Source organism: Streptomyces cinereospinus (genome assembly GCF_042430725.1).
Lineage (GTDB): Bacteria > Actinomycetota > Actinomycetes > Streptomycetales > Streptomycetaceae > Streptomyces > Streptomyces cinereospinus.
On the sequence record NZ_JBHMCY010000015.1, the window covers coordinates 56,803 to 114,473 of the forward strand.

A 57,671-nucleotide genomic window follows, 5' to 3' on the forward strand; every position below is an offset into this window, starting at 1 on the left:
GGCCGCACCTCGGGTGGTCTTCCTGCTCTCCGCGGACGCCACACCCGACGCGCCCCGCGATCGGCTGCCGGAGGAGTTGCCCGCACCGGCCGACCGCGCCGCGACGGTCCGCGGACAGCTGGCGGTGTACCGGCGGCTGGTCCGGGCCGGCGTCTCGCCGGACGGGCTGATGAGTTCGGGGATCTCCCGCTACACCGCCCGGTACGTGCGGGGCGATCTCAGCGCCGAGGACACCGCCACGCTGCGGCGGGCAGGCAGCGGGCTGGACCCGGCGGTGGCGGGCGACCCACTGCGGGCGGAGCAGCTCCACGCGGCGGCGGACGAGCAGCTCTGCGACGGCCCCGTGGTGTTCGTGGAGCTGGCGTCCCGCGGCGAGATCAGCGACCGGTTGACGGCCCACCTCCACGACCGCGCGGACGCCCGGGTGCTCTGTCTGCGGCCCGGTGCCGCCGACGCCGACGCCGCCGTCCTGGAGCTGCTGGGCCGGTTGTACGAGGAGGGCGTCAGCCTGGACTGGCCGGTGCTGCGAGCCCACCCGTCGGCGGGCCGGGTTCCGCTGCCGGGACATCCGTTCACCGGGGTGCGCTGCTGGGCCGGGCCACCGGGTGAGGTGCTGTCCTCCGGCGAGGTACCCGGTCGGCCCCCTGCTCCGGCTCCCGTTCCGGCTCCGGCACCTGCGCCTGTGCCTGAACCTGCCGCCGAGGAGCAGCCGGTCCGCTCACCCGGCGAGCAGCGGACCGAGGAATCCCTGACCGTTCTGGACTGGCTGCGGGACACCCTCGTCGAGCTGCTGCACGCGGACGAGGTCCCGGCCGAGGCGGACTACTTCTCCGTCGGCGGCAACTCCGTCATCGCTCTCCAACTCCTGGACCGGGTACGGGAGCGGCACGGGGTCCGGCTCAAGATGGCCGACATCTACGACCATCCCGTCGTCAGCTCGCTCGCCGGGGCCATCCACGACCGGGCCCGGCACGCGCCCACGCCGACATCGCCGAGCGCCGCCGACGCGCCGGCGGCCCCGGTCGTCCCCGAGCTGCCCGACGGCGAGTTGCCGCCGATCGTCCCGGGCGGGGAGCCGGTCCTGTCGTACGGGCAGGAGCGCATGTGGTTCCACCACCAGCTCGACCCGGCGACCACGCTCTACAACCTCCCCGGCGCCTCCCGGTACCGCGGCCCCCTGGACGCCGAGACGTTCAGGCTCGCGTGGGAGGACCTGGCGCTCCACCACGAGGTGCTGCGGTCCAATCTCGTCGAGGCCGACGGCAGGCCCCAGCTGGTGATCCGGCCCGAACTGGGCGACTTCTTCACGTACCTGGACGTCTCGGGCGAGGACTCCCCGGAGACCGCGGCGGGCGCGGTCGTCACCTCCGCCATGCGCCGGGTCTTCGACATCGCCGCCGAACCGCTCGTACGGGTGACCGTCGTGCGGATCGGCGATGACGACCACATCGTCTGCTGGTGCATGCACCACGCGGTGAACGACGGCTGGGCTCCGCAGATCCACATGCGGGACCTGCTGGAGTTCTACACGGCCCGCCTGGAGAACCGGGCCCCCGACGTCGAGCCGCTGCCCGTGCAGTACGCGGACTACGCGCGTTGGCAGCGCGAGCTGGTGGCCGACTCCCGCCTGGACGGTGAACTGGCCTACTGGCGCGAACGGCTGAGCGACCCGCCCGCGCTGGAGCTGCCCGCCGACCGGCCGCGCCCCGGCCGGATGGACTTCGCGGGGGCGACCCACGGGTTCACCATCCCGGGCGCACTGGTGCAGCGGCTGCGCGAGGTGGGCGCCCAGGAGACGGCCACGCTGTTCATGGTGCTGCTCACCGCGCTCAAGGTGCTGCTCGCCCGCTGGTCGGGCCAGCGGGACATCGTCGTCGGCACCCCGACCATCGGTCGCAGCCGGCCCGAACTGTGGGGTCTGCTCGGCTTCTTCAACAACACCGTCGCGCTGCGCTCGGACCTGTCGGGGGACCCGAGCTTCCGTGAGCTGCTTCGCCAGGTGCGCGGGGTGCTGCTCGGCGCCCTCGATCACCAGGAGATCCCGTTCGACAAGGTCGTGCGCGAGGTCGCGGTCGGGCGTGATCCGAGCCGTAACCCGCTCTTCGACGTGATGTACGTGCATCAGACGCTGCCACCGGCCGCCCCCTTCGGCGAGATCGTCACCGGACCGGCACACGACCCGGAGATCATCCCGCACTTCCCCGGGCTGCCCCCCGGCACCGCCAAGTTCGACATCTCGATGGTCGTCGGCGAGCTGGCAGACGAGGACGAGATCGTGGTCATGATGGAGTACGCGACGCGGCTCTTCGACGCGGGCACGATCTCCGCCATGTCCGAGGCGTTCGTGGAGCTGCTGCACACCGTCGCGGACAACGTGGACAGGTGCTACAGCGACCTCCCCGGCGGTCCTCCCCCGGTGAGCGGACCGGTCGCGGACCGACCGGTCGCCACTCGAGCGGACACGCCGCCTGCCCCGGCGGACCCTGTCACCGCCCCCGTCGTCAGCTGCCTCGAACTGCGCGGCGAGGTGCGGCTTCCCGCGCTGCGCACGGCGCTGGAGGAACTGGCCGAGCGGCACGAGGTGCTGCGTGCCGGGACCGCCGAAGCCGTGGGGCACGGCTCGTTGCTCGGCGACGGCTTCCTCACCACCGCGGACGTCTCCGGCGAGAGCGAGCCCCTCCTCACCGCCAAGGAGATCGCGCAGGCGGAGGCCGCACTGGTACTCGATCCGGCATCGGGTCGCCGACTCCACGCGCTTCTCGCGACGACGGGCCCGGCCCGGCACGTCCTGCTGGTCACCACCCACCGGCACGCGTACGACGGTGGTCAGCCGGAGGTGTTCTTCCGGGACCTGCTCGCCCTGTACGGCGCCCGCCTGGACGGAAGCCGGGCCGGGCCGCCCGAGCTTCCCGCGCTGTCCGGCGAGCACACCGAGCCCTGGACAAGACCCCGGAGGGAGGAGCGGCTCGCCTACTGGAGACGGACGCTGACGGGACTGGCCGATGGCGCGCCGCCGCTGGACCGGGCCCGGCCCGCCCACGGCACCCGCGCCGCCGCCGCCGTCGGGTCGCGGATACCCGACGACCTCGCCCACGCGGCGAGCCGTCTTGGGACCAGGGAGAGCGTGCTGGCGGCCCTCGCCGCCCTGCTCGCCCTGCACACGGAGGCGGACGAGGCGCTCATCGGCCTGACCAGCGCGGCGCTCCCCCTCTCGGCGGCCCGCACTCGGTTGGGTCCCTTCGCGCAGAGCCTGCCGCTGCGTCTGGACCTGGCCGACGACCCGTCCTTCGAGGAGCTCACCGACCGGGTGCGGCACGCGGTCACCGGCGCGCAACAGCACCGGGACGTGCCGCTCGCCGACATCGCGCGCGCGGCCGGACTGCCCGACGAGCCCGGCAGGGCACCGCTGTTCGATGTGGCGTACTCCTACCAGGCGCTGCCGGCGGCACTCGGCTCGGCGGCCGGGGTGGCGGCGGCCCCCGTGCGGTGGCCCGGCACGGACGCGGGACGGCTCACGATGCCGCCCGGCCGCAGCGAACTGGACCTGTCCTGGTCCGTCGTCGAAGGGCCAGGGCGGGACGGGTTGTCCGTCTCGTTGGACTACCGCACCGAGCTTGTCGACCGGTCGAGTGCCCGGGCTCTCGTCGAAGGACTGCTCGCGACGCTGCGTGCGGCCACCCGCGCCCCCGGTGCACCGCTGTCCAGCCTGTGGCCCATCCGCGCGACGACCGGCGCGAGCACACCTGCGCACACCGACTGACGCGGCTCGGCCGACGAAGGAGACCTGCACCAGTGGGCGATCAGACAGACGTTCAACAGACCGCGGGGACCGAGCGGAACGCGCAGGCCCCGCAGACCGAGCAGACCGAGCAGATCGCTCTGGCCGAGCAGGCCTCGCAGGCCGCTCTGGCCGGGGCACTGGTCGGCATCGTCGGCGCGGGCACGATGGGGATCGGTGTGGCCCAGTGCTTCGCCGAAGCCGGACACCCCGTGGTCGTCGTCGACAATGCCCCCGGGGCGCTGGCCTCGGGCCCGGCTCGGCTCCGCGCCGGGATCAGGACGGCCGCTCTGCTGCGCCCCGGGCCCCGGCAGGCGCGGGCGGGCGGGCCCGCGTCCCGCGCCGAGTCCCTCGTGACCTGGTCCGCCGAGCTCGCCGACATGGCGGCCGCTCTTCTGGTGGTGGAGTGCGCCCGGGAGGACGAGGACGTCAAGGAGGGGATCCTCCGCGAGCTGGACCGGGTCTGCGAGGCCGAGGCGATCTTCGCGTCCAACACCTCGTGCATCCCGGTCAGTCGCCTCGGGTCCTTCACCGCCCGCCCCGACCGGGTCATCGGCACCCACTTCATGAACCCGGCGCCGCTCAAGGACGCGGTGGAGGTGATCCGCGCGCCGGAGACCAGCGCTCTCACCCTGGAACGTACGGAGGCGTTCCTCGCCCGCGTCGGAAAGCACGCCCTCGTGGTGCGGGACGCCCCCGGCTTCGTCACGAACCGGGTGCTGATGCTGACGCTCAACGAGGCGGCCGCCGTGCTGGGCGAGGGAACCGCCGACGCCGAGACCGTGGACCGCGTTTTCCAGGACTGCTTCGGCCACCCCATGGGGCCGCTGCGCACGGCCGACCTCATCGGTCTCGACACCATCGCCGACTCGCTGGAGGTGCTGCGCCGGCACACCGGCGAGGACCGCTTCCGGCCGTGCTCCCTGCTGGCCCGTCTCGTCGCCGAAGGCAACGTGGGACGCAAGTCGGGCAGTGGCTTCTACCCGTACTCGCCCCAGCACCTCAGCGCGCGGAGAGGAACCGACCATGGCTGACCGCCAGGGCGCGCCCACCGACCTGTCCGCCGCCGGTGAGAACGCCCGGCGTGCCGTACGGCCCTCCGGTCCGGGGCCCACCGCCCCCGGCGGCCGGACCGCCCAGCTCGTGGAGATCCACGGCCCCCTGGACCTCACCACGCTGGGCAAGGCGGTCGCCCAGGTCGTGGCCGAGACCACCGCACGGCCCGTGCGCCGAGCCGACGAGGGACCGGACGGACCACCCGCCCCGGAGAACTCGGCCGGACTGCCGCTGCCCGTGGTGGACCTGAGCACGGAGGCAGACCCGCGGGGCGCGGCGGACGCGTGGACACGCGCGGCACTCGGGCGGGGAGCGGAGCCCGCACGCGGGGAGACCGGGCAGCCCTGGTCCACCCAGGCGTTGCTGCGGCTCGCCCCGGACCACCACCACTGGTTCCACCAGCACCATCGAGCCGTTGTCGACCGCTTCGGCTGTGCGCTTGTCACCCGCCGGGTCTCCGAGGTGTACACGGCGCTCACCGAGGGCCGCTCGGCCGCCGACGGCGCCCTGGCCACCCGGCCGCAGCCGGTCTCGGCGGCGGCCGGGTACACCGGGTCTCCCGCGGACAGCGCCGACCCCGCCCGCGGGCGCCGACGGCTCGCCGACCTCCCCGAACCGGTGACCTTCGCGTCCGCTCCCGCCCGGGACGCCGACCGGTCACGACCACCGGTGAACTCCCGCCCGGTGACGCTCGGCACCACCGACACCGAACGCGTCCGTGCCGCCGCCCGCAACGGCGGTGTGCCGGTACGGGCGGTGCTGTGCGCCGCCGTGGCGGCCTACACCCACCGGCTGAGCGGCGCCACGGATGTGGTGATCGGCATGCCGACGGACGGCCGGCCGAGCCGGGTGAGCAGGCGGGTCCCGGACGCGAGCGAGGACATCGTGCCGCTCCGGCTGACGGTACGGTCCGCCACCACCTTCGCCGAGCTCGTCCGGGACGTCGCCCGGGAGTCGCGCGAGGCGGTCAGACACCAGCGGCTGCGCCACCGGGAGGGGGGTCGCGAGGAGGCGCCGGACGACCGGCTGCGGCTGTTCGGGCCGATCGCCGACATCCGCACGCCCGGGACCTGCGTGCGGTTCGGTGAACTGTCCGTGGCGGTCCACGACCTGGTGCCCGACCCGGTCCACGACCTCCGCGTCGTACTCGACGACGACCCCGTGGACCAGCGGCTGCGGGTCGTCTTCAGCGGTGCGGCGAATCGCTATCACGCCGGCGAACTCGACGCGCACGCCTGGCGTTTCGGGCGTCTGCTGTCCCTGGCCGTGGCCCGCCCGGGGCACTCGCTGGGCACCTTCGACCTGCCGGCGGCAAACGCGTGGGGGGCCGTTCGCTCCCGGACGAACAGCACGGCCTCCCGGGCACCTCGCCGAACGCTCACCGACTTGCTGGAGAGCGCCGCCCGCAGCCACGCCGAGGCGGTCGCCGTCGTCGGCGCCGACGACAAGCTCACCTACGCCGGACTCCACGAGCGCGCCAACCGGCTGGCCCGGCTCCTGCTCGACCGGGGTGCCGGGCCGGAGTCGGTCGTCGGGCTGCTGCTCCCCCGGGGCGCCGGGACACTCGTGGCGATGCTCGCGGTGCTCAAGACCGGCGCCGCCTACCTGCCGCTCGACCCCGCCTACCCGGCCGAGCGGCTCCGCTTCATGGTCGAGGACGCGGAACCCGTCTGTGTGCTGACCGACACCGCCACCGACTCGTACGTCGCGGACGTCGTGAGCCGGTCGACCGCCACCGTCCGGCTCGACTCCCCCGCGATCACCGCCGAGTTGGAGCACCTCTCACCCACGGCACCGTCCGACGCCGACCGCCCCGAGCCGCTGCGGCCCTCGCATCCCGCGTACGTCCTCTACACCTCGGGCTCCACCGGCACGCCCAAAGGGGTCGTGGTGCCGCACCGGGGTGTGGTCGCGCTGGTGGACTGGGCGGCCGCCGAGTTCGGCGCCGAGTCCTTGGCACACGTGCTGGCGGCGAGCTCCTTCAGCTTCGACGTGTCGGTGGCCGAGATCTTCCCGGCGCTGGCGGGCGGCGGCAGCGTGGAGGTGGTCGACAGTCTCCTGTCGCTGCTCGACGGCGACCCGCCCCGCTGGTCGGGCGGTCTGCTGTGCGCCATCCCTTCGGTGTTCTCCAAGCTGTTGGAGACCGGTGGTCCCGAGGTGTCGGCCACGACGCTCTCGATGACCGGTGAGGTACTCACCGCACCCCTCGCCGCGCGGATCCGGGAGATCATGCCCGGCACCCGGGTGCTCAACGTGTACGGACCCACCGAAGCCACCGTCCATGCCACCGCAGCCACCGTCTCGGCGGGCGACGGTCCGGTGCCGGAGGGCGCACCGCCCATCGGACGGCCGCTGGACCACGTACGCGCCCACGTGCTCGACAGCTCCCTCCGCCAGGTGGAAGCCGGCCGCCAGGGCGAGCTGTACCTGGCGGGAGACTGCCTTGCCCGGGGATATCTGCGCCGGTCCGGGCTGACCGCGGGACGTTTCGTCGCCGACCCCTTCGGCCCGCCCGGCGAGCGGATGTACCGGACCGGTGATCTGGCCCGTTGGCGCCCCGACGGACAGCTCGACTTCCTCGGCCGCACGGACGCCCAGGTCAAGGTCAACGGCTTCCGCGTCGAACTCGGCGAGGTGGAGGCGGTGATCGCCCGGCACCCCGCCGTCACCGAGGTCATGGCCTGTGTCCGGAAGGGGGCGAGTGGCGACGCCCGGCTCGTGGCCTACCTGGTGCCCGCGGCGGGAGCCCGTCTCCCCGGCCGCCACGCGCTGCGGGACTGGGCGGCCGAGCGGCTGCCGGCGCACCTGGTCCCGGCCGAGCTGAAGGCCGCCTCCGCGCTGCCGCGGACGGGCAGTGGCAAGCTCGACCGCGAGAGGCCGCCGACGGGCGTACGGCCGCTGGAGGCCGACCCTCCCCCAGGCCCTGGGGGCCTGGAAGGTGTCCCCATGGCCGTCGGCGGAGCGCAGGAGGAGCACGTGGCGCGGGTGTTCCGCGAGGTGCTCCGGCTCCCCGACGTCGCGACGGACGTCAGCTTCTTCGACCTCGGCGGCGACAGCGTCATGTCGATCCGGCTGCTGAGCCGACTGCGCCGGGTGGGTCTTGTCCTCACACCGCAGGACGTCTTCGAGCACAAGACGGTCAGCGCACTGGCCCGGGTCGTGCGCGAGACGGACCGGGCCGACGCGGCCCGCAGGCCCGGCGTCCCGACCGACCCCTCGTTCCAGGCGGGCGGCGACACCCCGAGCGACAGGCGGCCGGGCGTCCGGGAGACGTCCGAGGAGACCGGCGGCGGAGTCCTGTTGCCGTTGCGGGAGTCGGGCGACGAGGCCCCCTTGTTCTGCGTGCACCCGGCGGTGGGCTTCGCCTGGTGCTACGCGGGACTCACCTCGCCGCTCGGCGCCGATCGGCCGGTGTACGGCCTGCAGGCCCGGGGTCTGGACGGCCCAGGAGTTCTGCCGGCGTCCGTGCGGGAGATGGCGGCGGACTACCTGGACCAGGTCAGGTCCGTCCAGCCCACGGGCCCCTACCACCTCCTCGGCTGGTCCTTCGGCGGGGTGGTCGCCCACGAGATGGCGGTGCAGCTGGAGGAGAGCGGCGAGTCGGTGGAGACGCTGGCGATCCTGGATGCCCACCCCACGGGCGGGAACGTCGCCGACGCCGTGGCCTCGGCCGAGGCCGCGCCGGGTTCGGTCGCCGGCCGGGACATCCTCGCGCTGCTCCTGGGGTTCTTCGGCTACGGCCCCTCCCCGCGGGCGGGCGAGTCGCTGACGTATCCGCGGTTCTTGGAGATCACCCGGACGCAGGAGGGACCGCTGGCCTCGTTCGACGAGCAGCGGATCGCCGCGCTGGCCGCGACCTTCACCAACCTCGCGCGGATCGCCGACCTGCACGAACCTCGCCCGTTCGGCGGGAACACCGTGATGTTCACCGCGCGGGAACACCCGCCCGAGACCGTGCTCGGCCTGTGGCGCCCTCTGATCGAGGGGTCGCTCGAGGTCCTGCCGGTCGACAGCACGCACATGGAGATGGGACGCCCCGCCGCGCTCGGCGTCGTCGGCCGCGTCCTCGTCGAACGGTGGGCCTCCAGGGCACCACGGAAGGGGTCGGTGAACATTCCGTGAGGAACGAACCGGAGCAGGTGCGCGCGGCGGATCGCCCGTCGATGCCGCTCACCACGACACAGCACGGGATCTGGATGGCTCAGCGGCTGGCGCCTCCGGTCCGGTACCAACTGGCGAGTGCGTTCGAGATCGCCGGAGATCTCGACCCAGAGGTGTACGGGGCGGCCTTCCGGTTTGCCGTGACGGAGACCGAGCCGTTCCGGTCCCGGTTCGCCGTCACGGCCTCGGGGGAGCCGAGGCAATGGGCCGGCCCCCTGCCCGCCTGGCACATACCGGTCGTGGACCTCCAGCGGGAACCCGTGCCGATGGCCGCCGCGCTGGACTGGATGCGGGCGGACATCCCCCGCCCGCTCGACCTGGAGAACGGCCCGGCGTTCAGGACCGCGTTCCTGCGCCTCGCCGAGGACCGGGTCTGCTGGTACCTGCTCGTCCACCACCTGGTGGTGGACGGCTTCGGCCTGGCGCTGTTCGCCCGACGGCTCGGCGAGATCTACGCGGCGCTGGAGCGCGGCGAGTCCCCGAAGCCCGGCCACCAGGTGCCGTTGGACACCCTGCTCGACGCCGAGCGGGCCTACCGTTCCACGCCCGACTTCGAGGCCGACCGTCGGTTCTGGACGGCGAAGATGGCCGGTTGGCCGGGAACCGTGCGGCCGGGTGTGTCCCGGCCCGCCGCACCTGGCCGGGACCTGCCCGGCCGGACGGACACCGGCCCGACGGGCGGGGCACCGGTGCGGGGTGCGTCCCGGATGCCCGCGGACCGGGTGGCCGCCCTCCGCGCCCACGCGCGCCAACTCGACGTCCCCTGGGCGGCAGTGGCGACCACCTCCGCCGTCCTGCTGGACCATGCCCGCACCGGCGGGGGCGACGAGGTCGTCGTGGGTTTCCCGGTCGCGGGCCGCACCCCCAGGACGGCGGGCGCCGTGACCGGCGCGGGGTCGAACGTCCTCCCGCTGCGGGTACCGGTCGACCCGCGCCGGCCGACCGCCGAACTGATCCGGACCGTCGGCGAGGCAATCACCCTCGCCCTCGACCACCAGCGCTACCGGTACGAGGACCTCCGCCGTGACCTCGGCTTCACCGGGTCCGCACACGCGCCGTACCAACTGACCGCGAACATCGTCCCCTTCAGCTTCGGCCGCAGTTTCGCCGGGCGGCCGATGACCCTCAGACAGCTCAACACCGGCGCGGTCGAAGACCTTTCCGTCATGATCAGGCCGGAACGCGGCAGGTCCGGCCTGATGGTGGAGGTGCACGCCGAGGCCGGACGGTACGAGCCCGAGGAAGTCGCCGCCGAGGCCGACCGCTGCGTACGCCTGCTCGACCAGCTGATCGACGACCCTGGGCGCCCCGTCGGGAAGCTGGACCTGCTGGCACCGGAAGAGCGCAGGCTGCTCGTACCGCGCACCGGCACGCCCGCACCCCCCTCGCCCCGTACACTCCCCGAGCTGTTCGAACACTGGGCCGCCCGCACTCCGCACGCCCCGGCGGTCGGCCACGGCGACCGGCAGCTCACCTATGCCGAGCTCAACGCCCGCGCCAACCGGCTGGCCAGGACGCTGATCCGGCGCGGCGCGGGGCCCGAACGCACCGTCGCCGTCCTGCTCCCCCGCTCCACGGACATCGTCACCGCGATCCTGGCGGTGTCCAAGACCGGCGCGGCCTACCTCCCGCTCGACACGGGATGGCCACCGGAGCACACGGAGTGGATCCTCGCCGACGCCCGGCCTGTATGCGTCCTCTCCGAAACGGACCCGACGGGAGCGGCGGCGCTGGCGACGAGCGGCGACGACTCGACGGACAGCGACGCCGACCTGACCGACGCGGACCGCACGGGGCCGCTGACGCCAGACCATGCCGCGTACGTCATCTACACCTCCGGATCGACCGGCCACCCCAAGGGCGTGGTGGTCCCGCACCGCGGTCCGGTGGCACTGCTGCGGGCGGGAGCCGCCGAGTTCGGTTTCGGCCCCGACGACACCTGGACGATGTTCCACTCCTGTGCCTTCGACTTCTCCGTGTGGGAGATGTGGGGCGCCCTCGCGCACGGTGGCCGACTGGTGATCGTCCCCCGCGAGGTGAGCCGCTCCCCCCACGCCTTCCTCGACCTGCTGGTGCGGGAGCGTGTGACGGTGCTCAACCAGACGCCCTCCGCCTTCCGGTCGCTGGAGCAGGCCGACGCCGAAGAACCGGAGCGGGGGCGGGAGCTGGCCCTCCGCTGGCTCATCTTCTGCGGCGAGGCGCTCTCCCCCGCCGTCGTGCGTTCCTGGTACGGGCGGCACCAGGACTGTGCGCCCGTCCTGGTCAACATGTACGGCATCACCGAGACCGCGGTCCTGTCGACCCGGCTCGACCTGGACCACGACCACGGTAAGGGGCGGGTCGTCCCGATCGGCAGGGCCATCGCCGGTACCCGGCTGTACGTACTGGACAACCAGCTGCGCCCGGTGCCCCCAGGGGTGGCCGGTGAGCTGTACGTCGCGGGTACCGGTGTGGCCAGGGGATATCTGCACCGTGCCGCGTTGACGGCGCGACGCTTCGTGGCCGACCCCTTCGGCCCCGCCGGGTCCCGGCTGTACCGCTCGGGCGACCTCGCACGCGCCCGTCAGGACGGCTCACTGGAGTATCTCGGCAGGGCGGACGACCAGGTCAAGATCCGTGGCTTCCGGATCGAACCGGCCGAGGTCGAGGCGGCGCTGCTGGCCGCCCCCGGCGTGGCGGGCGGCGCCGTGCTGGCGAGCTCCGGTGTTCCGCGCGGTCCGGCCGGCACCAGGGCGGACGACGGCCGGGGAACCGAGGGGCCCGCACGGTTGGTGGCCTACGTCGTCCCCACCCGCGAGGCGACGGCGGACGATCCCGGGCCGGCCCTTACCCGGCTGCGGGAATGGCTGCGCGGGCGGCTTCCGGCGCATCTGGTCCCGTCCCTGTTCGTCCCGCTCGACAGACTGCCGCTCACCCCCAACGGGAAGCTGGACCGGGTGGCGCTCCCTTGCCCCCACGCCCGCGCGCACACCACGTCCCGCGCCCCGGACACACCGCTGGAAGCCGAACTGGCCGGGCTGTACGCCGACCTGCTCGCCGTGGAGCGGGTCGGCGCCGACGACGACTTCTTCGACCTCGGAGGCGACAGCCTGCGGGCGACACGGCTGGTCAGCCTGGTACGCCGAGCCGGTCTCGGCGCCCGGGCGGAGCTTGATGTCAGGGACGTCTTCCTCCACCCGACCGTCGCCGGGCTCGCAGCCCATCTGGGCGACCCGGATCAGCCGGGCGGCGCCTCAGTGGCAGCGGGGCCCCGGCCCGTCCCCCGGCTTCCGTCGGCCGCGGACCGGAGCGCCGAGCCGGTCCCGCTCTCCTTCGGCCAACGGCGCTTCTGGTTCCTGCACAGACTTGCCGGACCCGACAGCACCTACAACGTTCCTCTGGTACTGCGCTGGGACGGCGAACTGGACCAGGAGGCGCTCCGTGCCGCCCTGGGGGACCTCACGGCCCGGCACGAAACCCTGCGTACCCTCATCCAGCAGCGGGACGGCCAGGCGGTCCAGCACATCCTGGCGGCCGCGGCCGCACGCCCGGCACTCACGGTCGAACCCGTCGCCCCGGACCAGTTGTCGGACGCGTTGAGCGCCGCGGCCGCACGCCCCTTCCGCCTGGAGAGCGAACTTCCCCTGCGCGCGACCCTCTTCACCACCGAGGCCCCACGCCGCCAGACGTTGCTCCTGCTGCTCCACCACATCGCCTGCGACCGCGCCTCGCTGCGGTGTCTGCTGGACGACCTCGGCACCGCCTACCGGGCCCGCGTCGGCGGAGCCGCCCCGAACTGGTCGCCCTTGCCCGTTCAGTACGCCGACTTCACCCTGTGGCAGCGCGAACAGCTCGGCACCGACGACGGGCCCAGCGCCCTCCGGACCAGTCAGCTCGCCTACTGGGACAAGACCTTGGCCGGTCTGCCGGAACGCATCCCGCTACCCGCCGACCGTACGGAGCGGGCGCCGTCCGGGCGCCCGGAGCACAGCGCCGGCGACACGGTGGCCTTCTCGGTCCCCGCGGACGTGCACGGGCAGCTCCTGGAGGTGGCCGCGGACGAGCAGGCCAGCCTCTTCCTGGTGGCGCACGCCGCACTGGCCGCGCTGCTCACCCGCCTCGGCGCGGGCACGGACATCCCGATCGGCACGGCCGTGTCCGACCGCGCGGACGCGGAGCTCGACGGCCTCGTCGGCTTCTTCGTGAACACGCTCGTGCTGCGCGCCGACATCTCGGGAGAGCCGACCTTCCGTGAGCTGCTCGGCCGGGTCACGCAAGCCGATCTGGGGGCCTTCGCCCACCAGGATGTTCCCTTCGACCTGGTCGTGGAGGCGCAGGGGCCACGGCGGGCGGCGAGCGGGCAGGCCGTGTTCGGCCGGGCCCTGTTCCAGGTGATGCTGGTTCTCACACCTTCCCTCCCCGAGCGGCTGGAACTACCGGGCGGATCCGCCACGGTGGACCTGGTCGGCAGGGGTTCGGCCGGGTTCGACCTGACCTTCGGCCTGTTCGAGCGGCGGGACGTCGACGGCACCTGTCGCGGGCTCGACGGCGTGGTCGAATACCGGACCGAGCTGTTCGACCGGTCCACTGTCGAGGCCCTCTGCACCCGCTTCACGCGGCTGCTGCGTACGGTCGCGGCCACCCCGGACATCCCGGTCCACGACATCGACCTGTCAGGGCCCACGGAAGGCTGACAGCGGCTCACCGTGGGGTCGGCCGCCCCCGGCTCAGACCCTGCAGCACTGGCCTTCGCACCCGCCGCCACCTGCACCGTATGAAGTCCTCATACCGGTGGGCTTCCAACATTCACCTCCTTCTCGTGGCGCCCTCACTGTTGACCTCACGGCGCCGCGTGCCAGGCTCGCGCCATCCGGGAGCGAAGGGAACTGGCATGGTGAGTCTGGACATTGGGTTGCTCGGACCGTTCACGGCCTCGGTGGGCGGTGCGTCCATCGTCCCCAGCGCGGCCAAGCAGCGCAGGCTGCTCGCTTTGCTCGCGGTCGGCGGCGGACGCGAGATGAGCATGGCCGTCATCGCCGAGGAGCTGTGGGAGGGGTTCCCCCCGGCCGGCCCGTCGGCCGCCGTGCAGACGTACGTGAAGCAGCTGCGGCAGCGGATCGCCACCGCCGTCTCCCGGCTCGCTCCGTATGTCGACCCCAAGGAGATCCTCAGCCGCGGGAACAGCGGCTACCGGCTCGACATGCCCGACGTGCGGGTGGACGCCCGGGAGTTCGAGCGTTACGTGCGACAGGGCGAGCAGGCGATCAGCCATGGTGAGGACCAGCAGGGTGTCCTGCTGCTGTCCGAGGGGCTCGCCCTGTGGCGTGGGCAGGCGCTGAGCGACGTACGGATGTCGGGGGCTCTGCGGGCCGAGGCACTGCGGCTGGACGAGGTGCGGCTCGCCGCTGTCCAGTCGCGTATCGACGCCGAACTGCGGCTCGGTCACCATGTGCATCTGGTCAGCGAGTTGACCGCGCTCACCACCCTGCATCCGCTGCAGGAGAATCTGCACGCGCAGTTCATCGTCGCGCTCTATCGCAGCGGACGTCAGTCACAGGCTCTGGAGGCGTTCCGGAGGCTGCGTGAGGCATCCGTGCGGGAGTTGGGGATCGAGCCGTCGCGGCGGCTTCAGGAGCTGCACCGTTGGGTGCTGGCCGGTGAGCCGCTCCTGGATGCCCCGGTCCGCACTCTGACCGCTTTCTAGTCGGCGGCAGGTTCCCTCGAAAGGAGGGCAGGCAATGGAACACACGCCTGCTGACGTCGTCACGGTCCACCTCTGGTCGCTGTCCGAAGACGTGACCGTCGATCACGACGTGCGACACGACCAGGTGGTGCTCAAGAGCCGCTGGGGCATGGACTGTCTGGACCGGCCCGGGCCCGAGGTGCGGGAGGCTCTGCGGCGGATGGAGCTGGGGCCCGTGGTCCTCGCCAACGTTGCTGACCAACACGTCGACCTCAACGAGGTGTTGCTTCCGGTGCTGAGCCGGCTGTCCCATCTGGTGGTGCGCACGCTCGGCGCCGACGATCTGCGGGGCCCGCTGCTGTCGGTGTTCCCGGTGGCGCAGGACGCGCCCCTCCCCCTGGTCTGGCTGCCGGGCCAGCGGGCCGTGCGGCTACCCCGCAGGACGGTCCTGACCATACTCAACTCCGGGCTCTCGCTGGAGGCCGACGACTGTCCGCACCGGGTCGTGCTGCACCGGCCCGAGGCCGCCCTCGTGGTGGCCATGCTGGGCTGGCCGGTCACTCCTGACACAGCGAAGGCGGCCCTGCCGCTGCCGCCGCAGATGACCGAGGGCATCATGCGCTATCTGGCGGCGGCGGGAATGGCGCCGCCCGCGGACGACGCCGCGTACGACGGCGTCTGAGCCGCCGACGACCCCGGTCGTCGCGGACCGGGGCCCGGTCAGACCAGCCAGCCGGCGTCCCGGGCGATGCGAATCGCGTCGACCCTGTTGCGGGCGTTCAGCTTGACGACCACCGTCGTGAGGTAGTTGCGCACGGTCCCGGTGGACAGGTGCAGAGCGGAGGCGATCTCCCTGGCCTCGGATCCCTCCGCGGCAAGGCGCAGCACCTCCGTCTCGCGCTCGGTCAGCGGACTCTGCGCACCGCTCCACGAGGCGAGCGCCAGCTTGGAGTCGATGACGCGTTGCCCCGCGATGACCCGCCTGATTGCGTAGGCCAGTTCGGCCGGTGACTCGTCCTTGAGGAGATAGCCGTCCACTTCCGCGGCGAGCGCCCGGCGCAGGGTACCGGGGCGGCCGAGGCTGGTGAGCATGAGTGTCTTGCAGCTGAGTAGACGTTCACGGAGCTGGACGGCGGCGCTCAGGCCATCCAGGCCCGGCAGGTCGATGTCGATCACCGCGATGTCGGGCCTGACCTTGAGCGCCGCGTCGATGATTTCGTCCCCGCGCTCCAGTTCACAGACGACTTCGAGATCTCTCTCCAGACTCAGAAGCGCCACCAGCGCTCCCCGGACCATGTTCATGTCCTCTGCGAGCAATATCCGAATAATCGCAGCGCACCCCCCTGGCACAGCAATCAATAGCGTCAATTTATCAACCGGACTGATGCGGCGCGTAGTTCGCCGTCAGGCTGCCGACTGGCTGTCGCCCGCGCGGCCTTCCCAGTCCGCGTCGGCCGCGACCTCGGTGCTTCGCCGTTCGGGGGCGCGAGCCACGACCCGGAACGTTCCGTCGTTGTTCTGCTCCGCGCTCAGGCTGCCGTCGACAGCGCTGAGTCGCGTCTGCAGATTGCCGAGGCCGCTTCCGCTGTGCGGGGACGGGTCCCGATGGCCCTTCGCCACACCGTCGTTGACGATGATCAGCCGCACCTCGCCGACGACCCGCTCTGCGGCGATCTCGCAGAACGTCGCGCGGCTGTGGCGCAGCAGGTTGGTGACCGCCTCGCGGAGCACCGTCGCGAGCACGGTCTCCAGCTCCCGCTCCAGGGGCCCGGTCTGCACGCGCGCGGTGACGCGCACGTCGGCGGCGCTGAGCACGGACTGAGCCGAGCCGATCTCTTCCTCCAGGGACACGTCACGGTAGCCGCTGGCCACACTGCGCACATCGGCCAGCGACTGGCGGGACATGGTGAGCACGTCCTTGATTTCGGACTTGGCCCGGGCGGGGTGCGCGGGCAGCAGGCGGTGGATCAGCTCGCCCTTGAGGGTGATCGCGGAGAGGCTGTAGCCGAGCAGGTCGTGCAGGTCCCGGGCGAAGCGGAGGCGTTCCTGGGTGACCGCGACGCGGGTGAGTTCACCGCGGGTCTCGTGCAGGACGCGGATCAGGTCGGCGAGCCGGGTGAGGCCGAAGATCACGAGGCCGGTCAGCAGGGTGGACTGGACATAGTAGAACGTGTCCACCACGGGCAGGCCGACGAGCAGGGGCGGGGCGAGCATCGAGGCGCCCACCGCCCCGTACAGGAGCCAGCCCTGCCGTGGGGGCAGGAGCAGCAGTAAGGAGCCCGCGAGGAAGCCCGCCATCGAGCCCCACTGTGTCTCGAAGACGAGGAGGGGGAGGTAGGTCAGGAGTGCCTGGGCGCCCAGAGTGAGGATCTTGCGGCCGGTGGACGCGAGGTGCGCACCGGCTCTGGAGTGCAGCAGCTGCAGTCCGAAGATGCCGAGGAGGCACAGGACCGCCGCGGCCAGCGGGACGGCGGAGGAGTGTGTGCTCAGGATGTTGAGCAGGGTGATGCTGAAGTAACACGACAGCGCTGCGAGCAGAACGAGCCGGCCGAGCCGGGGTGCGGGGATGTCGCCACTTCTGCCGAGCGGTCTCTCCGGTCTCCCCGGGGCCTCGCCCACCTCGCTTGAGGGTATGTGACCGTACGTCATGTTCGAATCCCCTCTCCCGCAGCCCCGTCCCCGTGTGGAGCATAAACGAGCATGATGTGGAGTCACTCAAGGATTACCCAACCTCAGGTGGCCCGTGCAGCACGCGCTTGCCCGGCGGGTCGGGTCGCTCGGAGGAAGGGCGGCGCATCGTCGGCGGACGTACGCCGGGGACGGGCCCCGTAGCTCAGGAGCGCGCAAGGAGCCCGCGTTCCAGGGCGACGACGACGGCGCGGGTGCGGTCGCTGACGTCGAGTTTCGCGAAGACCCGCAGGAGATGCGTCTTCACCGTGGCCTCGCCGATGACCAGGCGACGGCCGATCTCGGCGTTGGACAGGCCGTCGGCGACCGCGCGCAGCACGTCCCGCTCGCGGGCGGTGAGCGCGACCGGTTCGGGGCGGCGCATCCGGGCCACGAGGCGCTCCGCGACCTTGGGCGCCAGCACCGTCTCGCCGCGGGCCGCCGAGCGGATGGCGTCGGCGAGCTGTTCACGGGTGGTGTCCTTGAGGAGGTAGCCGACGGCGCCGGCCTCCACGGCTCGTTCGATCTCGACGTCCGTGTCGTACGTCGTGAGGATCAGCACCCGGGTGGCCACCGACAGGGCGACGATCTCGGTGGTGGCGGCCACGCCGTCAAGCACCGGCATGCGCAGGTCGAGCAGGGCCACGTCGGGGGCGAGCCGCTCGACGAGGCCGACGCCCTCGCGGCCGTCGCTCGCCTCGCCGACGATCTCTATGGTGGGTTCGTTGGCCAGCAGGGCGATGACTCCGGCGCGCATCACGGCGTGGTCGTCGACCACGACCACCCGGATCCGGTCGTACGCGGTGTCGGTCATGGTCAGTCCTGACTGTGCGTGGGAAGGCTGGCGAGGACCCGGGTGCCGTCCCCGAGGGAACTGGTGACGGCGAGTTCGCCGTCGAGTTCGGCCAGCCGTCGACTCATGCCGTCGAGGCCGAAGCCATGGGACTCCTCGACGACGAAGCCGCAGCCGTCGTCGGTGATCTCCAGCTCGACACCGCCCACGAGTTCGGTGAGGACGACGCCGACGGTGGAGGCACCCGAGTGTTTGCGCACGTTGGCGAGGGACTCCTGCGTGCAGCGCAGCAGGGCGACGCGGGTGCGCTGGTCCAGGTCGACGTCGGGCAGTTCCGCGGTGACGGTGAGGCCGGTGTCCTGTACGAAACGGTCGAGGGTCCTGCGCAGGGTGCTCGCCAGCGAGCCGACCGCGACGCCGCTCTCGGGGGCGGAGCCGACGAGCACCCGGGCCTCGGCCAGGTTCTCGCGTGCGGTCTGCTCGATGGAGGTGAGCTGCTCGGCGCAGCGTACGGGGTCGGTGGCGGAGGCGGCGCGGGCGGCCTCCGCGAGCACCACGATGGAGGCGAAGCCCTGGGCGAGGGTGTCGTGGATCTCCCGGGCGAGCCGTTCGCGCTCCTCGGCCGCGCCCTGACGCTGATACGCCTGCGCCAACTCCTTTTGAGTGACGGTCAGTTCGGCGGTCAGTTGCTCCTGCCGCTCGTTGCTCTGGCCGACGAAGCGGTGCACCCACAGCCCCAGCCCCACCCCGGCGATGTAGGCGACCATGGTGAACACCACGTTCCCGGTCAGGAATTGGGGGCTCCAGCCCTGACCGAGCGTGCCGCCGAACACGGTGAGGGCGGCCGCGGCCCCGCTGAGTGTGATCGCGTCGCGCGGGGCTCGGGCGAAGAGCCAGAAGTGCGGCAGGGACACCACGTAGAAGGCGGCCCCGCCGTCCAGAAGGTAGGCCGTCGCCCCCAGGACGAGCACGAGGACACCGAGGTAGGTACGGGGACGCAGCAGGGGGTTGTCCGGCCGGGTGAGGACGACCGTGTGACACAGCGCGATCAGGGCGAGCAGGCCGAGCAGCCAGAACCTCCGGGCCGGCGACGCGTCGAGCACGGCGACGGCCGGGGGCAGCAGACCGAACAGGATCCAGCCTGCCAGGTTCCAGCGAAGGACACGGTCCTGGGCGAGCCGGTCACCCGACTGCTGCTGCCACTGAATCACGCTGATTCACCTCGTTCCTGGAGGAGTTGAGAGGCCGGCGGTCGAGTCGGTCAGCGTACCGATTCCAGGGTGCGGGCGGCCTGTTCGGAGGTGCGGCGGGCACCGCGCACCCCGCGGGAGGGCCACCAGTTGGCCTCGCCCAGCAGGAGCATCAGGGACGGCAGGACCAGCATACGGATGACGAAGGCATCCAGGAGGACGGCGACCGCGAGGCTGAAGCCGATCTGCTTCATCTCGATCAGGTGCAGGGCCGCGAAGCTGGCGAAGACCGTGACCATGACCACGGCGGCGCTGGTCACCACCCCCGCCGAGCTCCCGATGCCCTCGATCACGGCCTTGCGGGTCGGGACTCCGCGCAGGGCCGCCTCCCGGATCCGGCTGATCACGAAGACCTGGTAGTCCATCGAGAGGCCGAACAGGATCACGAAGAGGAACAGCGGGACCCGGGAGCCGATCGACCCGGTGGAGGTGAAGTCGACCAGGCCCTCGGCCCAGGTGTGCTGGAAGACCATGACGAGGATGCCGAGCGAGGCGGCGGCGGAGAGGAGGTTGAGGGCGATGCCGACCAGGCCGAGGACCACGGAGCGGAACGCGTAGACGGTCATGACGAAGGTGACCAGGAGCAGTGCCCCGATGATGAGGGGCAGCTTCTGTTCCTGGTGGGTCGGGTAGTCGGTGTAGCGGGCCACGTCACCGGTCACCGCGGTCTCGGCGCCCTTCACCTGGCCGACGGTCTCCGGGACGTACCTGTCGCGGATGTCCTTGAGCGAGGACTGGGCCTCGTCGCTGCTGACGTAGTGCGGGACCTGCAGTTGGAGCATGCTGATCCGCTTGTCGGGCGACGTGGTCAGCCGAGAGGTGCCGCTCAGGCGCGGGTCGTCCTTGACGTCGGCGGCGAGTTCACGCAGGGCGGCGGTCACCTCGGGCGAACTGTCGGCTTCGGCGCGGACCACGACCTGGTGCATGGACTTCAGCTCCGGGAAGGCCGCGTTCAGCCGGTCGTACACCTGCATGGCGACGATGGAGCGGGAGTGCGTCTCGCGGCCCATGTCGGTGAGCTTGAGGCTGAGGATCGGGGCGGCGAGGGCGAGCAGCCCGACCACAGTGACGGTGAGGGTGGCGACGGAGTGCTTGGCGACGGGGCGCAGCACGGCGGCGGTCAGACGGCCGGGGCCGGTCTTGTGCGTCTTCTGCTTCTTCGGTGCGAGCCCCTTGGCCGCCCGGCGCTCGGCCCGGCGTTCGGCCCGCATGCCCATGCTGGCGAGAAGGGCGGGCAGCACGGTCAGGGAGCTGACGACGGCGACCAGGGTGACGAGGATCGCGCCGGTGGCGATGGACGAGAAGATGACGTCGTCGGCGAGGTAGAGGGTGGCGCTGGAGACGGCGACGGCGAGACCGGAGAGGACGACGGCCCGTCCGGACGTGGCGGCGGCGAGTTCGACGACGGCCTGCGGGCTCAGCATGCCGCCGGCGCGGGCCCGCTCCTCACGTTCGCGCTTGAGGTAGAAGAGCGTGTAGTCGACGCCGACGGCGAGGCCGATGAGCAGGATGACGTTGGTGCCGACGCCCGCGTCGGGGAAGACGTGCGAGGCCACCATCGACAGTCCGACGGCCGCGGCGATCGAGGACAGGGCGAGCAACAGCGGTACGAGGGCCATCGCCACGGAGCTGAAGACCAGCAGCAGCGTGATGAGGGTGACCGGCAGGGCGATCACCTCGGTGCGCGAGAGGTCGTCGCCGCGCAGCTTGTCGACGCCCTTGCTGATGGACGGCGACCCGGTCTCCTCGACGCGCAGCCCGGGGTTGGCCTTCTGTACGGCCGCGGTCTGCTCGATCAGCGGGTCGACGTGCTCCTTGCCCTCCAGCTCCGGGCCCTTCATGGTGACGGATACCCGCACCGCCGTGTTGTCCGCGTTGCGTACCGGGTCGGCGACGGAGAGCACCTCGGGCAGCTTGGCCATCCGGGCGGCGACGTCGGCGGCGGCCGAGTCGGCCGCGGCGACATCGAGCTGTCCGGTCCCCGGCTTCGCGGTGATCAGGACGTGTTCGACGGGGCGCTGCTGTAACCCGCCCTCCGCGGCGATCGCCTCGCCCCGTCCCGCCTCGCCGATGCGGAAGTCCTCGGTGGTCGCCGGGTTGGTGCCGACGGAGATGCCGATACCGAGGCACAGGACGACGAACACGAACCAGCCGACGACGCCCCGCCAGGGGTGGACGGCGCTCCAACGAGCCATGCGTACAGGGAGATTCTTCATGTCGTCCATGCTCCTCGTCGGGGGTGTGGTGCCGACAGCAGCGACCGGTTGAACTTGAGGTCCACCGACTGGTGGACCCCCGTCCGCCTCACTGGAAGCTGAGCGTGTGGAAGACCGTCACGTTGCCCTCGAGTTCCTGGCACCACTGCGCGGCGGCGGCGAGCCGGCTCCCGCTGTCGGGCGCCGTGGTGTCCAGGAGGATCCCGAGCGAGGTGCCGCTGTGGCCGATGACGACGCCGAGACCGCCGACGTCCTCGCAGACGCGGATCATCGGCTCCAACGACCTCTTGTGGCGCAGCACCTGGTTCATCCGGGCGCTCTCGGTGGCCACCCGGCCGACCTCGGCCAGGTCGCGGCGGGCCACGGCGCCCGTGATGCGGTCCAGGAGACCGGCGTACCGCCACCGGTCGGCCGTGGTGAACGGTTTCGGTATGGCGTTGAAGGCGACCGTGTCGACGGCGCCGCCCTCGTCGATGCCGACGACCGTCATCGGGGGCAGCGACCCGAGTTCCGCGCGCAGCCGCACGCTGCGGTGGTGGAAGGCGACGATCGCCGGGTACAGGACGCCGTCGGTGGGTTCGATGCGGGCCAGGTACGACTCCATACGGCGGGGCGGCATGGGTTCGCCGAGGGCGTTGGCGACGGCCCGTGCCGTGGCCACCAGGTCGGCGGACGAACTGGCGAGGCCCTTGCCCTCGGGCAGGGTGCTGTCGATGACCAGCGCCCCGCCGCCGGGCCTTCCGGCGTCGTCCAGGACCATCCCGGCCAGCCGCAGGGCCTTCTTCTTGTGGGCCGGTTCGACGACCACCTCCGACTGGTCCGGGTCGAGCACGAAGCGGGCCGTGGACCAGCGGGCCACCGGCAGGGTGACCAGGAAGTCCCCGTCCTCCTCGGGCAGTACGCCCTGGAGCAGTTCACCGAAGGTGCCGAAGGCGGTGCTGACCCCGGTGGCCGCCACCTGGCGGTAGTCCGTGGTGGTCACGTGCGACTCCTGTCCTGTACGGGTCTGTTCCGCGCGGGTGTACGGGTGGTCGTCTCCCGAATGCGGGCCGCGCTGAGGGCCGGCCTGGTACCGACGAAGTAGTGTCCGCCGTCATCCAGTTCGTGGAGCGTGACGCGCTCGGCGAGGGTCCGCCAGGCGCCGACGGCACGGGCCGCGTCCGCGGTCTGCGGGTCGTCCCGGGCGACGACGACGTCCACCGGGGCGGTCAGGCGGTGCGGGTGCGGCTGTTCCTGGAGCCGGATGAGGTGCCGGTGGGAGGTGCCGACGTCGTGCCGGTAGGCGCGGTCGGCGACCTCGGCCCGCTCCGGCTGGTACGCGTCCAGCTCCACGTAGGCGTGGCCGCCGCGCAGCCGGCCGAGCAGGGTGCGCCGGTCCGTGGCCGCGAGCTCGGCCAGTTCGCTCCGCGACGCCTGGGCGTCCGGGAGCAGTGGGGCTCCGAGAAAGACCCGTTCGACGGGTCGGCCCGCCGCCTCCAGGAGCCGGGCGGTCTCCAGGGCGGCCGCGGCGCCGGCGCAGTGGCCCCACAGCAGGACGGGCGTCGTGATGTGCGCGAGGATCTCGTCCCTGGCGCGGCAGGCCAGCTCGGGCACGTCCAGCAGGGGTTCGTCGGGGACGGCGAAGTCGTGGCCGGGCGGTTCGGCCCCGTACACGGCGACGCCGTCACGCTCCAGCTCCTGCGCGAGCGCCCGGTAGTTGACGGCGTTCCCGGCGGCGTACGGGAAGCAGACCAGGGTGTGGTGGGGGCTGCGCACCGGAAGCAGCGGATGCAGCAGCCGGTGGCGGCGCGGTCGGCGGGGCTCACCGTCACGGCGGCGGGTCAGGACGCCGGCCAGGTCGGCGAGGACCGGGTGGGCGACCAGGTCGGCGACGGTCAGGCGGCGGCCTAGGTGGGCGATGAGCCGGGCGGCGGCCAGGGAGGTGCCGCCGAGCGCGAAGAAGCTGTCGTCCTTGCCGATGCGTTCCAGGGGGACGCCGAGCACCTCGGCCCAGGCCACGGCGAGGCGCCGCTCGTCGGGTGTGGCCGGGGCGGTGCGGGTGACGCCGCCGTGGCCGAGGGTGCCGGCGAGTCCGGCCAGCGCCGCCTTGTCGACCTTGCCGTTGACGGTCAGCGGGAGGTGGTCCAGCCGGTGGCAGTAGGTGGGCACCATGTAGTCGGGCAGCTGGGCCGCGAGGAAGTCCCGTGCCCGTACGGCGCCGTCGGGGGCGGCGGCCGCCTCGTCCGTGGTGAAGAAGGCGACGAGGGTACGGGTGGCACCGAGGTCGCCGTCAATGACGACCGCCACGTCCCGCACACCCGCCATGGCCGCCAACCGGTGCTCGATCTCGCCGAGTTCGATCCGGTAGCCGCGGATCTTCACCTGTTCGTCGTGGCGGCCCAGGAACTCGAGGCGACCGTCGGGCAACCAGCGGCCGAAGTCGCCGCTGCGGTACATGCGGGTGTGGGCGCGGAACGGGTCGGGGACGAAGGCCTGCCGGGTGCGTTCCTCGTCGTTGATGTAGCCACGGCCCACGCAGACGCCGGAGAAGGCGATCTCGCCGGTCGTGCCGAGGGGGACGAGCTGCAGGTTGTGGTCGAGCACGTACGTGTTGACATTCCGCAGGGACCGCCCGAGCGGCACGAAGGCGCGCTCCGGAACGCCGTCCAGGATCTCGTGCATGGTGTCGTCGCAGACCTCCGTGGCGCCGTAGGCGTTGACGAGTCGGATGCCGGGGTGGGCGGCGAACCAGCGGCGGACCAGGTCGAGGCCGAGGACCTCGCCGGTGACGCAGAGGGTGTGCAGGGCGCCGAGGTCTCGCGGGTGCCGCTCCAGATGGCGCAGCAGGACGTCGAGATACGCGGGTACGGTCTGCGCGACGGTCACGTCGCGGCTGACGAGTTCGCCGAGGAACCCGGGGACGTCGAGCAGCGCGTCGGTGTCGATGACGCGGGTGGCGGCGCCGGCCAGCAGTGGCGCGGCGAACTGCCACAGGGAGATGTCGAAGCCCACGGACGCGGTCTGCGCCACGACCTGCCCGTGGCCCGCCGCGAACCCCATGTCGTCGATCTTCGCGTAGAGGTGGTTGACCAGGCCCGCGTGCTCGCAGAGGGCGCCCTTGGGGGTGCCGGTGGAGCCCGACGTGAAGTAGATGTAGGCGGCCTGGGCGGGAGCGGGCGGTCCCGGGAGGGGATGGTCCGCCGGGGTGGCACGCACGTGGTCGAGCGTCAGGACCGCGAGGCCACCCTCCAGTTCGGCGGCCGCCTTGCGGACGACGGACTCGCCGTGGTGGTCGGTGAGGGCCAGCACGCAGACGGCTTCATCGAGTTGGACGGCCACGCGTTCCACGGGCAGGTCGAGTGGCATCGGGAGGTACACGGCGCCCGCCTTGAGGACGCCGATGGCGCTCGCGATCCAGTCGAGGGTGCGGTCCATGACCACCGCGACCACGTCCTCGGCGCCCGCTCCCGCCGCGATCAGGGCACGCGCGACGCGGTCGGATCGTTCGTCGAGCTCCTGGTAGGTCCAGGTCCGGTCGCCGTGGGCGGCAGCGGGGGCGCCGGGCCTCTCCCGTGCCCGTCGCCGGAACAGGTCGACGAAGGTGAGATCGGGCGGGTCGTCGCGCGGACCGGCGAGTTGGTAGAGCTGGGTCGCGGTCTCCTCGGGGGAGAGCAGGCTCCGGCGGTCGTGACGGGCGGACGGGTCCTCGGCGAGCCGGCGCAGGGCGGCCAGTTGGTATCCGGCCAGGCGGGCGGCGTGGTCTCCGTCGAAGGCCGCGAGGTCGTACGTCACGTGCAGCGTGAGGCCGTCCGGGCCCCGCGCCCACGCGAACCGCACCACGGCGCCCGGGCCGTGCGGGTGGCCGTGGGTATCGGTCGTGAGGCCGGACAGGTCGAGCACGGCGTCGGGCGCGCCAGTCGTCGTCTCCGGCGCGAGCAGGACGGCTTCGGCCAGCTCGGCCCATGTGGAGGGGTCGACGGTCAGGCGCAGCGCGCGCGGTGCACTCCCGTGCCCCGGCGGCACGTAACCGGAGACGACGCCGCGTTCGGAGGTGAGCGTGGCCAGGACTCGGGCGTGCGCGGTGAGCAGGAGGCCGGGCAGGTCGGTGCCGAGGGCACGTGCCGTGCGCTCCAGGTCGTCGGCCAGGTCGGGCGGGAGTGTGGTCCGGTGTGTGCCGGCGCCGGGACCGCCCGCGTGCGGGGCGCGCCAGCGGGGGACGGTGGCGGTGAACCCGGCGGTGGGGGGCTCGGGCGGCGGTCCGTCCTCGGGACCTGGGTGCCGGGCGTCATCCTGGTGTGCCCGGCCAAGGGGGCTCGTCGCGGTCATCTGGTCGCGGCCCTCTCTCGTGATGAGTGCGGGGCGGGTACGGGGTCCACGTCGACCTCGACGAGGTCAGCGGCCGCCAAGGCGCGGCGGGCCGCCTTCAGCGGGTCGGGCGCCACGGCCACCACGCAGGCCAGGCGGTCCTGGAACGAGTGGGTGATGCGGATGTCGCGGCCGGGTGCGGTGGTCGCCCGCGCGGCCAGAACGCCGGGGGCCGCGGCGGCCGCGGGCAATCCGCGTACGGCCGTCACCCGGCCCTCGCGGGTCGCCCGGACGAAGCGCACCGCTGCGTGGCCCGCACCGGGGGCCGTCACCGCCGCCGGGAGGCCCGCGGCACGGGCCACCACGGCGTCCACCAGGTCCACGCCCAGAGCGGCTCGCACCGCGACCGGGATCATGCCGCCCGCCAGGCGCGGGTTGACCTCGATGACGACGGGGCCGCCGACGGACCAGCGCAGTTCGGTGTGGGCGGCGCCCCAGCCGAGGCCCAGCGCGGACAGGGCGCGCACGGCCGTCTCACCCAGGGCGCGGGTCGTGGACCCGGGGGTGGCGGCGGGGACGTCATGGCCGGTCTCCACGAAGTACGGGACGGGGCCCACGTGTTTGGCGACCACCGTGACGACCCGGCCGTCGAACGTCTCGACCGAGAACTCCGGTCCGGCCACCGCCTCCTCCACCAGGATGCGGCTGATGGCGCCGTCGTCCAGGAGCCGGTGGGCCCACTGACGGGTGTTGTCCGCGTCGCGGCACAGACGTACGCCGACCGAGCCCGAACCGCTGACCGGTTTGAGCACAACGGGGTATCCGAGGGACTCGGCCGCGGCGACGGCCGCCGCGGCGTCCTCGACGGCCCGGAACCCCGGCACCGGCACCCCGGCCGCGCGGTGCCGTTCCCGCTGTACGTCCTTGGCGCGACAGGCCGCCACCGCGTCACCGTCGGGACCCGGCAGGCCGAGCACCGCGGCGGCGCGGGCCGCTGCCTCGACGTAGTACTCGGAGCTGGAGGTGACGCCCGCGAGGCCGCCGGCCGCGGCCAAGCCGGTCAGCGCGCGCAGCACCGCGTCCGGATCGGTGGTGTCCAGGGTCCGGGTGTCGACGGCGTCCTCGGCGGCGTACGGATACCGTCCCGGGTCGCGGGCGAGCAGCACGGGCCGCAGGCCCCGCGCGCGTGCGGCGGCGCAGAACTCCTGCCCGGTCCCCGTGGTGTTGCTCTCCACGAAGGCCATCCATCCACCGCTCATCGGGTGCCTCCCGGCGTGTACCGGGCCACGACCGCCTGCGTCTCGGCGTCCAGTCGCAGGCGTGCCTCCCGCAGGCGGGCGCGGTGGGCGGCGGCCCACTCCGTGTGGTCGTGCAGACGGCCCCGCAGGGCGTCCACCGCCTTGCCGCACTCCCCCGGGCCGCCGCCGCGGTTCAGACCGGCGACCACCTCGCGCAGTTCGGGGAGCGGCGTTCCCAGGCCGTCGGGCCGCAGGTCCGCCGCGACGAGTTCGGTGCCGCCGGACTCGACCGCCCGGCGTACGGCCGCGCCGACGGCGTGGTGCGCCGTACGGAACGGGACGCCCCGCGCGACCATCCGGTTGGCGACCACGGTGGCTGTCACGAAGCCCTCCTTGGCACGGGCCTGCATCCGCTCGGCGTCCGGGCGGGCCCCGGAGACCAGCACCTGGCCGAGCAGGATCGCGTCCCGTACGGCGGCCAGGGCGGGCCAGGCCACGGAGACGGCTTCCGTGCCGACCTCGATGGAGTTGGTGAACGGGGTCGACTTCATCGCCGAGGCCGCAGCCGTCCAGGCGCCGATGGCGATCGCCGCCTTCGCCTTGACGTGTTCGAGCAGGAACGCGTTGCGTTTCTGCGGCATCGCGGAGCTGCCCCCGACGAGCCGTTCGGGGAAGTCGACGAAGCCGAACTCCTGTGTGCTCCACAACTGCAGATCGGTGGCGAGCCGGCTGAGGGTGACCGCGGCCGACGCGACCACGGCGAGCCCGCGCAGCATGGTGTCGCGGGCGGCGACCGCGTCGGTGGCGTGCAGCGGCGGCGCTGTGAAGCCCAGCAGGACGGCCGTGCGCTCCGAGTTGATCGGTAGGTCGGTACCGGCGACGGCGCCCGCGCCGAGGGGGCAGCGGTCCAGTTCGTCGACCGTGTGCCGCAGTGCCGCGAGGTCCCGGTCCAGGGCGGCGGCGATGCCCGCCAGGTAGTAGCCGTAGGTCGCGGGCATCGCGGGCTGGAAGTGGGTGTAGACGGGCATGACGACATCGGCGTGCGCGCGGCTGCGGGACAGCAGGACGCCTTGCTGGCGCATCAGCTGCCCGTGGAGTTCGGAGAGCTCCTCGCGCAGCCGCATCGCCGTGACGGTCGCCTTGAGGTCGTTGCGGGAGCGGGCGGTGTGCAGCTTGCCGCCGACGTCGGCCCCCAGTTCGGCGGAGAGGTGTCCCTCGTACATGAGGTAGGCGCCGCGCGGGGCGTCCAGGCCCTCCAGTTCGCGGAAGCTGCTCGCCCGCAGTCGCTGTACGGCCTCGATGAGCCGGGCCGCGGCCTCACCCGGCAGCAGTCCGCTCTCGGCGAGCATCACCACGTGCGCGAGGTCCACGGTGGTGATGGGTTCGAGCTCGCGGCGGACCTCAGCCGGGCTCTGTTCGCCGTAGACGATGCGGCGGGTGCGGGGGGCGAGCGTGCCGGTGAGGCGGCCGGTGTCCTTGCTCCGGGGGCTCACGACAGGGCCCCTTCGGCCAGCGGGGCGTGCGGGACGACGCCGGGCACCGCGTCGTAGGAACGCCGTCGCCAGACGAGCCGGGACCAGCGGTCCCCCGCCGCCCCGGGCTCGGTGACCTGGGCGGGCTCGGCCGGACGGACCACCGCCGCGTGGCCGCCCGCGGCGAGCCAGGCGTCGTCGTAGACCGTGGCCTGGTAGCGGTAGCCCTCGTCGGGGAGCATCACGACACAGGTCCGGTCGGGATGGCGCGCGGCCCACCAGCGGGCGACCTGGTAGGCGGCGCCGCTGGTGGGGCCCTGGAACAGTGCGTGCCGGGCGTGCAGCGCGCGGGTGCTGGCGTACGCCTCCGCGGCGGACAGCCAGTGCACCTCGTCGAAGACGCCGTGGTCAAGGTTGGCCGGCCACAGGCTGTTGCCGAGGCCGCGCAGCTCCCGCGGGCCGTCCGGCTGGCCGAACAGAACGCTGTGGTGGGTGTCGACACCGAGCGCGACGGTGTGCGGGGTACGGGTGCGCAGGGCACGCGTGGTGCCGCACATGGATCCGCCCGAACCGACCGGGCCGACCAGGCAGTCGACCGTGCCGAGCGTGCGCCGCAACTGGTCGGCGACCGTGGCGTACGAGCGCGGGTTGTCGGGGTTGCTGTACTGCTCGGGGCAGAACGTGTCGGGCAGTTCGGCCCGGATCTCCGCGAGGCGGTTGAGCCGGGCCGTCTGGTAGCCGCCGACCGGCGCGGGCTCCTGGCAGATCTCGACGCGGGCGCCGAGGTCGGTGAGCCGGCGGTACAGGTTGGCGTCGATGGCCGGGTCGCTGACGAGGATCAGCTTGCGGCGCATCAGGGCGGCCTGCATGGCCAGAGCGAGTCCGAAGGTGCCGGAGGTGGTCTCCACGATGACCGTGTCCGGCCCCAACTCGCCTTTGTGTTCCGCGCGTTGCAGGATGTAGTGGGCGGGAAGCAGCTTCATCAGGGTGAAGACGGCGCCGTAGAGGTTGGAACCGATCCGGATGAGGCGCGGCATCATCGTGGCCTCGGTGATCGAGGGGTACGTCGGGGTGGCCGGAGGCATGGTGCTCCTGGGATCGTGGGCGGGCACAGGGTTCCCCGGGGTGCAGGCGGAGGCTTTTTGCGGCGGTACGAGCCCTTCGGGCGAACACTCCCGTGCGGTCCATGCTGACGCGCCGGCCTGACACGGGGCTGACACCCGTGGCTGGCCGCCTTGTCAGCAGGACGTCAGCGCGGCGCGAGACCATCGCCCGGGCACCGGTGGGTGCCGGAGCGACTGACGACCCTTGGGGGCAGGATGCTGTGGACGCAGGTCGTGGAACCGAGACCCTTCGCCGAGCGGCGCCTGGTGTGCTTTCCGCACGCGGGCGGTTCTCCCTACTTCTTCCGCGGCTGGAGCAAGGGGCTGCACGAGCTGGAGGTGCACGCGGTGTGCTACCCGGGGCGCGCCGAGCGTTTCGGGGAGCCGTACGCCACCGAACTCGCGCCGATGGCCCAGCACATCGCGGCTGAGCTGCTGACCGTCGACGATCCCCGCCCGCTCGCCCTGTTCGGCCACAGCATGGGCGCGACCGTGGCCTACGAGGTGGCCAGGGCCCTCGAGGCGGCGGGCCGCACCGTGCACCATCTGTTCGCCTCCGGCGCCCGTGCCCCGCAGCTGAACGTTCCGGACCCCGCGGCGGCGACCACCTGGGACGAGGCCGCGGTCGTCAGGACCCTGATCGAACTGGGCGGCACCGACCCGGAACTGCTGCGCAACCAGGGGTTCGTGGACCTGGTCCTGCCGTACATCGGCGCCGACTTCCGGATGCTCGCCGCGTACGGGCGCGGCCCCGCCGAGCCGCTCGCCTGCCCGGTCACGGCGCTGGTGGGCGCCGACGACCCCCGGGTGACCGGCGACCAGACGGCGGCCTGGCGGGAGGTCACCGGGGGGCCGTTCCGGTTGCGGACGCTGCCCGGGGAGCACTTCTACCTGGAGCAGGACCCGCCGTACGACACGGTGGCCAGGACGCTGGGCGCCCCCGGACGGCACGCGGGGCCGCGCTGATCGCCCGCGTCACTGGTCGCGGTACATCTCCGCCAGCAGGAACGCCAGGTCCAACGACTGCGTGTGGTTCAGCCGCGGATCGCAGGCCGTCTCGTACCGGACCGGGAGGTCCTCCGCGAGGAGCGCGTTGCCGCCGCCGACGCACTCCGTGACGTCGTCGCCGGTCAACTCGACGTGAATGCCGCCCGGGTGGGTGCCCAGGGCGCGGTGGACCTCCACGAAGCCGCGCACCTCGTCGAGCACCGTCTCGAAGCGGCGGGTCTTGTGGCCGCTGGGCGCCGTGGTCGTGTTGCCGTGCATCGGGTCGCTGACCCAGCACACCTGGGCTCCCTCGGCGCCGGTCTTCTCGACGAGGACCGGCAGCACGTCACGTACGCGCTCCGCTCCCGCCCGCACCACGAACGTGAGGCGGCCCGGCTCGCGGTGCGGGTCGAGGCGGTCGATCAGCTGGAGTACGTCGTCGACGGCGGCGGACGGGCCGAGCTTCACGGCGATCGGGTTGCTGATGCGGGAGAAGAACTCGACGTGCGCGCCGTCGAGTTGGCGGGTGCGCTCACCGATCCACAGCAGGTGGCCGCTGCCCGCGTAGACCCGGCCGGACTCCGGGTCGGTGCGGGTGAGCGCCGTCTCGTAGTCCAGGAGCAGCCCCTCGTGGCTGACGTAGAACTCGGCGGTGCCGAGTTCCCAGGTGTCGATGCCGCAGGCGTGCATGAAGGCCAGGCTGCGGCCGATCTCGTCGGCCAGCGACTCGTACCGCTCCCCGGCGCGTGAGCGGGCGACGAACCCCCGGTTCCAGGCGTGCACCTGGCTCAGACCGGCGAAGCCGCCCGTGGTGAGGGAACGGACCAGGTCGAGTGTGCTCGCCGACGCTTCGTACATGGTGCGCAGGCGGGCCGGGTCGGGTCTGCGGGCCTCGGCGGTGAACTCCAGGCCGTTGACCGCGTCCCCTCGGTACGACGGCAGGGTCAGGTCACCCTGCCGCTCGACCGGACTGGAGCGCGGTTTGGCGTACTGGCCGGCCATCCTCCCGACCTTGACGACCGGCAGGGCGGTGGCGTGGGTGAGGACCACGGCCATCTGCAGCAGCGTCTTCAGCTTGCGGCGCACGGAGTCGGCGGTCACCTGCGCGAAGGTCTCGGCGCAGTCGCCTCCCTGCAACAGGATCGCCTGCCCGCGGGCCACGGCCGCCATGCGCCCCCGCAGGTCGGCGCACTCGCCCGCGCTGACCAGCGGTGCGTCGGTGGCGAGCCGGTCGGTGACGTCGCGCAGCGCGGCGGGGTCCGGCCAGTCGGGCTGCTGAACGGCCGGGAACGTACGCCGGAGTGCGGCGAATTCGTCGGTTTTCCTTTCCAGGACTTCCATGGCCATGCCTTCCCTGTGGGTGTCGAATATGCGCCCACTACATATCCACCCCGAGCACCCGGTCAAGCAATTCGAAAATGGACTGCAGCGGCTCCATGAAATTGGTCTGGCCGTGTTCGCGTGCCGGTTGATTGACTCTTCCTGCCCATGGCATCCAATTCGGTGGGGAGTTCGTCTTGAACGGAACGGGAACCATTGAAGTGCGGATGGCCGCTGCCCGTCTGCCCCGGCATGAACCACTCGCTCTCTACACCTTGCTGACCGGCGGCCGCCCCTCGGCGGACGTGTTCCTCCTGGAGAATCTGCCCGACCGCGGCGAGGACCGGCGCTCGGCCGTCGTCGGCGTCGGACGGCTCGCCGAGATCCGGGTGTACGACCGGTATCTCGACATCGACGGCGTGCCGGCCGTGGCGGCGGCCCTCGCCCGGGCCGCCGGATCGGCCGGCCTCACCGAGGACGCGCCGCCGGGCCCCGAGCCCGGGAGCCCGCACCGGCTGCGCTTCACCGGCCAGGACATGCTGTGGACGGCCCTCGGCCGGGCCCGGCGCGTCTTCGCGGTCCACGGTGAACTGCCCCAGCAGGGACACGCGTTCGGATTCCTCTCGTCGTTCGCGTACGAGTCCGCCTGGCACATGGAGACGCTGCCCCGGCGGACCAAGGAGCCGCACGGCCCCGACATCACGCTCTCGCTCTTCCGGGACACCGTCCGGTACGACGTCGCGCGCGGCGCCCCACTTCACCTGCGGGCGCACAGCGCGGCGTTCGCGGACGCCGGACGGGCGGCCGATGTCGCCGCGGCCGCCGCCGAGGCGGCACGGACCGCTGCCGTGGCGGCACCGGAGGCACCCGCACCCCGCTCGGTGCGCGACAGTGTCGGCCGTGACACCTTCCTGGACTGGGCGGACCGCTGCCTGCGGCACATCGCGGTCGGCGACCTGTACCAGATCCAGATCGGGCACCGCATCGACGTCGCCACGGACCTGGAGCCGATCGACGTCTACCGGCGGCTGCGCGCGCGGAACCCGTCGCCGTACATGTACCTGATGCCGAGAGCGGGCGGCACGCTCATCGGTGCGAGCCCGGAACTGTTCTTCCGGATCGAACCCGACGACGTCGCCGGGGACGAGATCGTGATGCGCCCCATCGCGGGCACCGCGCGACGCGGTCCCGACGACGAGGTCAACCGGCGTCGCGTCAAGGAGATGCGGGAGTCCAGCAAGGAACAGGCCGAGCACATCATGCTCGTCGACCTGTGCCGCAACGACATCGGCCGGATCAGCAGGCCCAGCACCCAGCCGGTGGACCGGCTCATGGAGGTGGAGACCTTCTCGCACGTCTTCCACCTGGTGTCGACGGTCTCCGGCCGCCTGGAGCCGGACGTGGACGTGTGGCAGGCGGTACGCGCCACGTTCCCCGCCGGAACCATGACCGGGGCGCCCAAGATGCGCGCCATGGAGATCATCGACGGCCTGGAGGGAGAGCGCCGCGGCAGCTACGCGGGCGCGGTGGGGCTGATCGACATGCGCGGCTGGTGCGAGCTCGCCCTGTGCATCCGCACGATCGAGTACGACGGCGCCGTCTACTCCACACAGAGCTCGGCCGGCATGGTCGCCGAGTCGGATCCGGAGGCGGAGTGGCGGGAGACCCTGGCGAAGATGGGCGCGGCGTACTGGGCGCTGACCGGAGAGGAACTGCTGCCGTGAAGGTTCTGCTGATCGACGCGTACGACAGCTTCGTCCACATCATCGACCAGTACCTGCGCACCCTCGGCGCGGACACCCTGGTCGTCCGCTCCCTGACCCGGACGCCCGCCGCTCTGGCGGGGCTGGAGCCGGACGCCGTGGTGCTCGGGCCGGGTCCCGGGCACCCGGCGGACTCGGGGCACGTGGAACTGGTGCACGAGTTCGCGGGGCGGGTGCCGCTGCTCGGCGTGTGTCTGGGGCACCAGGCCATCGGGCTCGCGTACGGCGGGCGGATCGAGGTGGCCGGGCAGGTGATGCACGGGCGGACCAGCACCGTACGGCACGACGGGGCGGGGCTGTTCCAGGGGCTGGGCCACACGCTGGAGGCGACCCGGTACCACTCGCTGCTGGTCGCCGAGCCGCTGCCGAAGGAGCTGGTCACGACGGCGGTGGCCGCCGACCACGGCTATGTGATGGGGCTGCGGCACCGGACACTGCCCGTCGAAGGAGTGCAGTTCCACCCGGAGTCCGTGATGACGACGGGCGGGCTGACCATGATGAACAACTTCCTGGAACTGCGCGCCTCCCCCGTCAGCCGATGACCGCGCCCAGCTCCGCGACGGCCTCCCCGATCCCCGTACGCGGAAGCTGGGCGTACCCCGCCACCAGCGCGGGCGGACCCTCCCCGGGCCGCGCGTGGAACGCCGCCGCCCCCCGCACCAGGACGGAGCGGCTGAGCGCCCCCGCAACCAGAGCCGCCTCGTCGGTGTGCGGGGGCAGCTGTATGCAGGCGTGCAGTCCGGCCGCCGGCCCCAGGACCGTGGCGCCGGGCAGATGCCGTCGCACCGCCGCCTCCAGGACCTGCCGGCGGTCCCGGCACAGGGAGTTGAGGCGGCGCAGATGACGGTCGTACAGGCCGCTGCGCAGGAACTGTGCGAACGCCAGCTGCGCCAGGCTGTCGGTCCCCAGGTCGTGCCGGGCGCGGGCACGCAGCAGCGGGGCGAGGACGGCCCGCGGTGCCGCGAGCCAGCCCAGGCGCAGGCCGGGGGCGAGTGTCTTGCTGGCGGTGCCCGCGTAGACGACGTGATCGGGGGCGAGCCGGCGCAGGGCGAGCGGCCGGGACGTACCGCGCTCGTACCAGAGGCCGCCGTCGTAGTCGTCTTCCACGATCCAGCTCCCGGTCTCCCGTGCCCAGGCGACGAGTTCGGCCCGCCGCCGCGCGGACAGGGTGACGCCGGTCGGGTACTGGTGGGCGGGCGTCACGAGCACGGCACGTACCCCCGAGTCCCGCAGCGCCGCCACGTCGACGCCCTCCGCGTCGACCGGCAGCGGCACCGGCCGCAGCCCGCACTCGCGCACGAACTGGCGCTGGCGCGGATGCCCCGGGTTCTCCATTCCCAGGGCGTCGACGCCCAGTTCGGGCAGCGCGGCGCCGAGCAGGCCGAGGGTCTGGGCGAAACCCGCCACGACCATGATCCGCTCCGGTGTGCTGGGCACACCGCACACCCGGCCCAGGTAGTGGGCGAGTTCGGTGCGCAGGGCCGGCACACCGGCGGGTGGCGGGTAGTCGTGGTCGGCCGAGTCCGCGGACTGCAGGGCCCGCTGGTAGCAGGTGAGCCAGTCGCGGCGCGGGAAGTGCGGGAACAGGGGGGCGTTGGGGCGCAGGTCCCAGCGCACGTTCGGCACCCGGCCGTCCTCCAGCAGGGTCGGTACGACCGGCTCGGGCCGCAGATGCCGTACGACGCGGGTGCCCGCGCCCTGCACCGCCTCCAGGTAGCCCTCGGCGACGAGTTGTCCGTACGCCTCGACGACCACACTGCGCGAGACTCCGAGGTCGTCGGCGAGGCTGCGGCTGGAGGGCAGCCGGCTGCCCGGGTGCAGCACTCCGGCGGCGACCTCGCTCTTGATGAACCGCTGGATCTGTGACGTCAGTGGGACGTCGGAGTCCCGGACGACGTTTATCGCCACGTGCATGCTGCTCACATCCCTTTCGCCGAATTGGACCGCACGAATGATCCGGCGGTGGTCTGGAAAGGACCCGTCGCATTTCCCAGACTGAAACCGGACCGAAAAGCGAAAACATTCGCGCAGGAGGAGATCGCCGTGGAGAACTGGCCCCACTTGCTGAACGCTCTGCTGGACCGCCACGACCTGTCCACGCCCCAGACCGAATGGGCGATGAACGAGGCCATGTCCGGTGCGGCGGGTCCGGCACGGCTCGCCGCCCTGATGATGGGCCTGCGCGCGAAGGGCGAGACGGCCGCGGAGATCGAGGGCCTGGCGCGCGGCATGCTCCGGCACGCGGTGCCGCTGACCGTGGCGGGCCGCTGCCTCGACATCGTGGGGACCGGCGGCGACGGCTCGCACAGCGTGAACATCTCCACGATGTCGGCGCTCGTGGCGGCCGGGGCCGGCGCCCGGGTCGTCAAGCACGGCAACCGCTCCGCGTCCTCGGCCTGCGGATCGGCCGATGTGCTGGAGGAGCTGGGAGTGGCGCTCGACCGGCCGGCCGACGAGGTGGGAGCGATCGCCGAGGAGACCGGCATCACGTTCTGCTTCGCCCCGCTGTTCCACCCGGCGATGCGGCATGCCGCCGGGCCGCGCCGCGAACTCGGCATCCGTACGGTGTTCAACGCCCTCGGTCCGCTGACCAATCCGGCCCGGCCGGCGGCCCAGGCGATCGGGGTCGCCGACCCGGCGCTGGCCCGGCGCATCGCCGAGGTGCTCGCGCGGCGGGGCACGGACGCGCTGGTGTTCCGCGGCGACGACGGGATGGACGAGCTGACGGTCACCACTACCTCCACCGTGTGGTCGGTCACCGGCGGCGAGGTGCGCCGGGAGTCGTTCGATCCGCGGGACATCGGCGTCCCGCGGGCCGCCGCGGGGTCACTGCGCGGCGGGGACCGGGTGTACAACGCCCGGGTGGCCCGGGACGTCCTGACCGGGGCCCGGGGGCCGGCCAGGAATGCGGTGCTGCTGTCCGCGGCGGCCGGGCTGGCCGCGTTCGACGGTGGCACCGGGCCGGTGGCCGAACGCCTGGCGTCTGGTCTGGACCGTGCGGCGCACTCCGTGGACTCAGGGGCCGCGGCGGGGGTGCTTGAGCGGTGGGTGGCCGTTGCGGGGCGCCGGGCGGAGGTCGCGGCCTGAGCGTCTGCGTGGCCCCGACCCCGCAGACGCTCAGCCGCGCAGCGTCAGCGCGGTGACGGCCGAAGCCGCGTCACCGCCGGTCACCAACGTCTCCCCCACCAGCACCGCGTCCGCCCCGAGCGCCCCGTACTCCGCCACGTCGGCAGGCGTCCGCACCCCCGACTCCGCGATCCGCACGACGTCGGCTGGCAGGCGCGGAACGACCCGCGCGAACGTCGACCGGTCCACGCTCAGCGTGCGCAGGTCACGCGCGTTGACGCCGATCACCCGCGCCCCGGCGTCGAGCGCACGCTCGGCCTCCGCCTCGTCGTGGGTCTCCACCAGCGGTGTCAGGCCGATCTCCGAGGCGAGTGCCGACAGATCGGCCAGCAGCGGCTGTTCGAGCGCCGCCACGATCAGCAGCACCAGGTCCGCCCCGTGCGCCCGCGCCTCCCAGACCTGGTACGGGTCCACCACGAAGTCCTTGCGCAGCACCGGCACGGCGACCCGGGCCCGCACCGCGTCCAGGTCGGCGAGGCTGCCGCCGAACCCGCGGCGCTCGGTCAGCACGCTGATCGCGGCCGCGCCGCCCTTCTCGTATGCCGCCGCGAGCCCGGCGGGGTCGGTGATCGCGGCCAGCTGGCCGCGGGAGGGACTCGCGCGCTTCACCTCGGCGATGACCCGGGGGTGCCCGTCCGCGGCCCTCAGCAGGGGCACGCAGGCCGCGCCCGGGCCGCGCTCCGCCGCCCGCTGCCGCACCTCTCGTTCCGGCACGGCGCGCCGGCGCTCCGCGAGGTCCTCGCGCGCCCCCGCCACGATGTCGTCGAGCACTGTCATCCGTACGCTCCCCCCTGGTTGTCTGCCGTGTCGCAGGAGCCCGGCGTACTCCGCCGGGCCCCTGCGAACCTTCCGGTGCGCCCCGCTCAGGTCATCGAGACGACGACCTTGCGGGTGCCGGTGAACGCCTCCCGGCCGTGCAGGACGGAGAGGTTGTCGACGATCATCACGTCGCCCCGCTGCCAGGACTCGATCAGCTTGTGCTCGCGCTGCGCCGCGCGGACCTCGGCGAGGTCCTCGTCGGAGAGGGGGGTGCCGTCGGCGTACGTCACCCAGTGCGGCAGGTCGTCGACCGAGTCGGTCAGGGACAGGAGCAACTCCCCTTCGTCGTCGGGGAGGTTGGAGGGGTGCCACTGGTCGGCCTGGTTGAACCAGGTGTCGCGGCCGGTGCGCGGGTTCTTGCGGACGCCGGGGCGGTGCTGGGCGACCCGCAGGCCGCCGTCGGCCGCCCACGCGAAGTCGGCGCCCGACTCGGTAAGGAACTCCTCGACGACCGCCCGGTCGTCCGTCTCGAACGTGTCCTGCCAGGACTTGCCGAGCCCGGCCCCTCCGTGCAGGTACTGGCGGTAGACGACCCCGGCGGCGAACCGCTCCCGAAGCCCCGGGGAGAGCGCGCCGAGCAGGGCCTCGCCGTCGCAGACCGGGGTGGCGCCGCCGGTGTCGGGTGCGTCCAGACAGCAGAAGTACAGGCGGTCGGGCCAGCCACGGGCGTACGACAGCTCGTTGTGCAGGGTGATGTCGTAGCGCGCCGGGTACTCGGTGGAGGTGAAGACGCCGTCGGAGAGCGTCTTGCGGGGGGTGTTGCCGCCGCGGTAGCTCTCGATGAGGGCCCCGCCGAAGCCGCTGACGGCGGCGTGGAACGCGGTGACGTCGGGGATGCCGGCGCCGCGCAGCAGGACCACCCCGTACGAGTCGAGCAGCTCCCGCGTCCGGCCGCGCGCCTCCTGCCAGCGTGCCTCGTCCCAGGCGTCGGCCGAGGTCTCGGTGTGAAGGATCGCGAGCGTGGTGCCGCCCGTGGTCCGTGTCTCGTGCCGCATCTCAGCGAACCTCCTCGACGGCTGGCTCCGCGCGCAGTGCGACGGGCAGGCCGCTGTAGCCCTGGATGAAGTTGGAGTAGAGGCGCTGCGGGGGGCCGAGCAGTGTGACCTCGGCGACCATGGCGCGCAGCGCCTCCACCATGGCGGTCACATGGACCCGGCCCAGGAAGGCGCCGAGGCAGAAGTGCGGTCCGTGGCCGAAGACCACGTGCTTGTTGGGGGTGCGGCCGACGTCGAAGGTGTGCGGGTCGGTGAAGACGTCCTCGTCGAAGTTGGCGGAGGCGTTCCACAGGGTGACCACGTCGCCGGCCCGGATGATCCGGTCCCCGAGTTCCACATCGACCAGGGCACGGCGGCCGAAGTGCATGGCGGGCGTCGTCCAGCGCAGGATCTCCTCCGTGGCCGACTCCGAGGTGACCTCGCCGCTCTTGAGGCGACGCCACTGGTCGACGTTGTCGGCCAGCGCGATGAGCCCGCCGGTGATCGACATCCGGGTCGACTCGTCGCCGCCGAGGATGAGGCTGTAACTGTTGAGGACGATCTCGTCGTCGGACAGCGGTCTGCCGTCGATGGTGGCGGTGGCCAGGGTGCTGAGGACGTCGTCGCCCGGCTTCGCCCGGCGCTCGGCCGCCAGTTCGGAGATGTAGAGCAGGATCTCGTTGCGTGCCAGGAGCGATTCGAACTCGCTCTCCTCCGAGCTGTGCCGCGACAACGTCCGGGTGTTCCACTCGACCAGCCGCGGGCGGTCGGCGGCCGGGATGTCGAGGAGGTCGCCCATGGTGTGCATCGGGATGTGGTCGACGACGTCCGCGACGAAGTCGGTCCGGTCCGACGCGACGGCGGCGCCGAGCAGTTCCCGTGTGTGCCGGTGCACGCCGTCCACGACGGGCGCGAGGACGCGCGGCGAGAACGACTTGAGCATCAGGTTGCGGATCTCGCGGTGGCGCACCCCGTCGGTGACGGCGAGCATCTTGCCGGCGGCCGAGTCCTCGCCCTGGAGCAGCGTGGTGAGGACGGTCCCCTTCTCGGAGGTGAACCGCTTGTTGTCGCGGTAGACGGCGACCGCGTCCGCGTACCGGGAGATCACCCAGAACCCGGGGCTGGCCGGGCCCGCCGGGTGCCAGTGCACCGGGCTCTCGGTGCGGAACCTGCGCCACATGGCGTGCTGGTCGACGTCGAGGAAGGTCTGCGGGTCGGTGAGGTCCAGCGAGGCGGGATCGGGTGCCGCCTCGAGTTCTGTGACAGGCATGGTGGGTGTTCCTAACGGCTTCGGGACTCAGGGCTTTCGGAATCGGCGCAGGCTGAGGGCGAGACAGGCAGCGAACAGCACGCTCAGGGTCACTGCGACCACGATCAGCGGGTGCCGGCCGACGAAGCCGGGACTCGTGGTGGCGGGGTTGCCCCACAGGTCGCGGCAGGCGGCGATGACGGCGCTGACCGGGTTCCACTCGGCGATCGGGCGGACCGCGCCCGGCATGGACTGCGGGGAGAGGAAGGCGCTGGACAGGAAGGGCAGCACGACGACGATGAACGGCGCGACGACGCTGATCGTCTCGACGCTGCGCAGGGTCACGGCGAGCAGCACGCCGAGCCACAGCATCACGTACGTGAAGACCGCGACCAGGGCGAACCCGGCGAGCGTGGGCAGCAACCCGGTGTGCGAGCGCCAGCCGAGCAGCAGCCCGGCGCCCGTGGTGACGGCGAGCGCGGCCAGGGCGACCAGGAAATCCGCGCCGGTGTGCCCCAGCGGCACGGCGGACCGGCTGATCGGCAGCGACCGGAACCGGTCGATGATGCCGCCCTGCAGGTCCATCGCCATCGACACGGCGGTCGGTCCCACGCAGGCGAGCCCCACCTGGACGGCCCCGCCGGCGAAGACGTACTCGACGTAGCTTCCGCCGGCGGGCAGCGTGATGGCGTCCCGGAACAGGTAGCCGAGCAGCACCATCGACACGAGCGGGTTGAGCACCACGCCGATGGCCCGGCCGGGCCCCCGGCGCAGCCGCCTGAGCCTGCGTCCCAGTACGGCGAGCACCTCGGTCCCGAAGGTCCGAGCTCCGCCCGGCCGGACCCCGTCGAGGAGGGGATGCTCGACGGGGGCCCGGCCGGGGGTGGGCGCCGCGGGGGGCGGCGCCTGGGGGAGGGTGGTCGTCATGACGGCTTCCGTTCGTCCGGGATGGGGTCCGTCGGCCAGTGCGGTGCGCGAGAGGACGGGGTGTCGTGCGTGCCCCGTGCCGCGCCGAGGCCCGGCGTCAGGAGGACGCCCTTCCAGCCGGCCCGGCGGGCGGCCGCCCACAGGCGACGCCGGCGCACCGCCCGGGCCCGGGAGGTCGTCGACGTCACCGCCGGCTCCTGTCCGACTCCGCGTGCAGCCGTTCCAGTTGCGCCGCGACCGCACGGCCTATCTCGCCCAGCGGGCCGGGGCTGAGCATGTCGTCGTGGGCGCAGTCGATGTGGTGCGCGGTCACGGTGCCGGCGGTGTGCGGGGCCCAGAGGCGTTCCTTGTCCGTCTCCTCGCCCCACGGGGAACGGTCGGCCAGGAACAGGTGCATGTCGCCGTCGTAACCGCGCGGCCGGTAGCGGGTATTGAGAATTTGGTGGCGGGCCATCAGGTCCACCATGCGGGCCATCCGCCGCTCCCCCATCCGGGCGAGCGCGCTGCCGTCGCGGCGCAGGGCGTCGACGATGTCCGCCGGGGTGAGCTCCCGGTCGCCGAACTCGTCGCGGCTGTGCCCGATGCCCTCCAGCAGCCAGGCCAGGCTGCCCTGCTCGTCCCGCTCGTCGACGGCACCGGTCCGCGGGTAGGCGTCCAGGTTGGCCAGCAGGCCCACCTGTTGTCCGGCGGCCCGCAACTGCACCGCGATCTCGTACGCGAGCAGTCCGCCGAACGACCAGCCGAGCAGGTGGTACGGCCCCTCGGGCCGCACCTGGCGGATGAGGTCGACGTACGCGGCGGCGTTCGCCTCGATGCTGTCGGGCAGCGGTGCGTCACCGACGACGCTGGGCGACTGGACTCCGTAGACCGGGTGGTCCGGCCCGATGTAGCGGGCCAGCGGCAGGTACGAGAGGGCGAAGCCGACACCGCTGTGCAGGCAGAAGACGGGCGGGCGCCCACCGCTGGGACGGATGCACAGCATCGGTGCGAACGTGTCCGCGTGGTCGAGGCTCTCGGTCTCCTCGATGGCCTCGGCCATGGCGCGGGTGCTGTCCCTGGCGGCGGGGGCCGTCTCGGGTTCCGGTTCGGGGCGCAGCGCCGTGGCGAGCGCGGCCACGCTCTGGTGGGTGAACACGTCGGCGATGCTGAGCTCGATGCCGGCCTTGCGGGCCCGGGCCACCAGGCGCAGCGACTTCATGCTGTCCATGGACCGGGTCTCGAAGAAGTTCTCCGCCGGGGCCACGGAGTCGGCCCCGACCACCTCGGCGACGATCTCGCAGAGCCTGGCCACGAGCGGGTCGACCGGGTCGGCGACCGGCCGCGGCGGCGCCGGACGCACCGAGGCGTCGGCGTCCCGGGTCACCTTCCGGCCCGTCCGCCACATCCGTGCTCCGGCCCCGCCCCACGGGTCGGGAACGAACCGCGCGGCAGTGGCGCCGGCCCGGCCCGCGTAGGACCGGGCGACGGCCGCCCCCGCGAGATACAGCTCGCCCTCCGGGGCCGGACGCAGCGTCTCGTCCAGTACATAGCCGTGGGCCGGCCAGCGGGTCGTGTCCGCCGGGACGGTCTCCGGTGCCGCCCATGCGGCGGGCGGGCGCTCCCGGGCGGCGACGCCGGTCCCGGCGAGCAGCGCCCCGAAGAGCCCGGCCCGGTCGGGCCGTCCCTCGTCGAGCGCCGCGACCACCCGGGCGGCGGCCGTGCGGTGCTCCACCACCGTGCCCGCCGCACCGCCGCGGATCACGTACGCGGCCTGTTCGGGCCGTGGCGTGGCGGCGGTCACGGGCCGGTGGTAGTCGTCGGCCGTGCCGCGCAGCCCCGCGACGTCGAGGACGAGCACCGGCACTCCGGTCGTCCGCAGCCGTCCCGCCAGGCCCGCCGTCGTCAGGACGCACACCGGGTCGACGTCCGCGAACAGGGCCCGGATCCCGTCCCCGGGTTCGTCGGCGGCGAGCGGCACGTACGCCGCCCCCGCCTTGAGGACCGCGAGCGCCCCGAGAGCCTGGTCGGCCGCGCGCGGCACGGCGAGCGCCACGGTGCGCTCGGGGCCGGCCCCGGCCGCGGCCAGGGTGCGCGCCAACGCGTCGGCACCCCGGTCGAGTTCGGCGTACGTCAGCGCCTGGGCCCCGCTGCCGGTGGCGACGGCGCCGGGTTCCTCGGCGACCAGCCCGGCGAACAGGTCGAGCAGGGTCACCTCGGGCAGCTCCCGTACGATCGCGTCGAAGTCCTGGGCCTTCCGGGTTTCTGGGACCTCCTGAATCTCCTGGGCCTCCTGGACCGCAGCCGCCGGCTCGTCCGCGCCGACGATCTCCAGGTCCCCGATCCGTACGTCCGGGTCGGCCACCGCGTCCCGCAGTACCCGCGTGAACTGCCGCACCAGGCTCTCGGCCGTCTCCCTCGTGAACAGGTCCCTGCTGAAGGTGAGCAGTCCCTGCATGCCGTCCTTGTCGTGCCACGGCACCAGTTCGACGACGAGGTCGAGCTTGGCCTGCCGGGACGGAACGTACTCGGGACGAGCGGTCAGGTGGGGCAGGCCGAGGTCGCGTACGCCGTCGTACTGCACGGTCAGCGACACCTGGAACAGCGGGTGCCGGTTCAGTGCGCGGGCCGGCCGCAGCGCGTCGACGACCTGGTCGAACGGCACGTCCTGGTGGGAGAAGGCCGCGAGGTCGGTCTCCCGGAGCCGGTCGAGCAGTTCACGGAACGTCGGGTCGCCGCTGGTGTCGCCGCGCAGCACCAGCGTGTTGAGGAACATGCCGACGACGTCCGAGAGCGCGTCGTCCGTGCGGCCCGCCACCGAGACGCCCACCGGGATGTCGGTGCCCGCGCCGCGCCGGGTCAGCAGCGCCGACAGCGCCGCTTGGCAGACGATGAACTCGGTCGTACCGGTGGCACGCGCCAACTCGACCATGGCGAAACGCAGTTCGGCGTCGATGTCGAACAGCACCACATCGCCCTCCCGCGAACCCCGCGCCGGGCGGGGGAAGTCGGCGGGCAGCGGTGTCTCGTCGGGCAGGCCGGCGAGTGCGTCGCGCCAGTAGTCGAGCTGTTCGGCGGCGAGGCTGTCCGGGTCGTCGTCGCCGCCGAGCAGCTCGCGCTGCCAGACGGCGAAGTCCGCGTACTGGACGGGCAACGGCTCCCAGCGAGGGGCACGGCCCGTGCTCCTGGCCCGGTAGGCCGCGGCGAAGTCGCCGAGGAACGGGCCCATGGACCAGCCGTCGAACGCGATGTGGTGGATCACGAACAGCAGCACGCACTCGTCCTGTCCCACCGGGAAGAGCCGGACGCGCAGCGGGGTCTCCTCGGTGAGGTCGAAACCGCGGTCGGCCTCGGCGGCCACCGCCGCGGTCACCTCCTCGGCCGGCACCGACACCACCTTGACGGCGGGCGCGCCCGTGGCGGCGTCGAGGACGCGCAGCGACGGTGTGCCGTCGGTGTCCGGCATGACGGTGCGCAGCACCTCGTGCCGCTCGGCGATGTCGCGCAGCGCGGCCGGCAGGGCGTCCGTGTCGAGCTGCCCGGTGAGCCGGAAGGCGAGGACCGAGTTGTACGAGCCGTCCGCCGCGCCCTCGCGGCGGTTGAGGAACCACTGCCGCTGCTGGGTGAAGGAGAGCGGCCGCTCGGTCCCCGCGGGCGCGGGGGCCAGCGGCGACCTGGCCCGGTCCGCCTGCTCCACCCGGGCGGCGAGCGCGGCGGCGGTACGGGCCTCGAAGAGCGCGCGGATGGGTAGTTCGGCACCGAGGACGCCGCGGACCCGGCTGACCAGGCGGGTGGCGAGCAGCGAGTGCCCGCCGATCTCGAAGAAGTCCTCGTCGGCGTAGACCTGGTCGCGACCGAGGATGTCGGCGAACAGGCCGCACAGGATCTCCTCGACGGGCGTGCGCGGGGAGCGCCCCGGTGCACCGGCTCCGAGGTCGGGGTCGGGCAGGGCGGCGCGGTCCAGCTTTCCGTTGGTGGTCAGCGGGAGCGAGTCCAGGGCGACGACGGCGGACGGCACCATGTAGTCGGGCAGTTCCTGGGCGAGGCGCTCGCGCAGCACGCCGGTGTCCGCGCCGGCCCCGGCTCCGGAGGCGACCACGTACGCCACCAGGCGCCGCTCCCCCGACGCGTCCTCGCGCATCACCACGGCGGCCTGCTCGACCGCCGGCATGGCCGTCAGCGCGGCGGAGATCTCACCGAGTTCGATGCGGATGCCACGCAGCTGCACCTGGTCGTCGGCGCGGTCCAGATAGTCGAGCTCGCCGTCGGGCAGCCAGCGCACCAGGTCGCCGGTGCGGTACATGCGGCTGCCGGACGGTCCGTACGGGTCGGCCAGGAACCGCTGGGCGGTCAGCCCCGGCCTGCCGAGATAGCCGCGGGCCAGTCCCCCGCCGACGTACAGCTCGCCGACGCAGCCGACCGGTACGGGCCGCAGCGCGCGGTCCAGGACGTACACGCGGTGGGCGCTGGTCGGGCGGCCGATCGGCGGGCGGCCGCGGCCGGGGACGAGGGGGCCGCTGACGGTGCAGCCGACGACGGCCTCGGTGGGACCGTACCCGTTGAACATCCGCACGGAGCCCGCCCAGCGGTCGACGACCTGAGGGGGAACGGCCTCGCCCGTCACCACCATGCGCAGGCCCGCGGGGAGCGTGCTGCCCTCCGGGAGCGCGCCGACGACGACGGGCGGCAGGGCCACCAGGTTGATACGGGCGTCGTTGATCAGGTCGACCAGCGGACGGCCCGGGGTGCGGTGCTCCTCGTCGGCGATCACGAGGGTCCCGCCGTTGAGCAGCGCCAGCATGATGCCGAAGACGGACGCGTCGAAGCTGAAGGACGCGAACTGCAGGACGCGCGCGTCGTGGTCGAGGTCGAATCGCTCGCTGAGGCTGTCGACCATCGCCATCAGCCCGGCGTGCGGCACGGCCACGCCCTTGGGGCGGCCCGTGGAGCCGGAGGTGTAGATCATGTACGCGGTGTGCCGCGGGTGCAGCTTCTCGTTCCGGTCCGCGTGGGTGAGGTCGGCGCCGGAGAGCTGGTCCAGTTCCCCCGCGGTGTCGGGCGCGTCCAGGATCAGGGGGACGTCGGCGCGGCCCGGCAGCCGCGGCAGCCCCGCCGGGCGGGCGGCGGTCGCGGTGTCGGTGAGCAGCACCGCGGGACGCGCGTCGTCGAGGAGATAGCCGACGCGGTCGGCCGGGTAGTCGACGTCGACGGGCAGGAACACGGCGCCCGCCTTCAGCGCGGCCAGCGCTGCCACCACCAGCTCCGGGGAGCGCGGCAGCATGACGGCGACCGGTTGTTCGGGGCGCACCCCCCGGGCGACGAGGAGCCGGGCGATCCGGTTGGCGCGGCTGTTCAGCTCGGTGTAGTCGAGGACGCGGGCACCGAGGCTGACCGCGGGCTTGTCCGGGAACCACGCGGCCCACCGCTCGAAGGTGTCGGTGGCGAGCAGACCGGGCTCGGGCCGCGCGGCCTCGGCCCCCGCCCAGTCCGCGGTGAGCCGGTGGCGCTCGTTCTCGTCGAGGGTGTCGAGGCGGCCGAGCGGGGCGCCCGGGGCGGCCGCGAGACGCTCAAGGACGCGGAGGAAGCGGCGTACGAAGCCGTCCGTCCGCTCCTCGGTGAACAGGTCGGGCCGGTACTGGGCCTCCACCCGCAGCCGGCCGTCCGGGCCCGGGAAGACACCGATCGCCAGGGGGTACTCGGCGGCAACGCGGGCCTTCCAGCCGAGCATGGTCAGTCCGGGGATGTGCTCGCCGATGCGGTCGAGGGCGCCCGTCGGATAGTTGTGGAAGCTGACGACGGTGTCGAACAGCTCGCCGGTGCGAGCGCACTGCTGCACCTCGGCGAGGCCCAGGTGGTGGTGGGGTTCGAGGCCGAGCTGGCGGTCCTGGAGGTCGGCGAGCATCGCCTCGAAGGGCTGCGCGGCGTCGAGCCGGGCGCGGACCGGGAGGGTGTGCAGGAACGCGCCCACCATCCGCTCCGCGTCCGGGAGTTCGGCCGGCCGGCCAGAGACGACGGCACCGAAGGTGACGTCCTGTCGTCCGGTGAGCGCGCCCAGGACGACGGCCCAGGCGCCCTGCACCACGGTGTTCATGGTGAGGCCGCGGTCGTGTGCCCAGGGGGTGAGCGCGGCGGTGACCTCGGCGGGCACGTCGGCCACGAGGGTCTCGGGCAGAACGGAGACGCGGTCGCGGTCGGCGGGGCCGAGCCGGGTCGCGCCGTCCACCTCGGCGAACTCGGCGCGCCAGGCCTCGCGGGCGGCGTCCTTGTCCTGGGCCGCCGACCACTCCAGGTGACGCTGGGCGGGGGCGACCCGGGCGAGGGCGGTGGTGTCGGCGCCGTTGGACCACAGCGTGACCAGTTCCTCGGCGAGCACGGCGGACAGGGACCAGCCGTCCACCAGCATGTGGTGCGTGGTCCACACGACACGGTGCCGGTTCTCGGCGATCCGGTGGACGGTGAACCGGGTCAGCGGGCCGCGGGTGACGTCGAAGCGGCACAGCCACTCCTCGTCGGTGCGGCGGGCCACCTCGGCGTCCACGTCGGCCGCAGCGACGCCGGTCAGGTCGACCTCCGTCCACGGCAGTTCGACGTGGTCGGGGATCAGCTGGAGGGGGTCGCCGGTCCCGCGTTCGCGGAACATGGCGCGCAGAGCCGGGTTGCGGTCCAGGAGCGTGACGGCGGCGGCCCGCAGCGCGGTGCTGTCCATGGGGCCGCCGATGTCCATGACGACCTGGAGGGTGTACGCGTCCATGCCCTGCCGGTCGAACTCGGCCTGGAAGAGCAGTCCGCGCTGCAGCGGTGAGAGCGGCAGGATGTCGGTGACCCCGCGCAGTTCGCTCTCGTACGCGTCGATCTCCCGCTGTTCGACCTGGACGAGCGGGAATTCGGACGGAATGCGCCCTGTGGTACCCGGCTGGTCCGCGTGCGTGGCGAGGGCCTTGAGGGCACGGAACCAGGTCTCGGCGAGATCGCGCACGTCGGCCTCGTCGAGCAGGGCGGAGGCCCAGGTCCAGTCGGCGACCAGGACGGGGCCCCCGGGGCGGTCCTCGGTGACGGCGACCACGTCGAGGGGCTGGCGCAGCGGCGTGCCCGGGGCCTCGGTCCGGCCGGCGGCGCCGGCCTGCATGGACCAGTCACCACCGCCCGTGGTGAACCGGCCCAGGTAGTTGAAGCCGAGCTGCGGGACGGGGGTACGGGCGAGAGCGGCGGCGGTCTGCGGGTTGAGGTGGCGCAGCAGACCGTGGCCGATGCCGTGGTCGGGCAGGGCGCGCAGGGCGGTCTTGACCCGCTTGAGCGCGGCGGCGAGTGCGGTGCCGCCCTGCCACACGTCGGCCCCGTCGAGTTCGCCGACGTCGAGGCCGACGGGGAACACGCTGGTGAACCAGCCGACCGTACGGGACACGTCCAGGTCCCCCGCGATCTGCTCGCGGCCGTGTCCCTCCAGCTCGATCAGGGTCCGGGTGGCGGATCCGGTGCGGCGGGCCCGCTCGGCGAGTGCGAGGGCGAGGCCGGTCAGGAGCACCTCGTTGATCTCGGCGTGGAAGGCGGCGGGCACCTGGGTGAGCAGGGCCGCCGTGTGCTCGGCCGGCAGCTCGATCCGCAGTCGGCCGGCGCTGCCGTGCACCTCCCGGGCCGGGTCGAGCGGCTGCTCGGTGAGCAGGGCCGACACGCCGCCCGACTGCTCGCTCCACAGGGGCAGTTCGGCCATCCGCTCCGCGGTCCGGGCCTCCTCGGACAGGGCCTTCGCCCAGCGCCGGTAGGAGGTCGGCACGGGGTCGAGCCGAGGCTCGCGGCCCGCGGAGACGGCCTCCCAGGCGGCCTGGAGGTCGGGCAGCAGGATCCGCCAGGACACGCCGTCGACGGCGAGGTGGTGGACGACGAGGAGCAGGGTGCGGGTGTCTTCCTCCGTCAGCAGCACCGCCTGCGCGACGAGGCCGTCCTCGGGGCGCAGACGCGCACGGGCCGCGGTGAGTTCCTCGGCGAGGCGTGCGGTGCGGTCGGCGCCCGCCGGGACCGTGACGGCGGTGAGCACGTCGGCCGCGGTGACGGCTCCCCGGGGCTGTGTGGTCAGGGACCACAGGCCTGGTACCGGGGTGGTGAGGCGCAGGCGCAGCGTGTCGTGGCGGTCCAGGACCGCCTGCAGTGCGCGCTCCAGTCGCGGGGCGTCGACGTCGGCGGGCACGGTCACGGTGACGTACTGCGCGAATTCCCGCGCCTCGGCCGGAAGACGCTCGGCCGGGAGGCGGCCGCCCGGCAGCTGGGACAGGAGTTCACGCAACTGCTTGGCGACGGGCAGGAGTTCGACCGTCCCTATGCCGTCCTCCGCGGCCGCGGGCGCCGTCTGCTCGGCGTGGCCCGCCACGGCGGCGATGGCCGCCGGGGTGCGGTGCCGGAAGACGTCGCGGGCCGTGACGACCAGGCCCTTCTTGCGCGCCCCGCTGACCACCTGGAGAGAGCTGATGCTGTCGCCGCCGAGGGCGAAGAAGCTGTCCTGCGGGCCGACTTCGGGCAGTCCGAGCACCTCGGCCAGGACCTGGCACAGGACGCGCTCGTCGTCGGTGCGCGGGGCGCGGCCCCGCGCGGGAGCCCCGAGGTCGGGGGCCGGCAGGGACTTGCGGTCGACCTTCCCGTGCGCGGTCAGCGGCAGCTCGTCCAGGACGACCACAACGGCCGGCACCAGGGCGCCGGGCAGCCGCTGTGCCAGCAGGGCGCGGGCGACGGCGGGGTCCTGGCGTGCGCCGTCCCCGACGACGTACCCGACGAGCCGCTGCTGTCCGGCCGGGTCGGTGACGGCGGCGGCCACCGCGTCGGCGACGCCGGGCAGTTCGCGCAGCGCCGTCTCGACCTCGCCGAGCTCGATGCGCTGGCCGCGGATCTTGACCTGGTGGTCGGTGCGGCCCACGAAGGCGAGCTGTCCGTCGGCGCGCAGGACGACATGGTCGCCGGTGCGGTACATGCGGGAGCCGTCGGCGGCGAACGGGTCGGGCACGAACGTGGTCGCGGTGCGGCGGGGGTCGCCGAGGTAGCCGCGGCCCACTCCCCGTCCGGAGATGAACAGTTCGCCCTGCGCGCCGCGCGGCACCGGCCGCAGGTCGGCGCCGAGGACGTGGAGCCGGGTGTTGCGCAGCGGCCGGCCGATCGGCACGACGGGCGCGTCCAGGTCGCCGGCGGTGGCGACGTAGGCGTGGGTGACGTCGTCGGAGCACTCGGTGGGGCCGTAGAGGTTGGCGAGCGGGATGTCCGGGTAGCGGGCGAACCAGCGCCTGCACAGGTCGGCGGGGAGCGCCTCGCCGTTGGAGATCATCCAGCGCAGGGCGGGAAGCTCGGGCGCCGAGTCCGCCGCGTCCCACACGTCGAGAGTGGCGCGCAGCAACGACGGCACGACCTCGATGACGGTCAGCCCCTCGGCGCCGATGGCCGGGAACAGGGCGTCCGGGTCGGCGGCCTCACCGCGGCCGAAGGCGCGCACGCGGCCGCCGACGAGCAGCGTCGTCAGGGTCTGCCAGACGGTGACGTCGAAGGTGACGGGTGCGTTGTGGACGAGCGCGTCGGCGGGGGTGAGCCCGAACTCCTCGACCTTGGCGAGGAGATGGTTGACCATGCCGCCGCGCTGCACCATGGCGCCCTTGGGCTTGCCGGTGGAGCCGGAGGTGTAGATGACGTACGCGAGGTCGAGCGGGCCGCCGGTGACGGGGGCCAGCGCGTCGCCGGGGTCGGTGCGGGCGTCCAGGACGTGCACGGGCAGTGGGCCGGCCAGGGAGCCCGCCGCCGCGCGCGCCAGATTGGCGTGCTCCTCCTGGGTGAGCAGGAAACCGGCGCCACTGTCGCGCAGCAGCGCGGTCAGCCGGGCCAGGGGCGCCCCGGGGTCCAGGGGCACGAAGGCGCGACCGGCGCCGAGGACGGCGAGTTCGGCGGTGACGAAGTCCCGGCCCGGCTCGGTGAGGATGGCCACCGGGCCCTGGCCGGTCAGGACGCGGGAGACGGCGGAGGCCCGGCCGGTCAGCTCGGCGTAGTCGATGCTGCCGTCGTCGTCGGTGACGGCCACCGCGTGCGGGCTTCGCCCGGCCTGCTCCCGGATGCGCTCCACGACCCCCAGGTAGGGCGTCTCTCGGACGGGCCCGGTGAGCGTGGCGGTGAGGTCGGCGCGCTCGTCGGCGGTGAGCAGGTCGATACCGCCGAGCGGGGCGTCGGGCGCGGCCCGGAGAAAGGCGCCCAGGAAGGCGGTGAACCGGTCCAGGTGGGTGCGGATCTCGGCGTGGTCGTAGCGCGCGGTGTTGCCGCTGAGGTCGACGCTCAGCCCCGCGTCGCCCTTGTCGGCGACGGTGAACTCCAGGTCGTCGACGAGTCCCGTGGAGGGGCTGTAGATGGTGGCCTCGCACGGGCCGATGGCCAGCTTCTCGACCTGCGGCATCATGTTGAGGAACGGGCCGAACGGCCGCCGGTCGTCGCTGGGGAGCCCCATGGCCCTGCGGATTTTGCTGACCCGGTGCCGCTGGTGTCTGAGCCCCTGCGAGAACACCTTGTACGTCGCCGCGATCAGCTCGGCGCGCGTGCTGCCGGCGGATACGGCCAGGCGCAGCGGCAGGCTGTTGACGACCATGCCGGGGACGCGCTGCATCGTGCCCCCGACGCGCGCCGTCACCGGCAGGGCGAGGAGGACGTCCTCGGTGGCGGTGGTGCGCGCGGTGTAGGCGCCGAGCGCGGCGGCGAACGTGGTCTGCCAGGTCACCCGGGACTCCCAGGCGACCGTGCGCAGCAGTTCGGCCGTCCGCTCGGGCAGCACCGCGCCCTCCTGGTGGAAGGACGGGGCGGGCTGGGCGTCCCGCGTGGCCAGGCTGACCAGCTCGGGGCCGTCGCCCACCTGCTCCTGCCAGTACGCCGCGTCCCGCTCGCCCTTCGGCGAGGCTGCGTACGCCGCCTCGGCGTCGACCAGTTCCGCGAGCGCCGGCATACGGCCCTCGTCGAGCGGGGTGCCGTCGAGCAAGGCGGCGTAGATCTCGGAGAGCCGCTGGAAGTAGATGACGTAACTGAACCCGTCGGAGACGAGGTGGTGGTTGAGGAGGCAGAAGAAGGTGCGCTCCGGGCCGAGCACGAACACGCTCAGCCGGAACAGCGGGACGTGCCCTTCGGTACCGCCCGCCTCCTCGTCGAGCGGGAAGGGCACGGCCAGGTCCTCGCGGATCGCCTGCCGCGCGGCCGCCGCGGGGTCGGGCGCGGTGCGCACGTCGGTGACGGTCAGCGGCAGCGTGTCCAGCGGTTCGACGAACTGGCGCGGCTCACCGCCCTGTTCGTCGAACCGGGTGCGCAGGCACTGCGACTCGTCGACGAGCCGTGCGAGCGCGGTGCGGAAAAGGTCCAGATCCAGCGGCCCGCGGATGTCCCAGTAGATGGCGGTGTTGTAGGTCGCGCCCCCGCCGGAGAGTTTCGCGTCGAACCAGATGTCCTTCTGGCCAGCGGTGAGCGGCAGGCCGACCGTCTGAACAGGTGTCATGGCAATCCCCTAGGTGAAAGGTGGTGCGGGTGGGGGCGCGGGCGGTCAGCCGCAGCCGCCCGCGTGCCCGTCGTCGGTGGCCGTGCCGAGGCCGACCGCGGTGAGCTCGCGCGGGACCGCGGGGGCCGGCTCCTTCTGGGAGCGCAGGTGCTCCGCGAACGCGTCGAGCCGGTCGATGCCCCAGAAGCGGCTGTAACCGTGCACGAAGAACGGCACGCCGAACACACCGTCCGTGCAGACGTCCAGGAGGGTGCGGATGCCCTCGGCGCGCAGCTCGGGCTGGTCGGCGGCGCGGGACAGGCGCAGTGGGTCGATGCCCAGCTCCCAGCCGATGTCCTCGATGGTCTGCCGGTCGCAGATGTCGCGGCCCTGGCCGAACCTGGCCCGGTACACCGCGTCGATGTAGTCGTGGCCGCGGCCCTGGGCGCGGGCGACGAGATAGCCCAGGTGCGGGACCTCCCACACCGGGTCGCGGTCGACCGGCCAGACGACCTCGATCCCCAGGGACTTGGTGATGCGGCCGACGTCCTGGAGCACGTAGCGGTTCTTCTCGCGGGACATCTCCGAATACGGGAACCGGCCGCCCTGTTCCTCCATGAGCCGGGCGCTGAGCGGGTCGGGCTCGAAGAAGGGCACCCACTCGAGGCGCTCCGCGAGGTCCCGGTGCTCGGCCATCACCTTGCGGTAGGCGAGCCACGAGTAGGGGCTGCGCAGGGAGAAGTAGAACCGCGGTGTCTTGTTCTTGGGCATGGTGGCGCCCCCTTCCGGTCAGACGACGAGACCGCCGTCGATGCCGAATACCTGTCCTGTGATGTACGAGGCGCGGTCGGACGCGAGGAACGCCACCAGGTCGGCGACCTCCTCGGGGCGGCCGAGGCGGCCGAGCGGGATCCGCGCGGTCATCTTCTCGACGTGCTCGTCGGCGAGGCCGGAGAGCATGTCGGTGTCGATGAAACCGGGCGCGACCGCGTTGGCACGGATGCCGTAGCGGCCCGACTCCTTGGCGAGCGCCTTGGTGAAGCCGATGATCCCGGCCTTGGTGGCCGAGTAGTTGGTCTGGGTGGCGTTCCCGTACACGCCGGCCACCGACGACAGGGTGATCACGGAACCGGCCTTGCGCTTCATCATCGCGAAGACCGCGGCCTTGCACAGGTTGTAGGTGCCGTCCAGGTTGACCCGCACGACCGCGTCCCAGTCGGCCTTCGCAAGGAGCACCAGCGGGTTGTCGCGCACGATGCCCGCGCAGGACACCACGGTGTGCAGCGGGCCGAGTTCGCCCTCGGCGGCCTTGACGAAGTCGCGTACGGCGTCGTGGTTGGCCACGTCCGTGCGCGCGGTGTACACACGGGCGCCCGCCGCGGCGGCCTCCTCGGTGACGGCCTCGGCGGCCTCCTTGTCGGACTGGAAGCATAAGGCCACGTCGTAGCCGTCGCGGGCGAGCCGGGTCACCACATGGCGGCCGATGCCTCGCGAGCCGCCGCTGACGAGGGCGACGGGTCGATCGCTTGCGGACATGCTTGTCTCCTGAAGGTTCTGAGGCAGGGCTGAGCCGACTCGCGGCCGGGTGTGAGCGCGGTTCAGCCGCCGGTGGCCACGGCGCAGCCGACCTGGCCGTCCCGCTCGACGCCGGTCACCAGAGCCGCTTCGCCGGGGCCGAGGCCCTGCTCGCCGGCCGTGGCGAGGACTGCGGCCAGCTGGAGCGCGGTGGCCGCGGCGGAGGTGTCCCCGACACGTTCACGCATCCGTATCCACTCGGGGTGGGCACCGGGCAGGGCGTCGATGACCGCCTGCTCCTCCTCGGCGGCGAGCTTCCCGCCGCCCCCGAGCGGGGCCACGAACCGTAGGTCCCCCGCTTCCACACCGGCCGTGTCCAGGGCGCTGCGGACGCATGCGGTGAGCGCCTCGCGGGGGCCGTCGGTCCCCTGGTAGGCGCGGAAGCGGGCGGTTCCGACGTGGGCCAGGGCGGTGCGGCCCGCTGCCGCGGCGTCCTCGGCGGGCTCGACCAGGAACACGGCGGCGCCCTCACCGAGCGGGGTCTCCCGCTCCTCGTCGGCCCGCCCGTGCCACTCCAGCCAGGCGCGCTGGGTGGAGAACTCCTCGGCCGCCCCGCAGAGCACGCGCGCGCAGTGGCCGCCCCGGTGCAGCCGCAGGGCGTAGTTGAGGGCGAGCAGACCCGTCAGCGAACCGCCCGCCACCGTGGTGTTGGGTCCCTTGATGCGGTGCCAGATGGCACTCTGTCCGGCCGCCCGATTCATCACGGTGTTCGGGAAGCGGGCGGGCTCCACGTGGTAGGGGCGCTCCCCGGAGAGGGAGTCCCTGGTGAAGTCCATGATGCTCTGGACGCTGCCGGAGCCGGTGCCGAGGACCAGGGCGGTCTGCTCGGGTCGGGCCGCGAGTTCCTCGGCGACGGCCTCGACGAGGCCGCCGACGGCGGTGACGGCGAGCGCGGTCACCCGGTCCATGGTCCGGGTGCCCTTCTTGCCGACGTACCGGGCGGCGGTGAAGTCCGGTACCAGGGCGGCCCGCTGGAAGGGAACCGCGAAGGTGTCGCGGTCGAGGGGGGCCACGGCGTCGCGCCCCTCGGCGAGCCCCTCCCGCAGCGGGGCGTTGCCCACGCCGTACGGGGAGATCGCCGACCAGGCGGAGATGACGAGGGACGACCTCACGCTGCCTCCTTGACGGGGTCCGTGCGGTTCACGCGGCCGAGGATCAGCACCGCGTTGTTGCCCGCGAAGGCGAGCGCGTTGTTCTGCACGACGTCCAGGACGGCCGGGCGGGCCTCGTTCGGCACGCAGTCCAGTCCGCACTCGGGGTCCGTCTCGTGGTGGTTGACGGTCGGCGGGATGAAGTTCTCGGTGATGGCGAGGGCGCAGGCCGCCGCCGCCAGGGCGCTCGCCGCCCCCATGGAGTGGCCGATCATCGACTTGATGGAGACCGTGGGCGGCGGGGTGTCGAAGACCTGCCGGATCGCGCCGGCCTCCGTCACGTCGTTGGCCCGCGTCCCCGTGCCGTGTGCCGAGATGAAGTCGATGTCGTCCTGTGCCACGCCGGCGTTGCGGTGCGCGATCTCCATGCAGCGGGCGAGGCTGTCCTGGTCGGGCGCCACGGGGTGGTGTGCGTCGCAGTTCAGTCCGTATCCCAGCACCTCGGCGTAGATCCGCGCCCCGCGCGCGAGGGCGGAGTCGAGGCTCTCCAGGAGGAGGACACCCGCCCCCTCGCCGGTGAGGATGCCCTTGCGGTCGATGTCGAAGGGCTGGCACACCTCGGGCGCGATGGTGCCCAGACGGTAGAAGCCGGTGAACGTCTTGCGGCAGACGGCGTCGGCGCCGCCGCACAGTGCGGCCTCCACCTCTCCGTGCCGGATGGCGTCGAAGCCGCTGCCGATCGCGTAGTTGCCCGCCGCGCAGGCGGTGGGGATGGTGAGGGCCTCGACATCGACCAGGCCGAGTTCCCGGACGATGCCGCTGGACAGCCGCCCGGCTTGCGCTCGGCGCGCCAGGCCGGGCGACAACCGCTCGGGGCCTTCCCTGAGTTGGGTGCCGACCAGGGTGTCGAGATCGCGCGACTCGGCGTCGGTGGTGCCGACCGAGACCAGCATCCTGCGCTCGCGCAGGTCCCGCGCGGTCAGGCCGGCGTCCGCGACGGCCATGTTGGCCGCCGCGACGGAGAACTGGGTGGCCCGGCCCAGCTCCTGTGGGTCGGCGTGGTGGATCCACTCCTCCGGCACGAAGTCGGTCACCTCGCATGCGTTGGCATGCGCGAAGCCGGTCGTGTCGAAGGCCGTGATGGGCTTGACTCCGCTGCGGCCGGACTTCAGTCCGTCCAGGAAGGCCGGGGCCCCGAGCCCGATGCTGGTGACCGTTCCGAGTCCGGTGATGACCACCCGGCGCGGTCGCTGCTCCTCGTCGTACACTTCGCGCTCCCGTCCTGTCGTCCGGCAGCGGCGCCTAGTTGGCCCGGGCGAGCTTGGCCGCGACGGCCTCGCCGACCACGGTCACGACGCCGTCCAGGTCGACCATCCGGGAGAGCTCGGCCTGGTCGATGTCGGTGCCGAAGGCCCGCTCCAGCTGGGAGAGGATCTCGATGGCGCCCATCGAGTCCGCCTCGTGGTCCTCCTTGAAGCGGCTGGTGTCGGTCATGTCCTCCGGTTCGATCTCCAGGATGTCGCAGATGATGTCCTTGATCCTGGCGCGGTCCTCGGCGTTGAGCTCATTCGTTGTTGTCATGCCAACGATGCTGGCGGACCGCGCTGATCCCACACTGACGAGTCACTGACCACACACTGACAGGCCCTGGCCTAAGATCTTGGGCCCACGTTCCGTGCGGGGGACTACGGGAGGAACGGCTGGATCTCGGGAAGCTCGGCACGATGCTCGACCAGCCATTCCCAGTAGCCGGGCACCGTGCGCGCGTACTCGCAGTAGTAGTCGCGGACCGCGTGCACGAGACGGCGCAGCGTCTCCTCGGTGACCGCGCCGCGGCGCCACACCAGGAGCATCTCGACGAGCTCGGTGTCGGGAAACGGGTCCAGTCGTACGTCGGCGGTGGCACCGGAGGGCGTGGCCAGGGCCGCGGCTCCGCTGTCGTGCACCCACGTCATCGCCTCGCGCTGGGTGCTGACCTGGTGCAGCACCGTGGCGAGACCGGCACCCCCGAGCCGGCCGAGCAGCCGGTCCTCGACGCTGTGCAGCCAGTGGTGCCGCGAGTAGCGCACCCAGGCCCGCCCGACCCGCTCGCCGTCCGCGGGCAGTGCCAGCCAGACGGGCTCCCGTACGACGACCGCGCTGCCGAGGGCGGGATCGGCCAGGTCCACGGCATGGCCGGACAGCAGGGCGAGGCCCGGCACCAGGGCCACGGAGAGCGCGCCGCGGCGCACGCCCGCCACCGCGGCGGCGGGTGAGAGGGTCTCGGTCTCCACGGTGGTGCCGGGCAGCACGCTCTGCAGGGCGGCGCCGAGGGCGGGCGGGGTCCACTCGGTGTTGCCCAGGCGCAGCCGGCCGGCGGTGGCACAGCTCGCCTGGGCGATGACCTCGTCGGCACGCCGTACGAGATCTCCGAGCAACGGGATCAGCCGCTCCCCCAGAGGGGTCGGCACGACACCGGTTCGGGACCGCACGAACAGATCGCCGCCGACGGCCCTTTCGATGCGCTTGAGCTGGGCGGTGAGGCTCGGCTGGGGCAGATTGAGTTCGCTCGCGCCCCGGGAAATACTCCCGGCCTCACTTATGGTGACGACAATCCGCGCGTGCCTTATTTCGATGTCCATGAGCCGCCGCCTCACGTCCCGGAGCGGACATACAGAGATTCCACTGTCTGCCCACGTTAACCGCGACCCGAAGAAACACGCAGACACCTTTCG

General features: G+C 72.9%; 33 protein-coding genes (1 of these 33 running past the window's edge). 10 read left to right on the forward strand and 23 right to left on the reverse strand.

Translation table 11 applies throughout. The features are described 5' to 3' along the window. The 6 genes from ACFF45_RS10580 to ACFF45_RS10605 all read left to right on the forward strand — a co-directional run. On the forward strand, window positions 1-3,760 hold the 3' portion of the coding sequence (locus ACFF45_RS10580) for a condensation domain-containing protein (RefSeq protein WP_381345042.1). It extends 1,568 nt beyond the left edge of the window; 3,760 of the gene's 5,328 nt are visible here — the last part of the coding sequence; its start codon lies beyond the left edge, outside the window; its stop codon occupies window positions 3,758-3,760. A 32-nt stretch (window positions 3,761-3,792) separates the two neighbouring features. Further along, window positions 3,793-4,812 (forward strand): 3-hydroxyacyl-CoA dehydrogenase NAD-binding domain-containing protein, encoded by a 1,020-nt coding sequence (locus ACFF45_RS10585; protein ID WP_381345045.1) that lies wholly within the window; start codon window positions 3,793-3,795, stop codon window positions 4,810-4,812. After that, window positions 4,805-8,956: a non-ribosomal peptide synthetase gene (locus tag ACFF45_RS10590; RefSeq protein WP_381345047.1), complete on the forward strand. Its 4,152-nt coding sequence runs from the start codon at window positions 4,805-4,807 to the stop codon at window positions 8,954-8,956. Before ACFF45_RS10585 ends, ACFF45_RS10590 begins: the two co-directional genes overlap by 8 nt. Further along, window positions 8,953-13,668 (forward strand): non-ribosomal peptide synthetase, encoded by a 4,716-nt coding sequence (locus tag ACFF45_RS10595; RefSeq protein WP_381345050.1) that lies wholly within the window; start codon window positions 8,953-8,955, stop codon window positions 13,666-13,668. The genes ACFF45_RS10590 and ACFF45_RS10595 overlap by 4 nt, the downstream gene beginning before the upstream one ends. A 197-nt stretch (window positions 13,669-13,865) precedes the next feature. Beyond that, window positions 13,866-14,678 (forward strand): AfsR/SARP family transcriptional regulator, encoded by an 813-nt coding sequence (locus ACFF45_RS10600; RefSeq protein WP_381345053.1) that lies wholly within the window; start codon window positions 13,866-13,868, stop codon window positions 14,676-14,678. A 34-nt stretch (window positions 14,679-14,712) separates the two neighbouring features. Further along, a complete protein-coding gene (locus ACFF45_RS10605) occupies window positions 14,713-15,339 on the forward strand; it encodes an NADH oxidase (protein ID WP_381345055.1) in 627 nt (208 codons plus the stop codon). Between the two features lie 38 nt (window positions 15,340-15,377). Here the strand turns inward: ACFF45_RS10605 and ACFF45_RS10610 are convergent, their stop codons facing one another. From ACFF45_RS10610 to ACFF45_RS10655, 10 genes are all read right to left on the reverse strand, one after another. Continuing rightward, window positions 15,378-15,986, reverse strand: coding sequence for a response regulator transcription factor (locus tag ACFF45_RS10610; protein WP_381345164.1), 609 nt, complete (start codon window positions 15,984-15,986; stop codon window positions 15,378-15,380). A 75-nt stretch (window positions 15,987-16,061) separates the two neighbouring features. Continuing rightward, window positions 16,062-17,276, reverse strand: coding sequence for a sensor histidine kinase (locus ACFF45_RS10615; RefSeq protein WP_381345058.1), 1,215 nt, complete (start codon window positions 17,274-17,276; stop codon window positions 16,062-16,064). Between the two features lie 214 nt (window positions 17,277-17,490). Then, window positions 17,491-18,138: a response regulator gene (locus ACFF45_RS10620; RefSeq protein WP_381345060.1), complete on the reverse strand. Its 648-nt coding sequence runs from the start codon at window positions 18,136-18,138 to the stop codon at window positions 17,491-17,493. Window positions 18,139-18,140: 2 nt separating this feature from the next. Next, the gene (locus ACFF45_RS10625; RefSeq protein WP_381345063.1) at window positions 18,141-19,328 is read right to left on the reverse strand and encodes a sensor histidine kinase; all 1,188 of its coding nucleotides are present in this window, start codon (window positions 19,326-19,328) and stop codon (window positions 18,141-18,143) included. Between the two features lie 50 nt (window positions 19,329-19,378). Next, window positions 19,379-21,583, reverse strand: coding sequence for an MMPL family transporter (locus ACFF45_RS10630; protein WP_381345066.1), 2,205 nt, complete (start codon window positions 21,581-21,583; stop codon window positions 19,379-19,381). An 88-nt stretch (window positions 21,584-21,671) separates the two neighbouring features. Then, a complete protein-coding gene (locus tag ACFF45_RS10635; RefSeq protein ID WP_381345068.1) occupies window positions 21,672-22,565 on the reverse strand; it encodes a GHMP family kinase ATP-binding protein in 894 nt (297 codons plus the stop codon). Continuing rightward, window positions 22,562-25,888, reverse strand: a complete 3,327-nt coding sequence (locus ACFF45_RS10640; protein ID WP_381345071.1) for a non-ribosomal peptide synthetase — start codon at window positions 25,886-25,888, stop codon at window positions 22,562-22,564. The genes ACFF45_RS10635 and ACFF45_RS10640 overlap by 4 nt, the downstream gene beginning before the upstream one ends. Further along, window positions 25,885-27,126 carry an ATP-grasp domain-containing protein gene (locus tag ACFF45_RS10645; RefSeq protein ID WP_381345073.1) on the reverse strand — a complete coding sequence of 414 codons (1,242 nt, stop codon included), beginning with the start codon at window positions 27,124-27,126 and terminating at the stop codon, window positions 25,885-25,887. The genes ACFF45_RS10640 and ACFF45_RS10645 overlap by 4 nt, the downstream gene beginning before the upstream one ends. After that, a complete protein-coding gene (argH, locus tag ACFF45_RS10650) occupies window positions 27,123-28,598 on the reverse strand; it encodes an argininosuccinate lyase (RefSeq protein WP_381345076.1) in 1,476 nt (491 codons plus the stop codon). Before argH ends, ACFF45_RS10645 begins: the two co-directional genes overlap by 4 nt. Continuing rightward, window positions 28,595-29,662: a cysteine synthase family protein gene (locus ACFF45_RS10655; RefSeq protein ID WP_381345078.1), complete on the reverse strand. Its 1,068-nt coding sequence runs from the start codon at window positions 29,660-29,662 to the stop codon at window positions 28,595-28,597. Before ACFF45_RS10655 ends, argH begins: the two co-directional genes overlap by 4 nt. 252 nt (window positions 29,663-29,914) lie before the next feature. Here ACFF45_RS10655 and ACFF45_RS10660 point away from each other — a divergent pair, with 252 nt between their 5' ends. Beyond that, window positions 29,915-30,646: a thioesterase II family protein gene (locus ACFF45_RS10660; protein ID WP_381345081.1), complete on the forward strand. Its 732-nt coding sequence runs from the start codon at window positions 29,915-29,917 to the stop codon at window positions 30,644-30,646. A 9-nt stretch (window positions 30,647-30,655) separates the two neighbouring features. On the opposite strand, the gene ACFF45_RS10665 is transcribed toward ACFF45_RS10660, so the two are convergent. Continuing rightward, window positions 30,656-32,014 (reverse strand): class II 3-deoxy-7-phosphoheptulonate synthase, encoded by a 1,359-nt coding sequence (locus ACFF45_RS10665; RefSeq protein WP_381345085.1) that lies wholly within the window; start codon window positions 32,012-32,014, stop codon window positions 30,656-30,658. 200 nt (window positions 32,015-32,214) lie between these two features. Here ACFF45_RS10665 and ACFF45_RS10670 point away from each other — a divergent pair, with 200 nt between their 5' ends. Continuing rightward, entirely contained in the window at window positions 32,215-33,711 is a 1,497-nt protein-coding gene (locus tag ACFF45_RS10670) for an anthranilate synthase component I family protein (RefSeq protein ID WP_381345088.1), read from the forward strand. Continuing rightward, window positions 33,708-34,292: an anthranilate synthase component II gene (locus ACFF45_RS10675; RefSeq protein ID WP_381345090.1), complete on the forward strand. Its 585-nt coding sequence runs from the start codon at window positions 33,708-33,710 to the stop codon at window positions 34,290-34,292. Before ACFF45_RS10670 ends, ACFF45_RS10675 begins: the two co-directional genes overlap by 4 nt. Here ACFF45_RS10675 and pdxR read toward each other — a convergent pair. Continuing rightward, on the reverse strand, window positions 34,282-35,664 hold the full coding sequence (gene pdxR, locus ACFF45_RS10680) for a MocR-like pyridoxine biosynthesis transcription factor PdxR (RefSeq protein ID WP_381345093.1): 1,383 nt from the start codon (window positions 35,662-35,664) through the stop codon (window positions 34,282-34,284). The genes ACFF45_RS10675 and pdxR overlap by 11 nt on opposite strands. Before the next feature lie 123 nt (window positions 35,665-35,787). On the opposite strand from pdxR, the gene trpD reads away from it, so the two are divergent. Continuing rightward, window positions 35,788-36,837, forward strand: coding sequence for an anthranilate phosphoribosyltransferase (gene trpD / locus ACFF45_RS10685; protein ID WP_381345166.1), 1,050 nt, complete (start codon window positions 35,788-35,790; stop codon window positions 36,835-36,837). Between the two features lie 30 nt (window positions 36,838-36,867). Here trpD and trpC read toward each other — a convergent pair whose 3' ends face one another. The 11 genes from trpC to ACFF45_RS10740 all read right to left on the reverse strand — a co-directional run bounded on the left by trpC (window position 36,868) and on the right by ACFF45_RS10740 (window position 57,578). After that, window positions 36,868-37,653 carry an indole-3-glycerol phosphate synthase TrpC gene (trpC, locus tag ACFF45_RS10690; RefSeq protein WP_381345096.1) on the reverse strand — a complete coding sequence of 262 codons (786 nt, stop codon included), beginning with the start codon at window positions 37,651-37,653 and terminating at the stop codon, window positions 36,868-36,870. A gap of 86 nt (window positions 37,654-37,739) precedes the next feature. Then, window positions 37,740-38,690 carry a TauD/TfdA family dioxygenase gene (locus ACFF45_RS10695; protein WP_381345098.1) on the reverse strand — a complete coding sequence of 317 codons (951 nt, stop codon included), beginning with the start codon at window positions 38,688-38,690 and terminating at the stop codon, window positions 37,740-37,742. Between the two features lies 1 nt (window position 38,691). After that, window positions 38,692-39,939: a cytochrome P450 gene (locus ACFF45_RS10700; RefSeq protein ID WP_381345101.1), complete on the reverse strand. Its 1,248-nt coding sequence runs from the start codon at window positions 39,937-39,939 to the stop codon at window positions 38,692-38,694. A gap of 27 nt (window positions 39,940-39,966) precedes the next feature. Continuing rightward, entirely contained in the window at window positions 39,967-40,845 is an 879-nt protein-coding gene (locus ACFF45_RS10705) for an ABC transporter permease (protein WP_381345104.1), read from the reverse strand. A gap of 184 nt (window positions 40,846-41,029) precedes the next feature. Then, window positions 41,030-52,312 (reverse strand): non-ribosomal peptide synthetase, encoded by an 11,283-nt coding sequence (locus ACFF45_RS10710; protein WP_381345107.1) that lies wholly within the window; start codon window positions 52,310-52,312, stop codon window positions 41,030-41,032. 45 nt (window positions 52,313-52,357) lie between these two features. After that, complete coding sequence (locus tag ACFF45_RS10715; protein WP_381345110.1) at window positions 52,358-53,062, reverse strand: 2-hydroxychromene-2-carboxylate isomerase; 705 nt, start codon at window positions 53,060-53,062, stop codon at window positions 52,358-52,360. An 18-nt stretch (window positions 53,063-53,080) separates the two neighbouring features. Then, window positions 53,081-53,827, reverse strand: coding sequence for a 3-oxoacyl-ACP reductase FabG (gene fabG, locus ACFF45_RS10720; RefSeq protein ID WP_381345113.1), 747 nt, complete (start codon window positions 53,825-53,827; stop codon window positions 53,081-53,083). 62 nt (window positions 53,828-53,889) lie between these two features. Next, on the reverse strand, window positions 53,890-54,978 hold the full coding sequence (locus ACFF45_RS10725) for a beta-ketoacyl synthase N-terminal-like domain-containing protein (protein WP_381345116.1): 1,089 nt from the start codon (window positions 54,976-54,978) through the stop codon (window positions 53,890-53,892). Beyond that, window positions 54,975-56,225, reverse strand: coding sequence for a beta-ketoacyl-[acyl-carrier-protein] synthase family protein (locus ACFF45_RS10730; RefSeq protein ID WP_381345118.1), 1,251 nt, complete (start codon window positions 56,223-56,225; stop codon window positions 54,975-54,977). The genes ACFF45_RS10725 and ACFF45_RS10730 overlap by 4 nt, the downstream gene beginning before the upstream one ends. 34 nt (window positions 56,226-56,259) lie before the next feature. Further along, window positions 56,260-56,538, reverse strand: a complete 279-nt coding sequence (locus ACFF45_RS10735) for an acyl carrier protein (RefSeq protein WP_381345121.1) — start codon at window positions 56,536-56,538, stop codon at window positions 56,260-56,262. 104 nt (window positions 56,539-56,642) lie between these two features. Then, window positions 56,643-57,578, reverse strand: a complete 936-nt coding sequence (locus tag ACFF45_RS10740; RefSeq protein WP_381345124.1) for a LysR family transcriptional regulator — start codon at window positions 57,576-57,578, stop codon at window positions 56,643-56,645. Window positions 57,579-57,671: the final 93 nt, after the last annotated feature.

Bases quoted from the DNA above. Each gene is read 5' to 3' on its own strand.
- ACFF45_RS10670 (WP_381345088.1), top strand. From the start codon at position 32,215: ATGGCCGCTGCCCGTCTGCCCCGGCATGAACCACTCGCTCTCTACACC.
- ACFF45_RS10715 (WP_381345110.1), bottom strand. From the start codon at position 53,062: ATGCCCAAGAACAAGACACCGCGGTTCTACTTCTCCCTGCGCAGCCCC.
- ACFF45_RS10705 (WP_381345104.1), bottom strand. From the start codon at position 40,845: ATGACGACCACCCTCCCCCAGGCGCCGCCCCCCGCGGCGCCCACCCCC.
- ACFF45_RS10640 (WP_381345071.1), bottom strand. From the start codon at position 25,888: ATGACCGCGACGAGCCCCCTTGGCCGGGCACACCAGGATGACGCCCGG.
- ACFF45_RS10620 (WP_381345060.1), bottom strand. From the start codon at position 18,138: ATGACCGACACCGCGTACGACCGGATCCGGGTGGTCGTGGTCGACGAC.
- ACFF45_RS10710 (WP_381345107.1), bottom strand. From the start codon at position 52,312: ATGACACCTGTTCAGACGGTCGGCCTGCCGCTCACCGCTGGCCAGAAG.
- ACFF45_RS10740 (WP_381345124.1), bottom strand. From the start codon at position 57,578: ATGGACATCGAAATAAGGCACGCGCGGATTGTCGTCACCATAAGTGAG.
- ACFF45_RS10665 (WP_381345085.1), bottom strand. From the start codon at position 32,014: ATGGCCATGGAAGTCCTGGAAAGGAAAACCGACGAATTCGCCGCACTC.
- ACFF45_RS10605 (WP_381345055.1), top strand. From the start codon at position 14,713: ATGGAACACACGCCTGCTGACGTCGTCACGGTCCACCTCTGGTCGCTG.
- ACFF45_RS10645 (WP_381345073.1), bottom strand. From the start codon at position 27,126: ATGAGCGGTGGATGGATGGCCTTCGTGGAGAGCAACACCACGGGGACC.
- ACFF45_RS10735 (WP_381345121.1), bottom strand. From the start codon at position 56,538: ATGACAACAACGAATGAGCTCAACGCCGAGGACCGCGCCAGGATCAAG.
- ACFF45_RS10655 (WP_381345078.1), bottom strand. From the start codon at position 29,662: ATGCCTCCGGCCACCCCGACGTACCCCTCGATCACCGAGGCCACGATG.
- trpC (WP_381345096.1), bottom strand. From the start codon at position 37,653: ATGACAGTGCTCGACGACATCGTGGCGGGGGCGCGCGAGGACCTCGCG.
- ACFF45_RS10695 (WP_381345098.1), bottom strand. From the start codon at position 38,690: ATGCGGCACGAGACACGGACCACGGGCGGCACCACGCTCGCGATCCTT.
- ACFF45_RS10630 (WP_381345066.1), bottom strand. From the start codon at position 21,583: ATGAAGAATCTCCCTGTACGCATGGCTCGTTGGAGCGCCGTCCACCCC.
- fabG (WP_381345113.1), bottom strand. From the start codon at position 53,827: ATGTCCGCAAGCGATCGACCCGTCGCCCTCGTCAGCGGCGGCTCGCGA.
- pdxR (WP_381345093.1), bottom strand. From the start codon at position 35,664: ATGCACGTGGCGATAAACGTCGTCCGGGACTCCGACGTCCCACTGACG.
- ACFF45_RS10700 (WP_381345101.1), bottom strand. From the start codon at position 39,939: ATGCCTGTCACAGAACTCGAGGCGGCACCCGATCCCGCCTCGCTGGAC.
- ACFF45_RS10600 (WP_381345053.1), top strand. From the start codon at position 13,866: ATGGTGAGTCTGGACATTGGGTTGCTCGGACCGTTCACGGCCTCGGTG.
- ACFF45_RS10590 (WP_381345047.1), top strand. From the start codon at position 4,805: ATGGCTGACCGCCAGGGCGCGCCCACCGACCTGTCCGCCGCCGGTGAG.